Origin of the sequence: Burkholderia sp. Ac-20384 (assembly GCF_017104605.1) — a bacterium.
GTDB classification, from domain to species: domain Bacteria; phylum Pseudomonadota; class Gammaproteobacteria; order Burkholderiales; family Burkholderiaceae; genus Burkholderia; species Burkholderia lata.
In genome coordinates this window covers 1-41544 of sequence record NZ_JAAGPE010000065.1, presented here as the reverse complement: position 1 = coordinate 41544, position 41544 = coordinate 1, and the positions used below count along the sequence as shown (strand labels likewise).

Sequence of the window (41544 nt, the reverse complement as noted above, 5' to 3'; positions counted from 1 at the left end):
GCTACCTGCCGCAGCCGACACAGGCGCAGTGGAGCGCGACGCCGCCGGCCAACACCGGCGACGCGATCGCCGAAGGCCACCGGCTCGGCGGCGCGCTCGCGCTGATGGCACACGTGTGGGGCGCGCCGACGGTCGGTGTCGCGGGCGAGGAGAAGCAGCGCGCGCTGTTCGTCGAACGCAACCTGCCGGGCTGCGTGATCGTGAACAGCCTCGGCAAGCGCTTCGTCAACGAAGCCGCGCCGTATTCCGAATTCGTGCCGGCGATGTATCGCGACCATGCGCGCACCGGTGCGAGCGTGCCCGCCTGGATGGTGTTCGACGCGCGGTTTCGCCGCAAGTATCCGTGCGGGCCGATCATGCCGGCGTCGATGATGCCCGATTCGCGGATTCCGGCCGCGTTCCGTGACGTGATCGTGAAGGCCGACACGATCGACGCGCTCGCCGCGCGCATCGGCGTCGATGCGGCCGGCCTGCATGACACGCTGCGCGACATGGCGCGCTATGCAGTCACCGGGATCGACGAAGCGTTCGGCAAGGGCGACAACCTGTTCGACACGTACTACGGCGATCCGCAGAACAAGCCGAACCCGTGTCTCGGGCCGGTCGACCAGGCACCGTTCTACGCGGTGCGGATCGACGCGGGCGACATCGGCACGAAGGGCGGGCTCGTCACCGACGTGCACGCCCGCGTGCTGCGCGCCGACGGCGAGCCGATCGACGGCCTCTATGCGATCGGCAACACCAGCGCATCGATGATGGGCGCGAGCTACCCCGGCGCGGGCTCGACGCTCGGTCCGGCGATGACCTTCGGGTATCTCGCCGCCGACCACCTGGCTGCTCGCGCAGCCGACGCCGGCGGGCAGCCCGCCCGGCCATCCACGACTGAATTAGACGGAGTCCGATCATGAGCGATCTCACCACCCATCCGCTGCGCACCGACATGCTGCTCGCGATGCGCCGCCTCGCGCGCTCCGTCACGGTCATCAGCAGTGCGCACGACGGCCGGCGCTACTCGATGTCCGCGACGGCGGTCGATTCGCTGTCGACCGAGCCGCCTTCGCTGCTGATCTGCATCAACCGCAACGCGTCGCTGTATCCGCCGCTCGACGCGGGCGCCGGGTTCTGCGTGAACGTGTTGTCGGCGGCCCACGAAGGCATCGCGATCGACTGCAGCGGCCGCCTGAAGGGCGAGGCGCGCTTCACGACCGGCGACTGGCATACGTCGGCGCTCGGCGTGCCGTATCTGCGCGACGCGCAGGCGAGCCTCGTGTGCGAGCAGGACGGCCGCTTCGAATACGGCACGCATACGGTGTTCATCGGGCGTATCCGCGAAGTGCTGATGAGCGGCGACGTCGATCCGCTCGTCTATCTCGACGGTGCCTACACGACGCCCGGTGCGCCGGTGGCCCGTGCGGCTGCGTGACGTGAGGAGCCGGCCATGAGCGATTCGCGCTTCCATCGGCTGACCGTTGCCGAAGTGATTGCCGAAAGCGACGACGCGTGCTCGTTCGTGTTCGACGTGCCGGCCGCGTTGCGCGATGCCTTCGCGTACCGGCCCGGTCAGTTCCTGACGCTGAACGTGCCGTGCGCGGATGCGACCGTCGCGCGCTGCTATTCGCTGTCGAGCGCGCCCGGCATCGACGCCGCGCCGAAGATCACCGTCAAGCGTGTACGCGACGGCCGTGCGTCGAACTGGCTGTGCGACCGCGTGAAGGCGGGCGACGCGCTCGACGTGCTGCCGCCGGCCGGCGTGTTCACGCCGCGCACGCTCGACGGCGACCTGCTGCTGTTCGCGGGCGGCAGCGGTATCACGCCGGTGCTGTCGATCCTGAAATCGGCGCTCGTGCACGGGCGCGGGATGCTGACGCTGATCTATGCGAACCGCGACGAACGCTCGGTGATTTTCCGCGCGGAACTGCAGCAGCTCGCACAGCGCCATCCGGGCCGCGTGCGCGTGATCCACTGGCTCGACAGCGTGCAGGGCATCCCGCAACAGCGCCATCTCGAGGAACTCGCGCGGCCGTTCAGCCAGCAGGAGACGTTCATCTGCGGGCCCGCGCTGTTCATGGAGAACGCGCTGGCCGCGATGCTCGGCCTCGGGCTGCCGCGGGCGCGGGTACATGTCGAGCGGTTCGCATCGCTGCCCGATGCGCCGGCACCGGCGGCGTCGGATACGACGGTGTCAAGCGTCGCAGCGGCGGCTTCGGCATCCGGCGACGGCGCAACGATCGAGACGGTGCTCGACGGCGACGCGTTCGCATTCGACAGCGCCCCCGGCGAAACGCTGCTCGACGCGATGCTGCGCGCGGGCGTACCGGCGCCGAATTCCTGCCGAATGGGGCAATGCGGCGCGTGCATGTGCCGGATCGAGCGTGGCGAGGTCGCGCTCGACAGCAACCACGTGCTCGACGACGACGAGATCGCGGCCGGGTGGACGCTCGCCTGTTGCGCGCGGCCCGCGAGCGATGCGCTGCGCGTGGTGTTTCCCGACTGAGCCGTCGCGCGCCGGCGGCGCGCACGGCCATCCTGATCTATGACGATGGACAACGAAATCCTGACCACGCCCGCGCTGATCGCGCGGGCAGCCGCGCGCCACGGCGCGCATCCGGCGATCGAGACGGAGCATGGCCGGCTGACTTACGCGGAACTCGACGCGGCCCGCGTCGACGCGGCCCGCGCGCTGCTCGCGAGCGGCATCGCGGCCGGCGACCGCATCGCGGTGTGGGCGCCGAACCTGCCGGAATGGATCGTCGCGGCGCTGGCGATCCACACCGTCGGCGCGATCCTCGTGCCGGTCAATACGCGGATGAAGGGGATGGAGGTGGGCGGCATCCTGCACGACGGCGGCGCGCGGCTGCTGTTCTGCTGCGGCACCTTCCTCGGCGAATCCTATCCGGCGATGCTTGCGCCGCACCGGCCCGCGACGCTCGAGCGCGTCGTCGTGTTCGACGGCGAGCCGCCTTCAGGCGCGTACGACGAAACCTGGAACGCGTTCCTCGCGCGCGGCGCCGAGGTGTCGCTGGCTGCGGTGCGCGAACGCGAGGCACAGGTGACGCCCGACACCGTGATGGACCTGATGTTCACGTCCGGCACGACCGGCCGCCCGAAGGGCGTGATGACCGCGCACGGCCAGAACCTGCGCGCCGCACAGGCGTGGGCGGCGATCGCGGGCGTGCGCGCCGACGACCGCTACCTGATCGTGAATCCGTTCTTCCACACGTTCGGCTACAAGGCCGGCTGGCTCGCCGCGCTGTCGAGCGGCGCGACCGTGCTGCCGCATCTCGTGTTCCAGCCGGCCGACGTGCTGCGCCGCGTCGCCGACGACCGCGTCTCGGTGCTGCCCGGCCCGCCGACGCTGTACTACGCGCTGCTCGACGCGCCCGATCGCGCGACGCGCGACCTGTCGTCGCTGCGGATCGCGGTGACGGGCGCGGCGGCGATCGCGCCGAGCCTGATCGAGCGGATGCGCGCGGAGCTCGGTTTCGAGACGGTGCTGACCGGCTACGGGCTGACCGAATCGTGCGGCTTCGCGACGCTGTGCCGCCATGGCGACGATGCGGAGACGGTCGCCTATACGTCGGGCCGGCCGATGCCGGATGTCGAGCTGCGCATCGCGGGGCCGGGCGGTGAACCACTCGGGCCGGACGAGACCGGCGAGATCTGGGTGCGCGGCTACAACGTGATGCGCGGCTACTTCAACCAGCCGGACGCGACGCGCGAGACGGTCGATGCCGATGGCTGGCTGCATACGGGCGATCTCGGCTGCGTCGATGCGAACGGCAACCTGAAGATCACCGACCGCATCAAGGACATGTTCATCGTCGGCGGCTTCAACTGCTATCCGGCGGAGATCGAGCGGCTGCTTGCCGCGCATCCGGCGATTGCGCAGGTGGCGCTGGTCGGCGTGCCCGATACGCGGCTCGGGGAAGTCGGGCATGCGTATGTCGTATTGCGGCCGGGCGCGCAGGCGGACGCCGACGCACTGAACGACTGGGCGCGCCGCAACATGGCGAACTACAAGGTGCCGCGGCATTTCACGTTCGTCGAGCAACTGCCGACGAGCGCGGCCGGCAAGGTGCTGAAGTACCGCCTGCGGGCGGGGACCGAGGCGGCGGCCTGAGCGCCGCCGCGACACACGAACGGGATGAACGCATGAACGACAACGGATTTCCGCAGGGCGCGGTGCTGGTGTTCGGTGGTAGCGGCGGGATCGGGCAGGGCGTCGCGCTCGAGTTTGCGCGGGCCGGCGTGCCGGTCGCGGTGGGTTACCGCAGCAAGGCCGACGTGGCCGAGCGCGTCGCACGCGACATTCGCGGCGAAGGCGTCGCGGCCACCACGCACTGCGTGGACGTGACCGATCCCGCCCAGGTCGACGCCGCGCTCGCGGCCGCGATCGACGCGCATGGCCGTGTGCATACGGTCGTCTGGGCGGCCGGGCCGTTCGTGAACCAGCGTCACATCGGCGACATGACGCACGACGACTGGCGCCGCGCGATCGACGTCGAGACGGTCGGATTCTTCGTGGCGGCGAAGGCGACGTTGCCGCACTTCCGCGCGTCGGGCGGCGGATCGTTCGTGACGCTCGGGTCGGCCGGGCACCTGCGCTGGCCCGATCGCGACGGATTGTCGGTCGCGCCGAAGGCGGCGAACGAGGCGCTGGTCAAGGGGCTGGCACGCGAGGAGGGGCGTTACGACATTCGCGCGAATTCGATCCTGGTCGGCGTGATCGAGGCCGGGATGTTTCCGGTGTTGCTCGAACAAGGGCAGTTCGACCAGGCGTGGATCGACGAGACGCAGAAGATGCTTGCGCTCAAGCGCTGGGGAAAGGCGCACGACGTCGGGCGGGCGGCGGTGTTCCTGGCGTCGGACCGGGCCAATTACATCACCGGGCAGCAGTTGAATGTGTCGGGCGGGTACGGGTTGTAGCCGTCCCGGCAGCACAACCAGGGGATTTGACATCATGACGTCGTGACGTCATGATGTCTCTATGAACTCCGACTTCGGCAACGCGCCGCTCTATACGAAGGTCGAGGCCGCTCTGGCCCTCGAAATCTCGACGTCCGACCTGCCGCCGGGCAGCCAGCTTCCTCCCGAGGAGCGCCTGATCGAGCGGTTCGGCGTCAGCCGGACGACCGTGCGCAAGGCGATCGAAAACCTCGTCGCGCGCGGCCTCGTCGAAATCCGGCGCGGGAAAGGCACGTTCGTCGCCGAACCGAAGATCACGCAGGAACTGACCGAGCTGACCGGCTTCGTCGAGGACATGCATGCACTCGGGCGCACGCCGACCGCGCGGCTCGTCGATCGCCAGGTCGTCGAAGCCGGCGCCGACGTCGCGCGGCAGCTCGCGCTGCCGCCGGGCACCGCGGTCATGCGCATTCGCCGCGTGCGCCTGGCCGACGGCATCGCGGTCTCCTTCGACGAAACCTACCTGCCGCGCGAGCTCGGCGAGAAGATCGTCGCGCACGATCTGGAGGCGGAGCCGATTTTCTCGTTGCTCGAGGAGCGTTACGACGTGCCGCTCGTCGACGCCGAGTACCGGCTCGAAGCCGTCGCGGCGCCGCCGGAGGTTGCGCAGGCGCTCGCGATCGCGCCCGGCAGCCCGGTCTTCCTGATCGAACGGACGTCGCATACGCACGCGCACCAGCCCGTGGATTTCGAAAAGCTTTACTACCGCGGCGACCTCATCCGCTTCGTCACGCGCCTGAGCCGGCGCGCGGGCGAGCGTTCGTAACGGGGCGGGCCGGCATGCAAGCGTTGTGGCTGTTCGTCGCCGCGTTCGGTGCCAGTGCGCTCGGCGGCGTGCTGGGGATGGCGAGTGGCATCTTCGTCGTGCCGCTGCTCACGCTGCTGTTCGGTGTGAGCATCCAGACGGCGATCGGCGCGAGCATCGTGTCGGTGATCGCCTGCTCGTGCAGCGGCGCGGCATCGTTCCTGAAAGGGCGGCTCGTCAATATTCGGCTTGCGATCGTGCTCGAAACGGCCACCACGTTCGGCGCGCTCGCGGGCGTGTTGTTGATCGGCCGTGTGCCGACTTCGTTCCTGTACGCGTTGTTCGCGGTCATCCTCGTCGTGTCCGCGAAGCAGATGCTGGCGCGGCGTCACGAAACGCTCGCCGACGGCCCGCCCGATGCCGCGAGCTGGGCAAGCACCCTCCGTCTGCATGCGAGCTTTCCCGATCCGGCATCCGGCCGGGAGATCGGCTATCAGGTCGGGCGGGTGCCGTTCGGCATGGCGTTGATGGTTGGCGCGGGCCTGATTTCCGCGCTGCTCGGCATCGGCTCCGGCGTGCTGAAGATTCCCGCGATGGATACCGCGCTGCGGTTGCCGATCAAGGTGTCGTCGGCCACATCGAATTTCATGATCGGCGTGACGGCAGCGGCGAGTGCGGGCGCCTATTTCGCGCGCGGCGACATCGACATCCGTCTTGCCGGCCCGATCGCGCTCGGCTCGGTGATCGGCGCGATCGTCGGTGCGCGGTTGCTGATCCGCTTGCCGGCCGACAAGCTGCGGGTCTTTTTCGTCGTCGTGCTGCTGTTGCTCGCGATCGACATGCTCCTGAGTGCGCTGGGTGTTCATGCGCCGGGCGGGGCGGGATGACGCGCATCGTCGATGGCGTCGAGCGCCGCGATCGGGCAGTCGCGCTGCTGCTGCGGGTTGGCACGGTGTGCGCGTGCGGGCTGATCGCGGTCGGGATGCTGCTGGGGGCGGGCGGCAGCGCATTCGCACCGGCCGGCCACGCGTTCGCGAAGGCCGGTGTCGCGCTGTTCATCCTGTTGCCGGTTGCGCGCGTTGCGTTGCTCCTCGGGCTGTTCGTGCGCGAGCGCGACCGGACCTATGCGCTGCTGTCGCTGCTCGTGCTGGCGATCATCGCGGCCGGCGTGATCGTCGGCGTGCGCGGGTGAGCGGCAGGCGCTCACGCCAGGACAGTCCTTCCACGGAATGAATCGGGCGGCGCCGCGCCGCTCGCGTCATCGCAGCGCGAACAGGGTTCGCAATTTCCCCAGATCCGCGTTCAGCCACGCGATGACGTCCGTCTGCCGGCTGCGCAGGCTCCACAGCAAATCGACCGCCTTCAGGAATGCGGAGCGCTGATATTCGTGCGGCAGCACGTACAGCTCGCCATTGCCTTCGTCCGCGAGCAGGTGCTCCGGGATGAACGCCCAGCCGAGGCCCTTCTTCACGAGGTCGACGAGCTGCGCCTGGTTCTCGATGTGCCACATGATCTCGGTGTATCGCCCGAACACCGAGCCGCTCTCCGCATCGCGATCGGCCGCGCGCAACTGGCGCACCTGCGCGAGATCGCGATTGCTGACGGCCTTCAGCGCCGCGAGCGGATGGCTGCGGGCGGCGACCGGCACGAACTGCACGTGGCCGAGCGTCGTCGCGCCGAATTCGACCGGCGTCGCCTCGACCGTTGCCGCGATGCAGATGTCGAGTGCGCCGTGCTTCAGCAGCGCGGCTGCGTCGGCACTGTTCGGCTGCAGCAGTTCGAGCTGAAGCTCCGGGAAGCGTTGCTCGAGTTCCAGGCACAGCAGATGGACGGCCGTCTGCGGCAGGATCGGATCGATGCCGAGCCACAAGCCGGTGCCCGCGCCCGCCCGCGAGGCTGTACGCCTTGCGTTCGAGTGTCGCTGCCGCGTTCAGCGTGGCCTGCGCGAAGCCGAGCAGCACCTCGCCCTCGGCCGTCAGTGACACTTGATGAAGATCACGATCGAACAGGCGGACGCCGAGATCGGCCTCGAGATTGGCGAGCGCCGTGCTCACCGTCGATTGCGCCTTGCCGAGCCGCCGCGCGGCAGCCGACAACCCGCCGTGCTTGGCGATTGCGATGAAGATCGCGAGATGATCGAGCGTCATGTTGGTTATCGATAAATTCGATTACGGTCAATTATGCCATTCGATAGGCCGGCCGTAGGATGGCGTCGCGAAAAGCGATTCGAACGATTCGACAACCAAGGAGACGAGATGCGCGCAACCCAGCGTTCGGTATTCGACTGGATCGACAGCCACACGACCGAGCTGTCCGACTGGCACCAGGTGATCTGGCATTTCGCGGAACCGGCGTTCCGCGAGTACAAGTCCAGCGCCTGGTATGTGGAACAACTCCGGGCGGCCGGCTTCGACGTCGAGGCAGGCAGCGGCGGCATGCCCACCGCGTTCGTCGCGACGTTCCGGCAGGGCGAAGGCCCGACGGTCGCGACCTACGCGGAATACGACGCGGTGCCCGGCAACTGCCAGGCCGCGTCGACGCGGCGCGAGCCGCGCGGCCACCTGTCGCGCTTTGCACCCGGCCACACGGATCCGCATTCGGCGCTCGGCATCAGCGCACTCGGCGGCCTGCTGGCCGCGAAGGACGCGATGGTGCGCCACGGGCTGCAGGGCACGCTGAAGTTCTTCGGCGAACCGGCGGAGAAGCTGCGCGCGTCGAAGCCGATCCACGCGGCAAAGGGCTATTACGACGGCCTCGACGCGGCGGTCAGCTTCCATCCGACCTACCTGCTGCCGCTGTGCAATACGACGGTGTGGGATACGCATTGCGGGGTGGGTTACAACTACATCTACACCTTCACGTGCGACGATCCGCAGAACTGGATCGCGTCGGACAAGCTGAGCCCGATTCCGCAGAATCATCTGGCCGCGCGCGCACCGGGCGCGAACGACGCGCTGATCCATTTCTACCAGCTCAACGAAGGGCTGCGCCGCTCGATGCTGCCGGCCACCGGGCTGTGGAGCTTCAACGAGGCGATCCTCGTCGCGGGGCAGGCGACCGCCGACAACCTGCCGCCGCACATCGCGCAGATCAACTTCATGGTGCGCACCGATTCGGTCGAGCAGGCCGAAACCATCAGCGCAATCATGGACCAGAACGCCGAGGCCGCAGCGCAGGCAACCCACTGCAAATGGAAGAAGACGTGGGTCAGCAAGTCGCGCGGCGGTCTGCCGAACCATGCGCTCGCGCGGGCGACCTACGCGAACCTGGAACGCGCCGGCGCGCCGCGCTGGAACGGCGATGCAATCGGCATCGCACAGGAAATCCAGCGCAACCTCGGTATCGACGCGATGGCCGAGCCGTTCCTGCCGGTGACCGAGCAACTGATCGATCCGGAGGACTGCGAAGTCGCACTGCGCAAGCAGATGCCGTCCTGGCAGAAGTACATGACATCCGACGACTACACCGAATACACGTGGCACTGCCCGACGGTGCGGCTCTATGTGGCCCGGCCGATGCTGAAGGCGCCGCCGGGTTTCGTGTATCCGGACTGGGTGGCCAACGCGCTCGGCGGCATCCGCGAGACGATCGACCCGATGATCGTCAGTGCGTCGAAGACGATCGGCGCGACGCTCGTCGACCTGCTCGAGGACCGCGACCTGCTGCGTGCGGCGCAGGCCGAATTCGCGCAGCGCACGGAGGGCGGCGTGGGCGGGCACGCGTGGGAAGCACCGATGCTCGATGCGGATTTCCGCGTGCCGCACCAGTATCGCTGGCCCGAGTACGTGACGACCGTGCGCGGCGAGGAATGGACCATCCCGTACCGCGACGACGAGTAACGCGCCACCCGATCCGTCAACGCATTCATTCGAACGATTCCAATGACCCGATCGGCCGCGGGCAACGCGGCCGTCGCAGGAGACAAGACATGGAACATGTCGCCCAGGCATCGCATCCGTCGGCCATCGAAGGCCGCTCGATCGACTATGTGCCGAAACACGAACGGAGTGCGAAACTCCGTCACCAGGGACCGTTCTGGTTCGTCGGCAATTTTCATTTTCTGACCGTTTCGATCGGTTTCGTCGGCCCCGCGATGGGGCTGTCGGCCGGCTGGACGACGCTCGCCGGCGCGCTCGGCATCATGTTCGGCACGGTGTTCATGGCGTTCCACGGCTCGCAGGGGCCCGAGATGGGGCTGCCGCAGATGATCCAGTCGCGCGCGCAGTTCGGTTACCGCGGCGTCGTGCTCGCGCTGGTGGCCGCGTTGTTCGTGTTCTTCGGCATCAACGTCGTGAACGTCGCGCTGATCGTCGAAGGCGTGCACAACATTCTCGGCTATGACTCGAAGCCGGTCGGCCTCGTCGCCATCGCGATCGGCGCGCTGCTGGCGATCTACGGGCACGACGCGATGCATCGCGCGTTCAAGTGGTCGCTGTATGCGACGCTGCCCGTCTACGTGATCGTGACGGTGCTGGCGATGACGCACGCGGGCGGCGGCGCGGCGGGCACGCCGATGCCGAACCTCGGCTTCAACTGGGTCGCGTTCCTCACGCAGTTCGCGGTATCGGCCAGCTACAACATCGGCTACGCGCCGTACGTGTCGGACTACACGCGTTACCTGCCGGCCGATACGAGGCGCAAGCCGCTGATCGCGGCGGTGTTCGTCGGCGCATCGCTGTCCGGTGCATGGATGATCGCGCTCGGTGCGTCGCTCGCGCAGTCGCTGTCCGCGACGAACGTGCTGTCGGCGATCTATGGGCTCGGCAACGCGACGGCGCCCGGGTTCGGCGCGCTGCTCGTGACCGTGGCCGTCGTCGGGTTCGTGCCGATCATCGCGCTGAACACGTACAGCGCGACGCTGACCGTGCTGACCGGGGCCGATTGCCTGAAGCCGATGACCCCGGGCCGCCGTGCGCGCGTGACGACGATCGTCGCCATCAGCGTGCTGCTTGGCGTGTGCATCCTGATGCTGAAAGGCGGCGGGCTGAACCTGCTGAACCTGTTCCTGACGACGCTGCTGTACTTCCTCGTGCCCTGGACGGCGGTGAACCTGGTCGACTACTTCTTCGTCCGCAAGGGGCATTACGTGATCCCGCATTTCTTCCGCCCCGATGGCATCTACGGTTCCTGGCAGGCGACCGGGATCGCCGCCTACCTGATCGGCTTCGCCGCGATGATTCCGTTCTTCAGCATCTTCGATCCGTCCACCGGCAAGGCGGTGTTCGTCGGCTTCATCGCGCAGCGGCTGCACGAGATCGACATTGCGTGGCTCGTCGGGTTGATCGTGTCGGGCGGCGTGTATTACCGGTTGTCCCGCAAGCTCGATCTCGTGGCGGAAAGGGCGCTGGTCCGCGCGCACGAGTCGGTTTGAGCGGCTGGCCGGGCAGCACCCGCCGGCATCCGTATTCACCCTGCATTGCCACGCGCAATTGCGCATCGGCCTCGCGCCCGACGGGCGCGAGGTCACATCCTTGCAACGTATTCGTCGATGTATTGCGCCGCACGCCCGTGACGGCCACGACGACGCGCAGGCGCCGACGGCCGTCCCGCCTCGTTCGACACGCATTGCGGCACCGATGCGCGACACATCGGATCCCGTGTTGCGGCCTGGTCTGCCGAATAAGGATGCGTACCTGAAACATTTCCTCCGATGACACGCCGTGTGACTGGCCGTGTCTTGCGATGACGCTTGTCCCGCTTCGGTTTGCACCGCATGGCACGCGCTTTGCGGTTGACGCCGTGCCGCCGGTGCAAACGAAACACGCAACAACGATGAACGCATCGGCGGCACGCAACGACATCGAAACAAACGGGGAATCGGATCGGGGCGTGGGCGCTGCCAGGAGCGGCGTACCTGCCGCGCATGTCGTATCGGTCATGCGCACGGGGGCAACGCGTTCCCGATCCGTAGAACAGCAAGCGTGCTTGCGAGGTGTCGTGCCGGGGGGCGCATTACGCAGGGCGGCGCAGGCCGCATGCGTTGGGGAGGCGCGCCCGGCACATGTCGGGGGAGGCGCCCGTGAAAATGACGGTGAACCAATGGGCAGCGGTCGCGGTGATGTGTGCCGCGAGCGCGCACGCGCAGGAGATCTACCTGCAGGGTGGTACGCAGGGCGTCGGCATCGGCGCGGCAGTGAGCTTCAATTCGATGCTGGGCGCGCATGCGGACTTCAATGCGATCGATCTTTCGCATGACTTCACGGTGGCCGGCAATCGCTACCAGGACGACCTGAAGCTGCGCCAGGGCGGCCTGTACGCGGACATCTTTCCGTGGCGAGGCAGCGGCTTCCGGGCGACGCTCGGCCTGCGCTTCAACGACGACGATCTCCGCGGCGTATCGGTGCCGACCAACGGCACCTATGTGTTCGGCGGCAAGCGCTATCCGGCGATGCCGGGGATGTACGCGGTGGCGGAAGCGCGCTATCCGACCGTGATGCCGTACTTCGGGATCGGCTACGGGCACCGGCCGGCGTCGAAAGGGCTGGGATTCGTTGCCGATCTCGGCGTGGCGTACGGGATACCGAAATGCTCGTACACGCTGTCGCCGGAACTGGCAGCCGCGGCCGGGCCGGCGAAGAGCCAGATCCTGGCCTCGAGCGGGCTGGATTCGCTGCAGCAGGTGATGTCGCGCTATCGGTGGTACCCGGTGCTGCAGATCGGGATTTCGTATCGGTTCTGAGTGGTGCGGCTGGCGTCGCGTGTGTTCGGGAGCGCGACGCCGGCCTCGCCGATACAGGCCGGGCAGCGGCTGTTGGCACGACCGCCGACTGACGACCGACGCGCGCACCGCGCGCGGAGGCGGTGACTGCCGCCGCTTCGCTGCGGTTTGCGTGCGCCTCCGCGAGCGGTGGTGAATGGCCGTTCGGCCGTCTTTCCCGCTGCTCCGATCCGGCTTACCTTGCAGACAGCAATTCGACCCGTCGGGCGAGTGGCGCATGCCGAGACAATTCATGCGGCCCGTTGCCGTTCGCCGACGCCAATCACCGTCCTCCTTCCGTCGATGGCGATGATAGCAATGATTGCAATTCGCCCTCGTGGCGCTAACGTTGATATCAAACCCGGATGGAGGAACTCATGGCAAATCTACTGGTGCGTAACGTGGATGACAGTATCGTTCAGAGCTTGCGCGAGCAGGCTGCGGCAAATGGCAGGAGTGCCGAGGCCGAACATCGGGCCATCCTGGCCGATGCGCTCGGCCGGCCGAAGCGAAAGACATTCGCGCAAGTGCTGATGAGCATGCCCGATGTTGGCGACGACGCGGATTTTCAACGTGTTCAGGATTCCGGCGAGGCCAGGCGTGTATTTGATTGAAACATTCGATCGTCCGGAAACCCTTGTCGCACAAGGGAGTGTTTAGAATCTGTTCAGAATTCGATAAGAACCCACCTTCAGCCGAATAGGTTCGATTCCTCGAGCATCTGCGTAGGTTTCGGCCGACATGTCCGACATGTGGCCGAGCAAAGCCTTCGTATCGACGTTTCCCTGCTTGTCGTACAGCCGCTTGGAGAGGCTCCGGATCTCGTGGAACGACGGTGCGTTCTCATCCGGGATCAGGAAACCATCGATGCTCATCTCGATGAGGTTGTCACTCCGATCGTCGCGAGCTACAACGCGGTCAACGACTACGTGAATGACTGCCGGGCCCATCCGGAAAATCACCCGGAGGGGTGTAATGGTGTCTAGCCGAGGGAGGAATCACGTTCGTGGCTCGACCGCGATGATCAAAGCATACCTGCGTAGTATCAGGAGTTACCCGGGCTTGTAAGCGTGGACGGCGTCAATGACCGATGGAGCAGCCAAGTTGCGGCAGACTGCTCATCGGCCAGTCAGCAATGACGTTCGACGTCGCCCACACTTTGATAACGGCAATACTCTACAGAACTGGTGCAGCTACGGGTGAATTGGCGGTTTGGCGCGATATCGAGTCCGACTTTCAGGGACCGGTTACGGTCCAGGAAAATGTCGGATGGCCGACGTTGTCACCACTAATCGTCGGGCTGCCGACGTTAAAAAATCCCGCAGTGTTGCCCTCCACCGATCCAGACCCATAATTGGCGGCGCCGACGGGATTGTGCCAGTTGAGCTGAACGTTGGTTGCGTCCGGGCATCTCTTGTACACAGTGTCGAGTATGTCAAAGCGAGCCGACCCGCTTAGGTCCCCGCTGTCGAGTGAGTTGGTGAATATGAGAGTATCGTTCGGCCGAAGATAGGCGGGCGGATAATCTCCCGACCAGTAATCACCGCTCCCGCTTAATGAATGGAGGACGAGTATGTATTGTGTATTGTTCGTAAGTTGAATAGTGTTTGACTTGCTCATTTAAGTGCCCTTTTAAAGATATGTAAAGGGCTGCTGTTTTGTTGGCAAGCCCCGATGGCATTAAAACCTGTGAGCGAGTGGCGTGAAACTGGTAGAGTTGACAGTAAATTTGATCATTATAATGGTCGAAATCAATTTCTAAGAGTTACTGGTTTGTGTTGGCGAAGTAGGGTGATCTGGGTTTGAAATATCGACTTGCAAAATGAGAGTATTCGGATTTTCTGAAATAAATCCAATCATCGTTTCATCTTGTCAGGCAAAGTGAAGCCAACGTCGAGGGTGTGAACGCCATGAACAATCTATGCCAGGACGATTTATGGTCTAGCGCGTTGAGCTATAAATATTGTTGTGCAATGAGTGCGGCCTACGTTTTAGGCTTTGCTTTTGTTGCATGCTCGTGAGTGGCAGGGTGTTCTACTCGTTCGCGAGCCCGCTTTACCTGTCCGTCGTGACGGTTGCTGAACTTCGCCGCGGCGTCGACCTGATCCGTCATCGCGGCGATCATCCCCAGGCGTCGGCGCTCGAGGCCTGGATGGCGACGATCCTGTCCGGCTATGCGCCGAACATCCTGCCGGTCGACATCGAGATCAGCCAGATGTGGGGGCATTTGCGCGTGCCCGACCCGACGCACGAAATCGACAAGCTGATCGCGGCCACCGCGCTGATCAACGATCTCACCGTTGTCACGCGCAACGTTGCGGATTTCGCCCGCACCGGCGTCCGGCTGCTGAACCCGTTCGACTGACCCGGGTTGCCGCGCTGCGGCAATCCGCACCTGCTCCCCGTCTCGTCCCGTACGCATAGCCCGTCCCGCCGGGCTTGCGCGCGCGCCCGCGCCGCTCCAATTCCCCGCCGCCTCTCGTCCCAACAGACGATGTAACGCCACCCCCGACCGGCCAGAATCCTTTCACGAACAACGGATTCTGAACCAGGAGGAGGCCGACATGATCGATGTCCGTGCGCTTGGCTATGTCGTCGTCGAGGCGACGCGCGTCGATGCGTGGCGCCGCTACGCGGAAGACGTGCTGGGCATGCAGGCGCTCGACGCGCCCGACGGCGCGTTGTACCTGAAGATGGACGAGCGCGATTTCCGCTACGTGATCGTCCCCGGCTCGACCGACCGCTATTTCGCGTCGGGCTGGGAACTGCCTGACGGCGCCGCATTCGACGCCGCGCTTGCTGCGCTGCAGCGTGCGGGCGTCGAGCCGGTGCGCGCCACCCGCGACGAAGCCGCGCTGCGCCGCGTGCAGGCGATGGCGTGGTGCACCGACCCGTCCGGCAACCGCCACGAACTGTACTGGGGCGCGCGCTGCGACTTCCGCCGCTTCGTGTCGCCGCTGGGTGTCTCGCACTTCGTCACCGGCGACATGGGGCTCGGCCACGCGGTGCTGCCCGCGCCGCAGTTCGATGCGACCGACGCGTTCGTGCGCGGCGTGCTCGGCTTCGAGCTGTCCGACATCTATCGCGTGAAGTTCACGCCCGATCCGGCTGAACCGGAGAAGCGCATCCACTTCATGCACTGCCGCAATGCGCGCCATCACAGCCTCGCGCTGTTCGAGATGGCCGTGCCGTCGGGCTGCGTGCACGTGATGGCGGAAGTCGACTCGATGGACGAAGTGGGGCGCGCGCTCGATCGCGTGGCCACGCACGACGTGAAGATGTCCGCGACGCTCGGCCGCCACTGCAACGACCAGATGATCTCTTTCTACATGAAGACCCCCGGTGGCTTCGATCTCGAATACGGCTTCGGCGGCCTCACGGTCGACTGGTCGAAGCACGCGGTGTTCGAGGCCACCAAGGTGAGCCAGTGGGGCCACGATTTCAGCATCGGATACCGGTAAGCCAGCACGATGACGATGAAACCTCTCGACAAGACGATGTCCGCGCGCGACGTGGTCGCGCAACTCGCCGACGGCATGACGATCGGCATCGGCGGATGGGGGCCGCGGCGCAAGCCGATGGCACTGGTGCGCGAGATCGCGCGCTCGAACCTGAAGGACCTGACGATCGTCGCGTACGGCGGCGCCGATGTCGGCCTGCTGTGTGCGGCGGGCAAGGTGCGCAAGGTGGTGTTCGGCTTCGTGTCGCTCGACGTGATTCCGCTCGAACCGCATTTCCGCCGCGCCCGTGAGCAGGGCCGCGTCGACGTGCTCGAGCTCGACGAAGGGATGCTGCAGCTCGGCCTGCGCGCGGCCGCCGCGCGACTGCCGTTCCTGCCGACCCGCGCCGGGCTCGGCACCGCGCTGCTCGATCACGCGCCGCAACTGCGCACCGTGCAATCGCCGTACGACGACGGCGAAACGCTGCTCGCGATGCCCGCGATCGAACTCGACGTCGCACTGCTGCACGTGAACACGGCCGACCGGATGGGCAACACGCGCATCGACGGCCCCGATCCGTTCTTCGACGCGTGGATGGCGCGTGCCGCACAGCGTTGCTACGTGTCGTCGGAAACGGTCGACGCATCGCTCGCGAGCGAGGACCTCGATGCCGCCAAACGCAATCCGTTCGAGCGCTCGCTCGTCAGCGGTGTCGTCCATGCGCCGGGCGGCGCGCACCCGACGTCGTGCGGGCCGGCTTACGGCTGGGACCTGCCGCACCTGCGCGCGTACTGCGCCAGCGCGGAAGACGACACGACAACGACGGCGTACCTGCGCGACGTGGTCGGCCAGGACGAACGCCAGTATCTCGAAGGCGTCGGCGGCCTGTCGCACGTGACGACGCTGCCGTTGCCGATTCTGTAAAGGAGCGCCTGTGAGCGAATCTCTCGACCATTCCCTCGCGGAACTGATGATCGTCGCGTCCGCGCGACTCTGGCGCGACGACGGCGAAGTGCTGGCGACCGGCATCGGCACGGGCCCGCGGCTCGCGGCCGGCCTCGCGCGGCTCGCGTACAACAACGGGCTGATGCTGACCGACGGCGAAGCGTATCTCGTCGAGGAGCCGGTGCCGCTTGGGCCGCGCCCCGACGGTTATCGCGTGAAGGCGAGCGGCTGGATGACCTACGAGCGCGTGTTCGACTGCCTGTGGCATGGCCGCCGTCATGCGCTCGTGATGCCGACGCAGATCGACCGGTTCGGCCAGGCCAACATCTCGTGGCTCGGCGACGACTACACGCGCCCGAAAACCCAGCTGCTCGGCGCACGCGGCTTCCCCGGCAACACGACGAATCACGCGAACTCGTTCTTCGTCAGCGGCCACGGCAAGCGCACGTTCGTCGAGAACGAAGTCGACATGGTGTGCACGGTCGGCTACAACCCGGCGCGCCGGTTGCCCGGAATGAAGACTTTCGTCGACCTGCGCAGCATCGTCACCGACCTGTGCGTGATGGATTTCGGCGGGCCCGACCACGCGATCCGCGTGCGTTCGCTGCATCCGGGCGTGAGCTTCGACGAGGTGCAGGACGCGACGGGCTTCCCGTTGATCGCGGCGCCGGATATCGGCACGACGGCTCCGCCGAACGCGGAAGACCTGCGCATCGTGCGCGCGCTCGATCCGCACAACCTGCGCGCGACGATCGTGCGCAACAATCCGGCGCCGCGCCGGGGATGAGGTCCGAAATGGAAGCGACCCAGGTGACCTTCGGCGACGGTGTCGTCGACTACGCGGTCGAGTATGGCATCGCGACGATCACGATGAACCGTCCCGAGTATCACAACGCGCAGAACTCGAAGATGACGTATGCGCTCGACGCGGCGTTCCGGCGCGCGGCGCACGACGACGCGGTAAAGGCGATCGTGCTCGCGGGTGCCGGCAAGCATTTCTCGGCGGGCCACGACATCGGCACGCCGGGCCGCGACATCCACGAGTCGTTCGACCGCGCATCGCTGTGGTACGACCACGTCGACAAGGAAGGCGGCGAATTCCTCTATGCACGCGAGCAGGAGGTGTACCTCGGGATGTGCCGGCGCTGGCGCGACCTGCCGAAGCCGACGATCGCGATGGTGCAGGGCGCGTGCATCGCCGGCGGGCTGATGCTCGCGTGGGTGTGCGACCTGATCGTCGCGTCCGAGGATGCGTTCTTCGCCGATCCGGTCGTGCGGATGGGGATTCCGGGCGTCGAGTATTTCGCGCATGCGTACGAGCTGAACCCGCGCATCGCGAAGGAATTCCTGTTCCTCGGCGAGCGGATGCCGGCCGAGCGTGCGTACCAGATGGGGATGGTCAACCGCGTGGTGCCGCGCGAGCGGCTGCGCGACGCGACCTACGCGATCGCCGCGAAGATCGCGACGATGCCGCGCCTCGGACTCACGCTGACCAAGCAGGCGCTGAACCACGTCGAGGAACTGCAAGGCAAGCGCGCGGCGATGGATGCGGCGTTCGCATGGCATCACTTTGCGCATGCGCACAACGAGCTGGTGAGCGGCGACCGCCTCGGCGGCTACGACGCGCGCAGCATGGCCAGCTCGCAGCGCCAGCCGAACGGCGCGGACCGCAGCGACGCGCAGGCGCAGGCACCGGTTGCCGTCAACGGAGCCGCCGCATGAGCACGACGCTGCATACGCCGTTGTGCGACCTGCTCGGCTGTCGCTACCCGATCGTGCAGACCGCGATGGGCTGGGTGGCCGATGCACGGCTCGTCGCGGCCACCAGCAACGCTGGCGGTTTCGGCTTCCTGGCCGGCGCGACGCTCGAACCGGAGCAGGTCGAGGCCGAGATCCTGAAAGTGAAGTCGCTGACGGACCAGCCGTTCGGCATCAATTTCCACATGTTTCAGAAGAACGCGCAGCAGGTCGTCGAGCTGGCGATCAAGCACCGGCTGCGCGCGGTGAGCTACGGTCGCGGGCCCGATGCGAAGACGATCCGCCGCTTCAAGGATGCCGGCATCGTCTGCATGCCGACGGTCGGTGCGCCGAAGCATGCGGCGAAAGCGGTCGAACTCGGCGCGGACATCGTCACCGTGCAGGGCGCGGAGGGCGGTGGCCACACCGGCTCGGTGCCCACCACGCTGCTGTTGCCGAAGGTGCTGGACGCGGTGCGGGTGCCGGTGGTCGCGGCCGGCGGGTTCTTCGACGGACGCGGGCTGGCTGCCGCGCTCGCGTACGGCGCGGCCGGCATCGCGATGGGCACGCGCTTCCTGATGAGCGCCGAATCGCCGGTGCCGCGCGAGACGCTCGAGCGCTACGTCGCGGTCGGCGACCCGGCGCGCATCCGCGTATCGGACGCGCTCGACGGGCTGCCGCAACGGATGATCGACAACCCGTACCTGCTGAAGCTCGAACGTTTCGGCCCGTTGCGCCGCACGTGGTTCGCATTGAAGACCGCCGAAGCATGGCGCCGCCAGAACGGCCTGAGCACGGGCGACATGCTCGGCCTCGCGATCAAGGCGCTGCGCTCGCACGACTACACCGCAAGCCAGACGCTGATGGCCGCGAACGCGCCGTTCCTGATCCAGCGCGCGATCGTCGAGGGCCGCCCCGATGAAGGCGTGCTGCCGAGCGGCCAGGCGGCCGCGATGATCGGCGCGATCGAAACGTGCGACGCGTTGATCGCGCGGATCGTCGCGGAAGCCGGCGAGCGGCTCGACGCACTGGCCGCGCTGCGCGGCGCGCCGGCCGCACAGGCGGCGTGAACACAATCACAGGGAGGAAGAGGAGATGACAGCATCCAACCAACCGGCCGGCGCGATGCCGTTTCGGATCGATCGCGCCGACGGCATCGCCGAACTGGTGATCGCCCATCCGCCCGTGAACGCGCTCGACGCGCAGGGCTGGCACGCACTTTCCCGTGCGCTCGACGCGCTCGGCGAGGACGACGACGTGCGCGTGATCGTCGTGCGCGGCGAAGGGCGCGGCTTCTGCGCGGGCGTCGACATCAAGGAACTGGCCGCGCATCCGGAGCGGATCGTGGCGGTCAACGCGGGCAACTACGAGACGTTTCGCGCGGTGCACCGCAACCCGAAGCCGGTGATCGCGGCCGTGCACGGCTTCGTGCTCGGCGGCGGGATCGGCATCTGCGGCGCGGCGGACATCGTCGTCGCGGCCGACTGCGCGCGCTTCGGCGTGCCCGAGATCGACCGCGGCGCGATGGGTGGCGGCGCGCACCTGCAGCGTTTGTTCGGCGTGCAGAAGGTGCGCGCGATGTACTTCACCGGCGACATGATCGACGCCGCCGAAGCCTACCGGCTCGGCGCGGTCGAGCAGGTCGTGACGCGCGACACGCTGCGCGACGCGGCCCTCGCGATCGCCCGCAAGATCGCGGAGAAGAGCCCGGCGATGGTGCGGCTCGCGAAAGAGGCGCTGAACGGCGTCGAGGACGGCGATCTCGAGGACAAGTACCGCTGGGAGCAGGGCTTCACGCTGCAGGCGTACATGACGAACGACTCGACGGAAGCGCGCGCCGCGTTCGTCGAGAAGCGCGATGCGCGTTTCGACGCGCAGGCAACCGCCGAGGAGGCACGCGCATGAACCTGACCTATACGCCGAAGCAACAGGCGTTCCGTGCGGAGATCCGCGAATGGCTCGCGGCCCACGTGCCGCGCGAGCGGCTGCCGAGCTTCGACACCGAGGAAGGCTTCGCCGCGCACCGCGAATGGGAGCGCACGCTGCACTCGGGCCGCTGGAGCATGGTCACGTGGCCGCGCGAACTCGGCGGGCGCGGCTGCGACCTGATCGAGTGGCTGATCTTCGAGGAAGAGTACTGGCGCGCCGACGCACCGATGCGCGTGAACCAGAACGGCATCTTCCTGCTCGGCCCGACGCTGATGGATTTCGGCACGGCGGAGCAGAAGGCGCGCTTCCTGCCCGCGATGGCGGCCGGCGAGCACGTGTGGGCGCAGGGCTGGTCGGAGCCGAACGCGGGCTCGGACATGGCCGCGATCCGCACGACGGCCGCCCGCATCGGCGACGAGTACGTGCTGAACGGCCAGAAGATCTGGTCGACGCGTGCGGTGTGGGCCGACTGGCTGTTCGGCCTCTTTCGCAGCGATCCCGAGTCGTCGCGTCACCACGGGCTCACGTTCCTGATGGTGCCGCTGTCCGCGCCGGGCATCACGGTGCGGCCGATCCGCCAGCTCAACGGGCAGACGGGTTTCGCTGAAATCTTCTTCGACGACGTGCGCGTGCCGGTGGAGAACCGGCTCGCGGCCGAAGGCGCGGGCTGGCAGGTCGCGATGGCGACGGCCGGGTTCGAGCGCGGGCTGATGCTGCGTTCGCCGGCACGGTTCCAGCGCACCGCACAGGCGCTGCGCGACCTGTATCTCGCCCACCGCGACAGCGCCGATCGCGATCCGACGCTGCGCGAGCGCGTGGTGCAGGCATGGATGGACGCGCAGGCGTATGCGCTGTCGACTTACGCGACCGCGAGCCGGTTGCTGAAAGGTGGCCATATCGGCGCGGAGTCGAGCACCAACAAGGTGTTCTGGTCGGAGCTCGATTTGCGCATGCACCAGACCGCGCTCGACATCCTCGGCGCGCACGGCGAGGTCGTCCCGCAGACGGCCGCGCAGCACGCGACGCTCGGCCACTGGCTCGACGGCTTCCTGTTCGCGCAGGCCGGCACGATCTACGCGGGCACCAACGAGATCCAGCGCAACATCGTCGCCGAACGGATGCTCGGCATGCCGCGCGCGTAAGCGCGCCGGCGCCACCCTTACAGAACGGACATCGTATGGATTTCGTATTCGATGAAGACCAGGAAGCGCTCGCAGACAGCGTGAAGCGCCTGCTGATGACCGAGATGACGCCCGAGCTGATCCGCGAGCTCTGGGCCACGCCGACCGGGCGGTCGGACGACCTGTGGGCGCTGTTCGCGTCGCAGGGGCTGACCGCCGTGTCGGTGCCCGAGGCACACGGCGGCCTCGGCCTGACCGAAGCGGAATGGGCGCTGCTCGCGCAGACCTACGGCTATTTCGGCAGCCCCGAGCCGCTGCTCGACACGGCGCTCGTATCTGCCGGCGTGCTGGCGCGGCTGCCGGCGAGCGACTGGCGCGACGCGCTGCTGCGCGACATCGCGGAAGGGCGCGCGCGTGTCGCGCTCGTGCATCCGGTGAACCCGTATGCGGCCGACGTGCACGTCGCACAGACGCTGCTGTGCGAGCACCGCGGCGAGCTGCACCGCGTCGATCCCGCGCAGTGCGCATGGCGCGCGGTCGACAGCGTCGACCCGTCGCGGCGGCTGTTCACGCTCGACTGGGAACCGTCGGCGGCCACACGCATCGCGAGCGCCGACGAAGCCGCGCCGCTGCTGAACCGCGCGCTCGACCACGGCGCGTTCGCAGTGGCCGCACAACTGCTCGGCCTCACGCAGCGCGTGCTTGATGTCGCGATCGACTACAGCGCACAGCGCAAGCAGTTCGGCAAGGCGATCGGTTCATACCAGGCGCTCAAGCACCTGCTCGCCGATGTCGCGATCCGCTACGAGTTCGCGCGGCCGGTGGTCGCACGCGCCGCACAGGCGATCGCCGACGATCACCCGCAGCGCGCGGTGTTCGTGTCGCACGCAAAGCTCGCGGCGACGGCGGCCGCACAGCTCGCCGCGCGCCACTCGATGCAGGTGCACGGCGCGATCGGCTACACGTGGGAGCTCGACCTGCAGATCTTCATGAAACGCATCTGGGCGCTTTCCGGCAGCTGGGGCGACAGCGCGTTCCACAAGGCCCGCGTGGCCGACGCGATCCTCGGCGACGCGTTGCCGATCGGCCCCGCGCAGACCTTCGACCTCGAGGAATTGAACTGATGAGACAAGCCTATATCGTCGACGCGCTGCGCACGCCGACCGGCCGCCGCAAGGGCGGGCTCGCGCACGTGCATGCGGCTGACCTCGGCGGCTTCGTGCTGAAGACGCTGGTCGAGCGCAATGCGATTCCCGCCGATGAATACGACGACGTGGTGTTCGGCTGCGTCGACACGATCGGCCCGCTCGCGGGCAACATCGCGCGCACCTGCTGGCTCGCGGCCGGGCTGCCGCTTCAGGTGCCGGGCGTGACGGTCGACCGCCAGTGCGGGTCGTCGCAGCAGGCCGTGCACTTCGCCGCGCAGGCGGTGATGAGCGGCGTGCAGGACGTCGTGGTGGCCGGCGGCGTGCAGACGATGACGCAGATCCCGATCTCGTCCGCGATGACCTGCGCGGCGCCGCTCGGCTTCAACGACCCGTTCTCGGGCAGCACCGGCTGGCGCGCGCGCTTCGGCGATGCGCCGGTGTCGCAGTTCGTCGCCGCGCAGCGGATCGCCGATCACTGGAACCTGTCGCGCGACGCGATGGAGCGCTATGCGCTCGAAAGCCACCGTCGCGCGGTCGCGGCCATCGAGGCCGGGCATTTCAAGCGGGAAATCGTGCCGCTCGAAGGCGTGCTGCACGACGAGACGCCACGCCCCGACACGTCGCTGGAAAAGATGGCGACGCTCGAACCGCTGACGCCGGGCGGCTCGCTGACGGCTGCCGTCGCGAGCCAGACGTGCGACGCGGCCGCCGCGCTGCTGATCGTGTCGGAGGATGCGCTGAAACGCTACGGCCTCACGCCGCGCGCCCGCATCCATCACCTGAGCGTGCTCGGCGACGATCCGTTGTGGATGCTCACCGCGCCGATCCCGGCGACCAAGGCCGCGCTCCAGAAGGCCGGCCTCGACTGGTCGCAGATCGACGTCGTCGAGATGAACGAGGCGTTCGCGTCGGTCGCGCAGGCATGGCTCGCCGATACGCGTTTCCAGCACGAAAAGACCAACCCGAACGGCGGCGGCATCGCGCTCGGCCATCCGCTCGGCGCGACCGGCGCACGGCTGATGACGACGCTGCTGCACGAGCTGGAACGTACGGGCGGCCGCTACGGGCTGCAGACGATGTGCGAAGGCGGCGGCCTCGCGAACGTCACGATCATCGAGCGCCTGTGAGCGCGTCACCTTCACGATCCACGAGGCACAAGCATGGGAATCTGTAACGGACGCACCGTCATCATCACCGGCGCGGGCGGCGGGCTCGGGCGCGAATACGCGCTGGCGTTCGCGGCCGAAGGCGCGGCGGTCGTCGTCAACGACATCCGGCACGAAGCGGCGCAGGCCGTCGTCGACGAGATCGCTCAACGCGGCGGCCGCGCGCTGGCGAATGCGGACGACATCACGCAGGTCGACACCGCACAGCGGATCGTCGACGCGGCGCGCGAAGCATTCGGCGACGTGCACGTGCTCGTCAACAACGCGGGCATCTGCCGCGACAAGATGTTCACGAGCATGACCGAAACCGACTGGGACGACGTGATGCGCGTGCACCTGCGCGGCCACTTCTGCCTGTCGAGCGTGCTGGCACGTGTGTGGCGCGACGCGGCGAAGGCCGGCCACGCGGTCGACGCGCGGATCGTCAACACGAGTTCGGGCGCCGGGCTGCAAGGCTCGATCGGCCAGTCGAACTACGGCGCGGCGAAGGCCGGGATCGCCGCGCTCACGCTGATGCAGGCGGCCGAGCTGCAGCGCTACGGCGTGCGCGTGAACGCGCTGGCGCCGGCCGCGCGCACGTCGATGACCGAAGGCGTGTTCGCCGACATGATGAAGAAGCCCGAGGACGGCGGCTTCGACTATTTCGATCCGGCGAACGTCGCGCCGCTGGTCGTGTGGCTCGGCAGCGCGCTGTCGGCTGACGTGACGGGCCAGGTGTTCGAGGTCGCGGGCGGGATGATTGCGGTTGCCGAAGGCTGGCGCACCGGCCCGAGCGTCGATCGCGGTGCGCGCTGGGCGGCGGCCGAGGTCGGCCCGGCGATTGCACGGCTGCTTGCCGATGCACGCCCGGCACAGCGCGTGTACGGGAGCTGAGCAATGGATCTGGCGCTCACCGACGAACAGGCGATGATCCGCGACGCGGCAGCCGACGTGCTTGCCGAACGCAGCGCGTCCGCCGACGTGCGCCGCGCGCTCGAGCAGTCGGCCGGCCGCGACGATGCGCTGTGGGCCGCGCTGGCAGGCGAGCTCGGCTGGAATGCGCTCGCGCCGCCCGAGGCGGCTGGCGGGCTGGGGCTCGGCGCGGTCGAGCAGACGGTGCTGATGGAACAGCTCGGCCGGCGTGTCGCGTGCGTGCCGTATTTTTCGACCGCGTGCCTCGCGGCGACCGCGCTCGGGGGCTTCGCTGATACGCCGCCGGCAAACGGCTGGCTCGCGAAGATTGCCGAAGGCGCGTGCAGTGCGACGCTGGCACTGCCGTTCGACCTGCCGGCCATTTCGCGGTCGCTGCCAGTCGTCGCGGAAGAAACCGCGGGCGGCTACGCGCTCTCCGGCACGATCGACCAGGTGATCGACGGCGCGCGCGCCGACCTGCTGCTGGTGCCCGCGCAGATCGCGAACGAAGGGCAGGCGATCGGGCTGTTCGCGATCGACGTCGCAACGGCGTCGGGGCTCAAGGTCACGCCGCTCGACACGCTCGACGCAACACGGCCGATCGCGCGCGTGGCGCTCGACGAAGCCCGCGTGAGCCGCGATGCGCTGCTCACGTGCGGCACGGCCGCAACGCAGTTGCTGGAACGCACCGCCTGGTTCGCAGCACTCGCGCTGGCTGCCGAACAACTCGGCGGCGCCCAGCAATGCCTCGACCTGACGCTCGACTACACGAGCCAGCGCGTGCAGTTTGGCCGCGCGATCGCATCGTTCCAGGCCGTCAAGCACCGCTGCGCGCAGATGATGGTGCTGATCGAAGCGGCGCGCTCGGCCGTGCTCGGGGCCGCACACGCGTGGGATGCGGAATCCGGCAGCGTGCAGCCGAGCGATGCATTGCGCGCCGACATCGCCGCCGCGAAATCCGCCGCGAACGACGCGTATGCGTTCTGCGCACAGGAAGCGATCCAGCTGCACGGCGGCGTCGGCTTTACGTGGGAATACGACCCGCATCTCTATTTCAAGCGCGCGCAGGCGTCGGGCGCGCAGTTCGGCAGCACGCCGCAACTGCTCGAATGGATCGCGTCCCATGCGATCGACGGTGGCGCATCGCATCGCGACGAAGCGTTCGCGCCACCCGCCGCGGTGGCATCTCGTCCGTCGGCTGCACGCGCAGGAGCACTTCAATGAACAGCGAAACGCGCGAACAGCAATTGCGGCACGAAGTGGCCGATTGGGTGCAGTCGCACCTGACCGGCGACTTCGCGTGCCTGAAATACCGCGGTGGCCCCGGCGACGAGGAAGCATGGCCCGAGCTGCGCAAGGCGTGGGAGCAGGAACTGGCACAGGGCGGCTGGACCGGCCTCGGCTGGCCGACGGAGGCCGGCGGACGCGGCTTCTCGGTCGCCGAGCAGGTGATCTTCCACGAGGAATATGCACGCGCCGGCGGCCCCGGGCGGATGGGCCATATCGGCGAAGGGCTGCTCGGGCCGACGCTCGTTGCATGCGGCACCGACGACCAGCGCGCGCGCTTCCTGCCCGGCATCCTGGCCGGCACGCAGTTCTGGTGCCAGGGCTATTCGGAGCCCGGCGCGGGTTCCGACCTGGCCAACGTGCGCACGCGCGCCGAACAGGATGCTGACGGCACGTGGCGCGTATACGGCCAGAAGGTCTGGACGTCGCTCGCGCACGATTCCGACTGGATCTTCGTGCTCGCACGCACCGACCCGGCGTCGAAGGGCAACAAGGGGCTGTCGTTCCTGCTGATGCCGCTCGACCAGCCGGGTATCGAGATCCGGCCGATCAAGCAGCTCAACGGTGGCGCTGAATTCAACGAAGTGTTCTTCGATGGCGCACGAGCGGAAGCCCGCGACCTCGTCGGCGCGCCCGGCGACGGCTGGCGGATCGCGATGACGCTGCTCGGCTTCGAGCGCGGGATGTCGACGCTCGGCCAGCAGATGCAGTTCGTCCGCGAACTCGAATGGGTGATCGACGCCGCGCGCGAATCGGGCGCGGACCGCGACCCCGTGCTGCGCCAGCGGATCGGCCGCGCGTGGGCCGGGCTGCGCGTGATGCGCTACAACGCGCTGCGAATGCTGTCCGGCGCGGACGACACTGATGCCGGCGCGGGTGCGCCGCTGCGCCGCGAGGCGCTGATCTACAAGTATTTCTGGTCGAACTGGCACCGCGACCTCGGCCAGCTCGCGATGGACGCGCTCGGGGCCCGCGCGAACGTGATCGATCCGGCCGACGAAAAGCTCACCCATCTGCAGCGCGTATTCCTGTTCTCCCGTGCGGACACGATCTACGCCGGCACCAACGAAATCCAGCTCAACATCATGGCCGAGCGCGGGCTCGGCATGCCCAGGGAAGCAAGAGGAACAGCATGACCGAACCCCAGATCCAGAAAGCACCGGCCTATGTGCCGGGCCACCAGCTGCTCGCCGGCAAATCGGTGCTGATCACGGCCGCCGCAGGCGCCGGCATCGGCTTCGCGGCCGCGCGCCGCTGCGCGGAAGAAGGCTGCCGCGCGCTGTTCATCTCCGACATCCACGAAAAGCGCCTCGAACAGGCTGTCGAGACGCTGCGCGCCGAAACGGGGCTGCAACAGATCTACGGCCGCCTGTGCAACGTTGCGGTCGAGGCGGACGTGCAGGCGCTGGTTGCCGAAGCGCAGGACAAGCTCGACGGCGTCGACGTGCTGATCAACAACGCCGGGCTCGGCGGCTCGACCCGCATCATCGATATGGACGATGCCGAATGGTCGCGCGTGATCGACATTAGCCTTACCGGGACGTTCCGGATGACGCGCGCGATGCTGCCGCACATGCAGGCCCGGGGCCGCGGCGCGATCGTCAACAACGCATCGGTGCTCGGCTGGCGCGCGCAGGCGGAACAGGCGCACTACGCGGCGGCAAAGGCGGGCGTGATGGCGCTCACGCGTTGCGCGGCGCTCGAGGCGTCGCCGTACGGCGTGCGCATCAACGCGGTCGCACCGAGCATCGCGATGCACGATTTTCTGAAGAAGTCGGCCCCGGCCGACTTGCTGAATCAACTGGCGTCGCGCGAAGCCTTCGGGCGCGCCGCCGAAGTCTGGGAGGTCGCGAACGTGATGGTGTTCCTTGCAAGCGATTACGCGTCGTACATGACCGGCGAAGTGCTGTCGGTCAGCAGCCAGCACGCATGATGAGTACGACCCTCGACCCCGTGTGCGCGACGCCCCGCGTGTTCGCGCATCCCGGCGAACTCGCGGCGGCCGCGGGCGACACGCTCGGCGCGAGCGCATGGCTCGCGATCGACCAGATCCGCATCGACGGCTTCGCCGATGCGACGGGCGACCACCAATGGGTGCACGTCGACCCGGTGCGCGCGAAGGACGGCCCGTTCGGCGCGTGCATCGCGCACGGCTACCTGACGCTGTCGCTCGTGAATTACTTCCTGCCGCAGATCGTGCGGATCGACGGCGCGCGGCTCGGCGTCAACTACGGCTGCGACAAGATCCGTTTCCCCGCGCCGGTGAAGGTCGGTGCGCGCGTGCGCGGTGTCGGCGAGCTGTTGCGCGTCGAGCCGCTCGAAGGCGGCGTGCAGGCCTGGATTCGCGTGACCGTCGAGATCGAAGGCGAAGCGAAGCCCGGTTGTGTGGCCGACACGATCAGCCGTTATTACTTCTAGATTCAGAGAGCAGAGACATGGAAGACGCAGTCATCGTTTCCGTCGCACGCACGCCGATCGGCAAGGCGTTTCGCGGCATGTTCAACGACACCGAGGCGCCCGCGCTGGGCGGCCACGTCGTGCGCACCGCGCTCGAACGCGCGGGTGTCGCGCCGGCCGACGTCGACGACGTGCTGATCGGCTGCGCCGCGCAGCAGGGCACGCAGGGCTACAACATCGGCCGCCTGTCGGCCGCGGCGGCCGGGCTGCCTGCATCGGTGCCCGGCATGGCGATCGACCGCATGTGCTCGTCGGGCCTGATGTCGATCGCGAGCGCCGCGCGCAGCATCGGCGCCGGCGATGCGCGGATCGTCGTCGCCGGCGGCGTCGAGTCGATCTCGCTCACGCAGAACAAGCACAAGAACGCGTATCGCGCGCGTTCGCAGGCCGTGCTCGACCATCAGCCGGCTGCGTACATGGCGATGATGGAAACGGCCGAGATCGTGTCGCGCCGCTACGGAATCTCGCGGGCCGCGCAGGATGAATTCGCACTGCAGAGCCACCAGCGCACGGCCGACGCCCAGGCGGCCGGCCGCTTCGACGCGGAAATCGCGCCGCTCGACGTGCGGCGCGCGCTGTTCGACAAGGAGGGCAACCCGGCCGGTCACGAGGACCTGAACGCCGCGCGCGACGAAGGCGTGCGCGCCGACACGACGGCCGAGCGGCTCGCGGGGCTGAAGCCGTCGTGGAGCGGCGGCAAGGTCGTCGAGCAGGGCGAGTTCGTGACGGCCGGCAATGCGTCGCAACTGTCGGACGGCGCGGCGGCCGTGGTCGTGATGTCGCGCAGCGAGGCGGTGCGTCGTGGCCTGACGCCGCTCGGCGCGTTCCGCGGCCTCGCGGTGGCCGGCTGCGAGCCGGACGAGATGGGCATCGGCCCGGTGTTCGCGATTCCGAAGCTGCTGGCGCGCTTCGGGATGACCGTCGGCGACATCGGGCTGTGGGAGCTGAACGAGGCATTCGCGTGCCAGGCGCTGTACTGCCGCGACACGCTCGGCATTCCCGACGACCGGCTGAACGTCGACGGCGGTGCGATCGCGCTCGGCCATCCGTTCGGGATGTCGGGTACGCGGATGACGATGCATGCTTTGCTCGAAGGCGCGCGGCGCGGCGTGCGGCACGCGGTCGTGACGATGTGCATCGGCGGCGGGATGGGTGCCGCCGCGCTGTTCGAAGTCGGCGCGTAGCGGCACGCGGACGGGCCGCGCCGCTCGAGCGGCCCGCCATTCAGGACCATTCGAGGCCGCGGCAACGACCGACGGCCCGGAGACTTGCAGGCGACGGCGGTGGGCGCGATGGCGCGAACCGTCGTCGAACGCAGACACAGGAGACAAGCGATGAAACGAACTTTGCCCGGACTCGCGATGTCGGCGCTGGTGCTCGGCGCCGCGCTGTTCGCGTTTTCGCCGCGCCCGCTGCCGGCGTTCCCGGTTACCGCGATCCATGCGGACCGGCTGCAGATCAACGGGCTCGCCCGGGCCGGCGCGCGCATCGTGGCGGTCGGCGAACGCGGCGTGATCCTGCTCAGCGATGACGCGGGCGCCCACTGGCGGCCGGCATCGACCACACCCGACCAGGCATCGACGCTCACGCAGGTGCGCTTCATCACGCCGACGCTCGGCATCGCGGTCGGCCACGACGGCCGGATCGTCCGCAGCGACGACGCCGGCATGCACTGGCGCGAAGTGCACATGGACCACGAGCATTCCGATCCGCTGCTGTCGGTATGGGGCACGGCCGACGGCCCGCTGTTCGCGGCCGGCAGCTTCGGCCAGTTGCTGCGCTCGGACGATGCGGGCCTCAACTGGCAGACCGTGAAGACCCCGGCCGGCGACCGTCACCTGAACGCGATCGTCGGCGACGGCCACGGCAACCTGCTGGTCGCGGGCGAGAGCGGCACGCTGCTGCGCTCGACCGACAACGGCGCCACGTGGGACAAGCTGCCGTCGCCGTACGCAGGCTCGCTGTTCGGCGCGCTGATGCTCGCGAACGGCGACTGGGTCGCGTACGGGATGCGCGGCAACGTGGTGCGCAGCACCGATCGCGGCGTGACCTGGACGCATGTTGACAGCCACGTGCCGGTGTCGTACTTCGGCGCAACCCAGCTCGCCGACGGCGAACTCGTGCTGGTGGGCCAGGGCGGCGCGATCGTCGCGTCGCGCGACGGCGGGCTGACCTTCGACGTGCGCAAGCTCGGCGGCGTGCAGAGCCTCGCGGCCGTGCTCGACATGGGCCACGGCGCGCTGTTGCTCGGCGGCGAGGCCGGCGTCGCGCCGCTGGCCGGCGCGGCTGCGTCGACACCGTCCTGACGCACGGCCGTCCCGCTGCCTGCTCCCGTTCGTTTCGCATCGACAAGAGAATTCCATGAACGACCTGTCACGCCCCCCTGAAGCCGTTCCCGCGTCGCGCCTCGCCGCGTTCGTCGAGCGCTGCGCCAACACGATCATCCGCCAGCGCAAGCTGCTGATGCTGCTGTGCGTCGCGGTGACGCTCGCGCTCGGGCTGTCCGCGACGCGCCTGAAGCTCGATCCGGGCTTCAACAAGATGATCCCGATGCAGCACCCGTACATGCAGGTGTTCGAGCGCTATGCGGGCGCGTTCCCCGGCGCGAACACGATCCTCGTGAGCCTGCGCTGGAAGGGCGACGGCGACATCTACAACCAGTCGTTCATGGACGCGCTGCGCCATGCGACTGACGACGTGTTCTTCATCCCCGGCGTGAACCGCTCGCGCGTGTTCTCGCTGTTCACGCCGAATGTCCACTACACCGAGGTGACCGAGGCCGGCTTTCGCGGCGACGTGGTGGTGCCGGGCCAGTTCTCGAGCGCGAACCCGGACGATCTCGGCAAGGTGCGCCGCAACGTCGCGCGGTCCGGGCAGATCGGCCGCCTCGTCGGCAACGACCTGAAGTCGGCGCTGATCCGCGCGGAGCTGCGCGAGACCGACCCGGCCACGGGCAAGCGGCTCGACTACAGCGCGGTCGCGCGCCAGCTGGAGGAGATCCGCGCGAAGTACGCGAAGCAGGGCATCGACGTGAACATCATCGGCTTCGCGAAGCTGGTGGGCGACGTCGAGAACGGCATCGCGGGCGTGATGGCGTTCTTCGCACTCGCATTCCTCGTGACGGCCGCGCTGCTGTTCGCCTACACGCGTTCGCTGAAGACCACCGTGCTCGCGCTCGTCGTCGCGCTGCTGCCGGTCGTGTGGTTGCTCGGCGCGTTGCCGCTGCTCGGGCTGGGCATCGACCCGATGTCGATCCTCGTGCCGTTCCTGATCTTCTCGATCGGCGTGTCGCACGCGGTGCAGATGACGAACGCATGGAAGCAGGCGCTGGTGCGCGGCGCGTCGTCGGTCGACGCCGCGCGCGACGCGTTCCGCAAGCTGTTCGTGCCGGGCACCGTCGCGCTGCTGACCAACGCGCTCGGCTTCATGGTGATCATGCGGATCAAGATCGACATCGTGCGCGAGCTCGGCATCACCGCGTGCCTCGGCGTGCTGCTGATGATCGTGACGAACAAGGTGTTCCTGCCGATCCTGCTGTCGTACACGCGCCTCGAACGCGGCACGCTGGCCCGTGCGCAGCGCACGGCGGCGGCCGGCGGCAGCCCGATGTGGTCGCGCTTTGCGGTGTTCGCACGGCCGGCGCCGGCGCTCGGCGTGTTCGCGGTGGCGCTCGCGCTGCTCGCCTACGGCACGCTCGAATCGCGCAAGCTGGAGATCGGCGATATCGGCACCGGCGCGCCGGAGCTGCGCGCGAACTCGCGCTACAACATCGACAACGCGGCGATCACGCACCAGTACAACATCGGCGTGGACGTGCTGTCGGTCATCGTCGAGACGACCGGCTTCGACGACGCGTGCCTGCATTACCCGGTGATGAGCGCGATCGAGAAGTTCGAGATGAACATGCGCGGCGTGGCCGGCGTGCAGTCGGTGACGAGCGTGTCGTCGCAGGGCAAGGTGTTCATCGCCGCGTTCAACGAGGGCAATCCGCGCTGGGCCGCGCTGCCGCGCTCCAGCGACGGGCTCACGCAGGGTTCCAACGCGTTCGACCCCGACAACGGGATGAACACCGCGAACTGCAAGGCGATCCAGGTGCTGATCTACACGAAGAACCACGAAGGCACGACCATCGCGCACATCGTCGACGAGATCAAGCGCTTCGCGGCCGAGAACCCGACGCCGAACGTCGCGTTCCGGCTCGCGGGCGGCAACGTCGGCGTGATGGCCGCGACCAACGAGGCCGTCGGCGACGCGGAGATCGCGATGCTGCTATCGATCTTCGGTGCGATCGCGCTGCTCTGCGCGGTGACGTTCCGCTCGTGGCGCGCGGTGCTGTGCATCATCGTGCCGCTCACGCTCGTGTCGATCCTGTGCAATGCGGTTATGGCACTGCTCGGCATCGGGCTGAAGGTCGCGACGCTGCCGGTGATCACGCTCGGCGTGGGCGTGGGTGTCGACTACGGGATCTACCTGTACGAGCGCCTGCAGCACGACATCCGTCACGGCGCGACGCTGCCGGACGCCTTCGCCGATGCGATGCGCCAGCGCGGCACGGCCGCGCTGTTCACGGCCGTCACGATGTTCATCGGCGTCGGCACGTGGGCGTTCTCCGCGCTGAAGTTCCAGGTCGACATGGGCGTGCTGCTCGCGTTCATGTTCCTCGTGAACCTGTTCGGCGCGGTGTTCCTGCTGCCCGCGCTCGCCGCGTGGCTCGGCGTCGAGCGTGCCGAGCGCCGCGTGGTGCAGAAGCAGCAGCCGTCGCCGGCGGCCCCGGCGTCGCTGAAGCCGTCGCCCGCGCTCGAACCCGGCAACCCGATGCGCTGACCGGCGCCCCCATTTCCCCCACGCGCGGCCGGCCGCCGCGCGCTCTCCACAAGAGGAGTCAACCCACATGTCCGCACGCCCTTACAAGATCGAAGCCCAGCCGCTCGCCCAGCGCTATGCGCGCGGCTGGCACTGCCTCGGGCTCGCCCGCGACTTCAAGGACGGCAAGCCGCACACGCTGAACGCCTTCGGCCGCAAGCTTGCCGCATTCGCCGATTCGACCGGCAAGGTCAACGTCGTCGATGCGTATTGCCCGCACATGGGCGCCGACCTGAGCCTCGGCACGGTGCAGGGCGACAACCTCGTGTGCCCGTTCCACGGCTGGGCGTGGAGCGGCGAAGGGCAGTGCGCGTCGATCCCGTACTGCAAGCGGATCCCGCCGAAGGCGCGCATCGGTGCCTGGCCGACCTGCGAGGAAAACAACCTGCTGTTCGTGTGGAACGACCCGGAAGGCAACGCGCCGCCGGAGGACGTCGCGATTCCGCGCCTCGACGTGTGCTTCTCCGACGAATGGTCGGACTGGGTCGTCGACAAGATGGTGATCCACGCGAACTGCCGCGAACTGGTCGACAACATCTCGGATGTCGCGCACTTCGCGACCGTGCACCGCGCGCCGATCGACTATTTCGCGAACCTGTTCGAGGACCACAAGGCGACGCAACTGATGGTCGGCCGCAGCGAGAAACTCGGCGGTGACGCGCTGACCGCGCTATCGACCTATTTCGGGCCGGCCGTGCACATCACGCAGATGACGGGGCAGAGCGGCGGGCAGCCGATCCATTCGGTGCTGCTGAACTGCCACGTGCCGATCGACATGAACAGCTTCGAGCTGCGTTACGGCGTGATCGTGAAGAAGGTGGCCGGGCTGACCGACGCGCAGAACATGGAGATCGCGAACGCGTACGTGAAGGAAGCGCAGCGCGCGTTCTACGAGGACGTCGACATCTGGCACAGCAAGACGCGGATCGACAACCCGCTGCTGTGCGAAGGCGACGGGCCGCTGTACCAGATGCGCGACTGGTATTCGCAGTTCTACCTGGACGTGGCGGACGTGCGGCCGACGAGCGTCGCGCGTAAGGCATTCGAAATGCGGATTCGCGAAGGCGAGGCGCCGCCGGCCCTGCATCACGTGTTCGAGCCGCAGTAAAAACCGGCGGGCCGGCCGAAAAAGGGGATGCATCGAAAACCGTCCCGTCGGCCGGCAACACCCGCTGCATAAGGCGCTCGCGGCGGGCATGCTTGTGCGTCGCATCAAAAAGACTTGACGAAACGGCCGCTCCCGCGTAGTGTCCATGACCGAAGTGTTCAAGAAGTTCGATTGCTCATCATTGGCCGCACTCCGTGCGGCGGTCGTTGGTCTCTCCCTCTTTTGATTCTTTCTGTGCCCGTCACGGGTGCATGTTCAATCGTCATTTGTATTAAGGAAGTAATTGTGGATACCGGTACCGTCAAGTGGTTCAACGAAACCAAGGGCTTTGGTTTCATCTCCCCTGACAACGGCGGCGACGATCTGTTCGCCCATTTCTCGGAAATTCGCGGCACGGGCTTCAAGACCCTGGCCGAAGGCCAGAAGGTCAGCTTCGAAGTGAAGCGCGGCCCGAAGGGTCTGCAAGCGTCGAACATCACGCCGCAGTAAGCCGCATCGGCAGCGGCCGCCACACGGTGGCCGCTGCCGGATGGATTTGCGCGCAGGGCGCTGCTTTGGCGGCAGCCGGCGCGATTCCGATGCGCACGACCGATGCATCGCGACATTCACGATGCATCGGTCGTGACGCCTCCCTCATCGCATGCGTGACCCGCGTGCGACGCAACGCCTTCGTGAAGCGCCCGCTGCTTCGCGAGCGCATCACCGCTTCAACGCATCAACCTGAGCAGACCGCCGCCATGCCGTAGCAGGCGCGGTCCCGACTTGCGCGGCACTCAAAGCGCCGCCGCCACCGACCGCCTGAACGCCGCAACGCGCCGGGCTCCGATCGCAAGACAGGCCCATGGCCCGTCTGAACGAACCGATCCCCGGCAGCCTGCCGGCCGCCGTCCCGTCGTGGGGCACGGCGCCGGGCAGATCGCCGCGGCTGCGGTCAATTACCTTGTCTGGAGGAATTGGTTTGGCAAAAGAAGAACTGCTGGAACTGGACGGAATCGTCGACGAAGTGCTGCCGGACAGCAAATACCGTGTCACGCTGGAAAACGGCGTTGTGGTCGGCGCGTACGCGTCGGGCCGCATGCGCAAGAACCACATCCGCATTCTCGCGGGCGATCGCGTGACGCTGGAACTGTCGGTCTATGACCTGACCAAGGGCCGCATCAACTTCCGTCACAAGGACGCGAATTCCCCGCGTCCGCCGCGCACCGGCCAGCCGCGCCGTTAAGCGCCAACGATCGGCGCGGGCACGCAGCACCGCCTCGCTGATCGAATCCCGTCCGGCCGACGAGGCCGGACGAACCGGGTGGACGACACATCGCGTGCCGTTCACCGGTCGCCGGCGGCATCGTCATGCCGCGGCGGCCAACACCGCCTTTACCGGCCGCCGCGCGTGCATGACGCTCAGGCGGCCGCGTCCCGCAGGAAATCCTCGACGATCATCGCGAAATACGGCGGACATTCCTGCATCGGGTAATGGCCGCGCTCCGTATCGTCACGAACGGGTCGCCAGCATGAGATCGAGGTCGAATGCATCCCACAGGACGATGCGTAGTGCCGTCCACCTGCGCTCGGCGTCACTCATGTCAGCGTGCTGCAATCTGGCAAGCACGGTTTCGTACCATTCAATCAGTTGCTCAGCCAGTTCCCTTTTGTTCTCGTTGTCGCCGAGCAGCGTCTCGAAGAGGCCGGGGACGTATCCGTTTTCCAGGCGGTCGACAGTGACCCGGGGCGCGTTGCTTCGCCGGTCCCTCAACGTTGAAACCACGTCTTCCAGCGTGAGCCCTCTGACATACATTGGGTCGCTGTGCAGCGATACCTCGTACAACTCGTTGTAGAAGAAACGATGACTTTCCGGCGGGCCCGTTACGGCGGCATGTGGCGGGATGAAGATCAGTCCTGATACCCATGGGACGAAATATTTGTCGAGCGGTGCATTGTGCAGCAGCGACACCGTATGCCATGCGCGCCAGGCGCCGCTTCCCGGGAGGCCGAATCCGTGACCGGCGCCCCAGAGTTTCCGGAAATCGCGGTAAACGGTGGACGTGTAATACGCGTGCTCGCCGGCGTCTTGCAGGTTCACCAGAAGCTGGTGCTGTGACAGCGCCGATTTTTGGGACTTCTCCCGGAGCGCGAAATGAAAAACGCCGCCGTCGTCCTCGAAGTTGCATGCCCTGCGTTGCAGGAGATGCTCCGGCCAGTCACGTCGCCCCATCGTGGTGAATGACGGCAGCTTGTACTGCAGGAACATTGGAACTGCGCCGTCGTCGATCACGGCATCCCAGCCCTCGTCGGCTTCACGGGTCTCGGAAATCGGAACGATGCGGATGCCCTCGAGATGTGGAGCGGTTCCGCGAATAATGCCGACCAAGTAGTCGTGCACGCTCTTTTCGATGACGGTGACTTTGTTCAGGAATTCGTCGATGAGTCTCATGTCGCGCTAGTGGTTGTTATTGGTTTGCCGTCTTGGTCTTTCGACTGTCGTGCCCCGCGACTGTCGTTACGGCTGACGCGCATTCTGCCGCACGGCGACGACGTTGGGTAGGTCGCCGCCGTGCGGTCAGGATTCACGTCCGTTTCCGACGCGAATCAGGCGGCCGCGTCCCGCAGGAAATCCTCGACGATCATCGCGAAATACGGCGGACATTCCTGCATCGGGTAATGGCCGCAATTCGGTATCGTCACGAGCTGCGCGTTCGGATGCCACGCGAGGAACGTCGCCTGCATTGATGCTGCGTCGAGCCCCGGATCCTTGTCGCCGACGATCACCAGGAAGCGGGTGTCGAGCCCGCGGACGTCGTCGACGAAATCGGTGCCGGTCAGCATGTCGAGATACGCGAGCTGGCAATCCGGCGCCACGCGCTCGCGGTTCTGGCGCAGCTTCACGTCGGCCCAGCGCGCCGACAATCCCCCTGTCACGAATCGCACGAGCCGGCGAAACGCGTCGTCATCGACGGCCGTGCTCGCGAAGAATGCGCGCGCGTCGTCGTTCAGGCGATTGCCGGCCGCCGATACCGGACACACGGCGATCGCAGTCTTGATGCGCGATGGCGCATCGGCGGCGAGCCGTTGCGTCGCCATCCCGGTCATCGAATGGCCGATCACGTGAAAGCGCTGCCAGCCGAGACGATCCGCGAGCGCCAGGCAATCGGCCGAGATCTCGTCGACGGTGCAGGCGCCGGTCAGATGGAGGGATTCGCCGTAGCCGCGCAGGTCGACGAACACGTAGGTGAACGCCGCTTCGTCGAGATAAGGCAGCAGCGCCGTGTAGTTCGTGTGGTCGCCGAGCCAGTCGTGCAGGACCATCACGCATTCGGGGCCGGTGCCGTGCTGCAGGTAGCCGAGGCCGCTGTTAGGGCCGGAGGCGAGGGTGTCGATACGGTTCATTTCAAGGGGTTTCCTTTTGGTTGGCGGAACCAAAACGAAACGCCCTCCCGGCGGACCGGGAGGGCGTCTTGAAAGTGCATCGATCGTATCGGGCCGATCGGCGAAAGTCAATGCTCAGAGCGCCATCCCGCCCGACACCTCGATGCGCTGCCCGTTGACCCAGCGATTGTCGTCCGACAGCAGCGACGCGATCATCGGCCCGATGTCGTCGGGCTCGCCCACGCGGCCGAGCGCCGTCCAATCCGCGACGCGCCGGTTCACCTCGGGGTTGTCGCGCACCATCCCGCCGCTGAAGTCGGTGGCCACCGCGCCCGGTGCGACGACGTTCACCGCGATGCGGCGTGGGCCGAGCTCCTTGGCCAGATAGCGCGTCAGCACCTCGACCGCCCCCTTCATCGACCCGTACGCCGCGCTGCCCGGCACGGCGACGCGCGTGAGGCCCGACGACACGTTCACGATGCGGCCGCCGTCGCGAATCAGCGGCAGCAGCGTCTGCGTGAGGAAGAACACGCCCTTGAAGTGCACGCGATAGAGCGCGTCGAGATCGGCTTCGGTCGTCTCGGCGATCGGCGCGTGATGCGATGTGCCCGCATTGTTGACGAGGAAGTCGAAACGGTCGGCCCCCCAGCCTGAAAGCGTCTCGCGGAGTTGTTCGGCAAAGCGGGCGAAGGTGGCGCTATCGCCGGTATCGAGCGGCAGCGCGATCGCGGGCTGCCCGGCATCGGCGGCCAGCGCGACGACGTGATCGGCCTCGGTGCGATTCGAGTGATAGGTGAAGACCGAGCGCACGCCGCGCTGCGCGAGATGGAGCACCGTATTGCGGCCAAGCCCGCGGCTGCCGCCGGTGACGACGGCGATTTTCGGGGTGGAAGGGATGGATTGTGCTGCTGTCATGCTGGGCTCCTGATTGAAGTCGGTGACGAACAGCGACCAGCGTACGGCGGCGGCCGCCCCGGCTGAATGCCGGAACCGGCCGCGTTCTTGCCTGATCCTGCCCGGCCGCCCCGGGAAGCGTGGGGCCGCGTGTACCATCCGGACATCGGAATACGGAGGGTGGGGGCATGTCGGACGAACTGGTCGAACGTGTCGCGCGCCTGACGGGTGCGCCGGGTGACGAGAGCCCGGTCGCGACGGCGATCGACGGGCTGATCCTGTTGCGCTCCAACCGCGAGAAGCTGCCTGCGCCGCTGATCATGAAACCGGCGCTGTGCGTCGTCGTGCAGGGCGCGAAGTGGACGACGTTCGGCGGGCGGCGCTACGACTACGGGCCCGGCCGCGCGCTCGTCGTCAGCGTCGAGATGCCGGCGACGAGCCGGATCGTCAAGGCGAGCGAGAGCGAACCGTTCCTCGGCCTCGTGCTCGAATTCGATCTCGCGATGATGCGTGAAGTGCTCGAACGACTCGACACGCCGCCACCGCAGCCGCACGGCGCGATCAGCCATGGCGTGTGCGTGACCGATTTCGGCGGGCCGCTCGCCGATTGCGTGCTGCGGATGATGCGGCTGCTCGATACGCCAGCCGCGATCCCGGTCGTCGCGCCGCTCGTGAAGCGGGAGCTCTGCTACTGGCTGCTCGCCGGGCCGCATGGCGGCGAAGTCTCGCGCGTCGTGTTCGCCAACGGCCATGCGCAGCGCGTCGTCGCGGCGATCCATGCGCTGCGCGGCCAGTTCGCCGAGGCGATCCGCATCGAGGATCTCGCCGCCGTCGCGCAGATGAGCCCGTCGGCGTTTCACCGGCAATTCAAGGCGCTGACGTCGATGACACCGCTGCAGTACCAGAAGCAGTTGCGCCTGCTGGAAGCGCGGCACCTGATGGTGACGGGCGCGGCAAATGCGGAAACGGCCGCGTATCGCGTCGGCTATGAAAGCGCGTCGCAGTTCAGCCGCGAATATGCGCGGATGTTCGGTGCGCCGCCGCGGCGCGATGTCGTCACGCTGAAAACCGCGTCGGCCGACAGCTGAACGCACGCGCCGCAACGCGGTTCGCGTGCGGCTTTACGTGCGGGCCGGCGCGGTCGTACACTCGTCGGCAATTCGGGCCCGCACCGTGGCTTTCAATCCCTTCAGTGGCTTTCAGCGGGCCAACGACCGTGCCAGCAGGACTTTCGTCGCGCGACGCCAGGAGGCGCCATGAGTGCAGACGCAGCCCCCGCATCCCCGTCGGTTCAGGACCGCATCCAGCACGTGTTCGTGCTGATGCTCGAGAACCGTTCCTTCGATCACCTGTTCGCGCTGTCGGGCTACCCCGACATCGTCGCCGCGTCGCCGGGCAACAGCAACGCGTACGGCGACGCGGTTTATCCGTTCGGCGGCGGCGCGCCCGACCGGATGCCGACCGATCCGTGCCACGAATTCACCGACGTGCTCGAGCAGCTTTGCGGCGCGGGCGTGCCGTTCGTGAAAGGGCAGCCGTATCCGCCGGTCGGCAACACCGGGTTCGTGTCGAACTACGCGACCTCGCATTCCGAAGGCACGCCGCCGCAGCCGGCCGATGCGGGCAAGATCATGCAGGGCGTCAATATCGCGACGCAGGCGCCGTCGCTGTACGCGCTCGCGAACGCGTTCGTGCTGTGCGACGCGTGGCATGCGTCGATGCCGGGGCCGACCTGGCCGAACCGCTTCTTCCTGCACGGCGCGTCGTCGGCCGGGCTCGACCATTCGCCGACCAAGGAAGAAATGGCCGGATGGGACGCGTTCGACGGCTTTCCCTATCCGAAGGGGTCGATCTTCGCCGCACTCGGCGACGACAACTGGCGCATCTACCAGGACCAGACGGGCGACCCGCTCGGCCACGTGCCGCAGGTCGCGTCGTTGAAGGGCATCAGCTTCTTCGACATCGACGACCTCGCGCATTTCGAGGCCGATCTCGCGGCCGGCTATACGGCGCGCTACACGTTCATCGAGCCCGGTTACGGCGACATCGTGCACGGCACCTATCAGAACGGCAGCTCGCAGCACCCGATGGATGGCCTGGCCGGTGGCGACCAGCTCGCCGCGCGCGTGTACAACGCGATCCGCAATTCGCCGGTGTGGAACAACAGCCTGCTCGTGATCTGCTACGACGAGCATGGCGGCTTCTACGATTCGGTCAGGCCGGGCGCTGCGCCGCCGCCGAACGATGGCGCGGCGGCGACGTTGAACGCGAGCGGCTTCGGATTCGACGTGTACGGCGTGCGGGTGCCGGCGATCGTGATTTCGCCGTGGGTCGCGGCCGGGCAGGTCGACCATACGCCGTACGATCATGCATCGGTCGCCGCGACGCTCGAGCGGTTGTTCGGCTTCGCGCCGCTGACGGATCGCGACCGTCTCGCGAACGACCTGCTGGCGCTCGTCACCGCGACGTGCCGCACCGACTGCCCGCAAAGGATCGGATCATGAGTACGACACCGACGTTCGACCCGCGCGATGCATTGCCCGTGCGCGACGGCACGAGCCTGATCGCGTTCCTGCACATCCTGAAGAAAGCGCATGCGGCGCTGGTCGGTCATGACAAGGCCCATCAGCGCTTCAGCGAGATCGTCACGCGCGGGCAGGCGCGGCAATACATCGAGGAACTGATGCCGTCGCTGCTGCAGGCGCGCGCAGCGCATCGGCGCAAGCGGCACGGCGGGAAGCATCATTGACGGCAACGGCGGCGCATACCGGCATCGCATCAAACCGGCCGA

At 67.4% G+C, this 41544-nt stretch carries 42 protein-coding genes; 37 read left to right on the top strand and 5 right to left on the bottom strand.

Annotated features, from left to right (window positions below):
• The 8 genes from G3O00_RS15180 to G3O00_RS15145 form a co-directional block, all read left to right on the top strand.
• Positions 1 to 908 (top strand): FAD-binding protein (locus G3O00_RS15180; protein WP_206143468.1); only part of this gene is annotated, 908 nt, incomplete at its 5' end.
• Positions 905 to 1423, top strand: coding sequence for a flavin reductase family protein (locus tag G3O00_RS15175; RefSeq protein ID WP_206143467.1), 519 nt, complete (start codon positions 905 to 907; stop codon positions 1421 to 1423). The genes G3O00_RS15180 and G3O00_RS15175, both read left to right, overlap by 4 nt.
• 15 nt (positions 1424 to 1438) lie before the next feature.
• Positions 1439 to 2494: a ferredoxin--NADP reductase gene (locus G3O00_RS15170; protein WP_206143466.1), complete on the top strand. Its 1056-nt coding sequence runs from the start codon at positions 1439 to 1441 to the stop codon at positions 2492 to 2494.
• Between the two features lie 39 nt (positions 2495 to 2533).
• Positions 2534 to 4120, top strand: coding sequence for a FadD3 family acyl-CoA ligase (locus G3O00_RS15165; protein WP_277399274.1), 1587 nt, complete (start codon positions 2534 to 2536; stop codon positions 4118 to 4120).
• 32 nt (positions 4121 to 4152) lie between these two features.
• A complete protein-coding gene (locus G3O00_RS15160) occupies positions 4153 to 4926 on the top strand; it encodes an SDR family oxidoreductase (protein ID WP_206143464.1) in 774 nt (257 codons plus the stop codon).
• Positions 4927 to 4987: 61 nt separating this feature from the next.
• A complete protein-coding gene (locus tag G3O00_RS15155) occupies positions 4988 to 5731 on the top strand; it encodes a GntR family transcriptional regulator (protein WP_206143463.1) in 744 nt (247 codons plus the stop codon).
• A gap of 14 nt (positions 5732 to 5745) precedes the next feature.
• Positions 5746 to 6597, top strand: coding sequence for a sulfite exporter TauE/SafE family protein (locus G3O00_RS15150; protein ID WP_206143462.1), 852 nt, complete (start codon positions 5746 to 5748; stop codon positions 6595 to 6597).
• Positions 6594 to 6902 carry a DUF1634 domain-containing protein gene (locus tag G3O00_RS15145; RefSeq protein WP_174929482.1) on the top strand — a complete coding sequence of 103 codons (309 nt, stop codon included), beginning with the start codon at positions 6594 to 6596 and terminating at the stop codon, positions 6900 to 6902. Before G3O00_RS15150 ends, G3O00_RS15145 begins: the two co-directional genes overlap by 4 nt.
• Positions 6903 to 6968: 66 nt before the next feature.
• On the opposite strand, the gene G3O00_RS15140 is transcribed toward G3O00_RS15145, so the two are convergent.
• Positions 6969 to 7580 carry a substrate-binding domain-containing protein gene (locus G3O00_RS15140; RefSeq protein ID WP_206143461.1) on the bottom strand — a complete coding sequence of 204 codons (612 nt, stop codon included), beginning with the start codon at positions 7578 to 7580 and terminating at the stop codon, positions 6969 to 6971.
• A 118-nt stretch (positions 7581 to 7698) separates the two neighbouring features.
• Between G3O00_RS15140 and G3O00_RS43365 the strand changes: the two genes are divergently transcribed.
• From G3O00_RS43365 to G3O00_RS15115, 5 genes are all read left to right on the top strand, one after another.
• Entirely contained in the window at positions 7699 to 7872 is a 174-nt protein-coding gene (locus G3O00_RS43365; RefSeq protein ID WP_241025153.1) for a hypothetical protein, read from the top strand.
• Positions 7873 to 7965: 93 nt separating this feature from the next.
• The gene (locus G3O00_RS15130; protein WP_206143460.1) at positions 7966 to 9549 is read left to right on the top strand and encodes an amidohydrolase; all 1584 of its coding nucleotides are present in this window, start codon (positions 7966 to 7968) and stop codon (positions 9547 to 9549) included.
• An 89-nt stretch (positions 9550 to 9638) separates the two neighbouring features.
• A complete protein-coding gene (locus G3O00_RS15125; protein ID WP_206143459.1) occupies positions 9639 to 11081 on the top strand; it encodes a cytosine permease in 1443 nt (480 codons plus the stop codon).
• A gap of 630 nt (positions 11082 to 11711) precedes the next feature.
• Positions 11712 to 12389, top strand: a complete 678-nt coding sequence (locus tag G3O00_RS15120; RefSeq protein ID WP_206143458.1) for a hypothetical protein — start codon at positions 11712 to 11714, stop codon at positions 12387 to 12389.
• Positions 12390 to 12784: 395 nt separating this feature from the next.
• Complete coding sequence (locus G3O00_RS15115) at positions 12785 to 13021, top strand: DNA-binding protein (RefSeq protein ID WP_039351245.1); 237 nt, start codon at positions 12785 to 12787, stop codon at positions 13019 to 13021.
• A 42-nt stretch (positions 13022 to 13063) separates the two neighbouring features.
• Here the strand turns inward: G3O00_RS15115 and G3O00_RS15110 are convergent, their stop codons facing one another.
• Positions 13064 to 13357, bottom strand: coding sequence for a hypothetical protein (locus tag G3O00_RS15110; protein WP_206143457.1), 294 nt, complete (start codon positions 13355 to 13357; stop codon positions 13064 to 13066).
• 1067 nt (positions 13358 to 14424) lie between these two features.
• Here G3O00_RS15110 and G3O00_RS15105 point away from each other — a divergent pair.
• The 21 genes from G3O00_RS15105 to infA all read left to right on the top strand — a co-directional run bounded on the left by G3O00_RS15105 (position 14425) and on the right by infA (position 35721).
• Positions 14425 to 14772 (top strand): type II toxin-antitoxin system VapC family toxin, encoded by a 348-nt coding sequence (locus G3O00_RS15105; RefSeq protein WP_244273108.1) that lies wholly within the window; start codon positions 14425 to 14427, stop codon positions 14770 to 14772.
• 199 nt (positions 14773 to 14971) lie between these two features.
• Entirely contained in the window at positions 14972 to 15868 is an 897-nt protein-coding gene (locus G3O00_RS15100) for a VOC family protein (RefSeq protein ID WP_011355035.1), read from the top strand.
• 9 nt (positions 15869 to 15877) lie between these two features.
• The gene (locus G3O00_RS15095; protein ID WP_206143456.1) at positions 15878 to 16771 is read left to right on the top strand and encodes a CoA transferase subunit A; all 894 of its coding nucleotides are present in this window, start codon (positions 15878 to 15880) and stop codon (positions 16769 to 16771) included.
• A gap of 10 nt (positions 16772 to 16781) precedes the next feature.
• Positions 16782 to 17579 carry a ketoacid CoA transferase gene (locus G3O00_RS15090; protein WP_206143455.1) on the top strand — a complete coding sequence of 266 codons (798 nt, stop codon included), beginning with the start codon at positions 16782 to 16784 and terminating at the stop codon, positions 17577 to 17579.
• A gap of 8 nt (positions 17580 to 17587) precedes the next feature.
• The gene (locus tag G3O00_RS15085) at positions 17588 to 18514 is read left to right on the top strand and encodes an enoyl-CoA hydratase (protein ID WP_206143454.1); all 927 of its coding nucleotides are present in this window, start codon (positions 17588 to 17590) and stop codon (positions 18512 to 18514) included.
• Positions 18511 to 19599 carry a nitronate monooxygenase gene (locus G3O00_RS15080; RefSeq protein WP_174929472.1) on the top strand — a complete coding sequence of 363 codons (1089 nt, stop codon included), beginning with the start codon at positions 18511 to 18513 and terminating at the stop codon, positions 19597 to 19599. The genes G3O00_RS15085 and G3O00_RS15080 overlap by 4 nt, the downstream gene beginning before the upstream one ends.
• A 25-nt stretch (positions 19600 to 19624) precedes the next feature.
• Positions 19625 to 20434, top strand: a complete 810-nt coding sequence (locus G3O00_RS15075; protein WP_206143453.1) for an enoyl-CoA hydratase family protein — start codon at positions 19625 to 19627, stop codon at positions 20432 to 20434.
• Entirely contained in the window at positions 20431 to 21600 is a 1170-nt protein-coding gene (locus G3O00_RS15070; protein ID WP_011355041.1) for an acyl-CoA dehydrogenase family protein, read from the top strand. The genes G3O00_RS15075 and G3O00_RS15070 overlap by 4 nt, the downstream gene beginning before the upstream one ends.
• A gap of 35 nt (positions 21601 to 21635) precedes the next feature.
• On the top strand, positions 21636 to 22703 hold the full coding sequence (locus G3O00_RS15065; protein ID WP_174929471.1) for an acyl-CoA dehydrogenase family protein: 1068 nt from the start codon (positions 21636 to 21638) through the stop codon (positions 22701 to 22703).
• Positions 22703 to 23854: an acetyl-CoA C-acetyltransferase gene (locus G3O00_RS15060; protein ID WP_206143452.1), complete on the top strand. Its 1152-nt coding sequence runs from the start codon at positions 22703 to 22705 to the stop codon at positions 23852 to 23854. Before G3O00_RS15065 ends, G3O00_RS15060 begins: the two co-directional genes overlap by 1 nt.
• Before the next feature lie 33 nt (positions 23855 to 23887).
• Positions 23888 to 24766, top strand: coding sequence for an SDR family oxidoreductase (locus tag G3O00_RS15055; protein WP_174929469.1), 879 nt, complete (start codon positions 23888 to 23890; stop codon positions 24764 to 24766).
• A gap of 3 nt (positions 24767 to 24769) precedes the next feature.
• Complete coding sequence (locus G3O00_RS15050) at positions 24770 to 26008, top strand: acyl-CoA dehydrogenase family protein (protein WP_206143451.1); 1239 nt, start codon at positions 24770 to 24772, stop codon at positions 26006 to 26008.
• On the top strand, positions 26005 to 27207 hold the full coding sequence (locus tag G3O00_RS15045) for an acyl-CoA dehydrogenase family protein (protein WP_206143450.1): 1203 nt from the start codon (positions 26005 to 26007) through the stop codon (positions 27205 to 27207). The genes G3O00_RS15050 and G3O00_RS15045 overlap by 4 nt, the downstream gene beginning before the upstream one ends.
• Entirely contained in the window at positions 27204 to 28004 is an 801-nt protein-coding gene (locus tag G3O00_RS15040; RefSeq protein WP_206143449.1) for an SDR family oxidoreductase, read from the top strand. The genes G3O00_RS15045 and G3O00_RS15040 overlap by 4 nt, the downstream gene beginning before the upstream one ends.
• Positions 28004 to 28489: a MaoC family dehydratase gene (locus G3O00_RS15035; protein ID WP_206143469.1), complete on the top strand. Its 486-nt coding sequence runs from the start codon at positions 28004 to 28006 to the stop codon at positions 28487 to 28489. Before G3O00_RS15040 ends, G3O00_RS15035 begins: the two co-directional genes overlap by 1 nt.
• A gap of 17 nt (positions 28490 to 28506) precedes the next feature.
• The gene (locus G3O00_RS15030; RefSeq protein WP_206143448.1) at positions 28507 to 29712 is read left to right on the top strand and encodes an acetyl-CoA C-acyltransferase; all 1206 of its coding nucleotides are present in this window, start codon (positions 28507 to 28509) and stop codon (positions 29710 to 29712) included.
• 150 nt (positions 29713 to 29862) lie between these two features.
• Positions 29863 to 30834, top strand: a complete 972-nt coding sequence (locus G3O00_RS15025; protein ID WP_206143447.1) for a YCF48-related protein — start codon at positions 29863 to 29865, stop codon at positions 30832 to 30834.
• A gap of 55 nt (positions 30835 to 30889) precedes the next feature.
• A complete protein-coding gene (locus tag G3O00_RS15020; RefSeq protein ID WP_011355051.1) occupies positions 30890 to 33352 on the top strand; it encodes an MMPL family transporter in 2463 nt (820 codons plus the stop codon).
• Between the two features lie 67 nt (positions 33353 to 33419).
• Positions 33420 to 34499 (top strand): Rieske 2Fe-2S domain-containing protein, encoded by a 1080-nt coding sequence (locus G3O00_RS15015; protein WP_206143446.1) that lies wholly within the window; start codon positions 33420 to 33422, stop codon positions 34497 to 34499.
• Between the two features lie 285 nt (positions 34500 to 34784).
• Positions 34785 to 34988 carry a cold-shock protein gene (locus tag G3O00_RS15010; protein ID WP_006483056.1) on the top strand — a complete coding sequence of 68 codons (204 nt, stop codon included), beginning with the start codon at positions 34785 to 34787 and terminating at the stop codon, positions 34986 to 34988.
• A 469-nt stretch (positions 34989 to 35457) separates the two neighbouring features.
• Complete coding sequence (gene infA / locus G3O00_RS15005) at positions 35458 to 35721, top strand: translation initiation factor IF-1 (protein ID WP_011355053.1); 264 nt, start codon at positions 35458 to 35460, stop codon at positions 35719 to 35721.
• Between the two features lie 267 nt (positions 35722 to 35988).
• On the opposite strand, the gene G3O00_RS15000 is transcribed toward infA, so the two are convergent.
• From G3O00_RS15000 to G3O00_RS14990, 3 genes are all read right to left on the bottom strand, one after another.
• The gene (locus G3O00_RS15000) at positions 35989 to 36927 is read right to left on the bottom strand and encodes a hypothetical protein (protein ID WP_206143445.1); all 939 of its coding nucleotides are present in this window, start codon (positions 36925 to 36927) and stop codon (positions 35989 to 35991) included.
• A 155-nt stretch (positions 36928 to 37082) separates the two neighbouring features.
• Positions 37083 to 37880 (bottom strand): alpha/beta hydrolase, encoded by a 798-nt coding sequence (locus G3O00_RS14995; protein WP_206143444.1) that lies wholly within the window; start codon positions 37878 to 37880, stop codon positions 37083 to 37085.
• Between the two features lie 114 nt (positions 37881 to 37994).
• Positions 37995 to 38774, bottom strand: a complete 780-nt coding sequence (locus G3O00_RS14990) for an SDR family oxidoreductase (RefSeq protein ID WP_206143443.1) — start codon at positions 38772 to 38774, stop codon at positions 37995 to 37997.
• Between the two features lie 167 nt (positions 38775 to 38941).
• Here G3O00_RS14990 and G3O00_RS14985 point away from each other — a divergent pair, with 167 nt between their 5' ends.
• The 3 genes from G3O00_RS14985 (at position 38942) to G3O00_RS14975 (ending at position 41502) form a co-directional block, all read left to right on the top strand.
• Positions 38942 to 39841 (top strand): AraC family transcriptional regulator, encoded by a 900-nt coding sequence (locus tag G3O00_RS14985; protein WP_206143442.1) that lies wholly within the window; start codon positions 38942 to 38944, stop codon positions 39839 to 39841.
• Between the two features lie 168 nt (positions 39842 to 40009).
• The gene (locus tag G3O00_RS14980) at positions 40010 to 41257 is read left to right on the top strand and encodes an alkaline phosphatase family protein (protein ID WP_206143441.1); all 1248 of its coding nucleotides are present in this window, start codon (positions 40010 to 40012) and stop codon (positions 41255 to 41257) included.
• Complete coding sequence (locus G3O00_RS14975) at positions 41254 to 41502, top strand: hypothetical protein (RefSeq protein ID WP_041493283.1); 249 nt, start codon at positions 41254 to 41256, stop codon at positions 41500 to 41502. The genes G3O00_RS14980 and G3O00_RS14975 overlap by 4 nt, the downstream gene beginning before the upstream one ends.
• The last annotated feature ends 42 nt before the right edge of the window (positions 41503 to 41544 follow it).

Excerpts from the sequence above, each read along its gene's own strand:
- G3O00_RS15045 (WP_206143450.1), top strand. The coding sequence starts at position 26,005 with ATGAACAGCGAAACGCGCGAACAGCAATTGCGGCACGAAGTGGCCGAT.
- G3O00_RS14995 (WP_206143444.1), bottom strand. The coding sequence starts at position 37,880 with ATGAACCGTATCGACACCCTCGCCTCCGGCCCTAACAGCGGCCTCGGC.
- G3O00_RS15155 (WP_206143463.1), top strand. The coding sequence starts at position 4,988 with ATGAACTCCGACTTCGGCAACGCGCCGCTCTATACGAAGGTCGAGGCC.
- G3O00_RS15085 (WP_206143454.1), top strand. The coding sequence starts at position 17,588 with ATGGAAGCGACCCAGGTGACCTTCGGCGACGGTGTCGTCGACTACGCG.
- G3O00_RS15170 (WP_206143466.1), top strand. The coding sequence starts at position 1,439 with ATGAGCGATTCGCGCTTCCATCGGCTGACCGTTGCCGAAGTGATTGCC.
- G3O00_RS15080 (WP_174929472.1), top strand. The coding sequence starts at position 18,511 with ATGAGCACGACGCTGCATACGCCGTTGTGCGACCTGCTCGGCTGTCGC.
- G3O00_RS15145 (WP_174929482.1), top strand. The coding sequence starts at position 6,594 with ATGACGCGCATCGTCGATGGCGTCGAGCGCCGCGATCGGGCAGTCGCG.
- G3O00_RS15165 (WP_277399274.1), top strand. The coding sequence starts at position 2,534 with ATGACGATGGACAACGAAATCCTGACCACGCCCGCGCTGATCGCGCGG.
- G3O00_RS15070 (WP_011355041.1), top strand. The coding sequence starts at position 20,431 with ATGAACCTGACCTATACGCCGAAGCAACAGGCGTTCCGTGCGGAGATC.
- G3O00_RS15175 (WP_206143467.1), top strand. The coding sequence starts at position 905 with ATGAGCGATCTCACCACCCATCCGCTGCGCACCGACATGCTGCTCGCG.
- G3O00_RS15050 (WP_206143451.1), top strand. The coding sequence starts at position 24,770 with ATGGATCTGGCGCTCACCGACGAACAGGCGATGATCCGCGACGCGGCA.
- G3O00_RS14985 (WP_206143442.1), top strand. The coding sequence starts at position 38,942 with ATGTCGGACGAACTGGTCGAACGTGTCGCGCGCCTGACGGGTGCGCCG.
- G3O00_RS15110 (WP_206143457.1), bottom strand. The coding sequence starts at position 13,357 with ATGGGCCCGGCAGTCATTCACGTAGTCGTTGACCGCGTTGTAGCTCGC.
- G3O00_RS15065 (WP_174929471.1), top strand. The coding sequence starts at position 21,636 with ATGGATTTCGTATTCGATGAAGACCAGGAAGCGCTCGCAGACAGCGTG.
- G3O00_RS43365 (WP_241025153.1), top strand. The coding sequence starts at position 7,699 with ATGAAGATCACGATCGAACAGGCGGACGCCGAGATCGGCCTCGAGATT.
- G3O00_RS15150 (WP_206143462.1), top strand. The coding sequence starts at position 5,746 with ATGCAAGCGTTGTGGCTGTTCGTCGCCGCGTTCGGTGCCAGTGCGCTC.
- G3O00_RS15020 (WP_011355051.1), top strand. The coding sequence starts at position 30,890 with ATGAACGACCTGTCACGCCCCCCTGAAGCCGTTCCCGCGTCGCGCCTC.
- G3O00_RS15035 (WP_206143469.1), top strand. The coding sequence starts at position 28,004 with ATGAGTACGACCCTCGACCCCGTGTGCGCGACGCCCCGCGTGTTCGCG.
- G3O00_RS14990 (WP_206143443.1), bottom strand. The coding sequence starts at position 38,774 with ATGACAGCAGCACAATCCATCCCTTCCACCCCGAAAATCGCCGTCGTC.
- G3O00_RS15060 (WP_206143452.1), top strand. The coding sequence starts at position 22,703 with ATGAGACAAGCCTATATCGTCGACGCGCTGCGCACGCCGACCGGCCGC.
- G3O00_RS15015 (WP_206143446.1), top strand. The coding sequence starts at position 33,420 with ATGTCCGCACGCCCTTACAAGATCGAAGCCCAGCCGCTCGCCCAGCGC.
- G3O00_RS14980 (WP_206143441.1), top strand. The coding sequence starts at position 40,010 with ATGAGTGCAGACGCAGCCCCCGCATCCCCGTCGGTTCAGGACCGCATC.
- G3O00_RS15095 (WP_206143456.1), top strand. The coding sequence starts at position 15,878 with ATGACGATGAAACCTCTCGACAAGACGATGTCCGCGCGCGACGTGGTC.
- G3O00_RS15130 (WP_206143460.1), top strand. The coding sequence starts at position 7,966 with ATGCGCGCAACCCAGCGTTCGGTATTCGACTGGATCGACAGCCACACG.
- G3O00_RS15040 (WP_206143449.1), top strand. The coding sequence starts at position 27,204 with ATGACCGAACCCCAGATCCAGAAAGCACCGGCCTATGTGCCGGGCCAC.
- G3O00_RS15125 (WP_206143459.1), top strand. The coding sequence starts at position 9,639 with ATGGAACATGTCGCCCAGGCATCGCATCCGTCGGCCATCGAAGGCCGC.
- G3O00_RS15115 (WP_039351245.1), top strand. The coding sequence starts at position 12,785 with ATGGCAAATCTACTGGTGCGTAACGTGGATGACAGTATCGTTCAGAGC.
- G3O00_RS15025 (WP_206143447.1), top strand. The coding sequence starts at position 29,863 with ATGAAACGAACTTTGCCCGGACTCGCGATGTCGGCGCTGGTGCTCGGC.
- G3O00_RS14975 (WP_041493283.1), top strand. The coding sequence starts at position 41,254 with ATGAGTACGACACCGACGTTCGACCCGCGCGATGCATTGCCCGTGCGC.
- G3O00_RS15160 (WP_206143464.1), top strand. The coding sequence starts at position 4,153 with ATGAACGACAACGGATTTCCGCAGGGCGCGGTGCTGGTGTTCGGTGGT.
- G3O00_RS15120 (WP_206143458.1), top strand. The coding sequence starts at position 11,712 with ATGTCGGGGGAGGCGCCCGTGAAAATGACGGTGAACCAATGGGCAGCG.
- G3O00_RS15075 (WP_206143453.1), top strand. The coding sequence starts at position 19,625 with ATGACAGCATCCAACCAACCGGCCGGCGCGATGCCGTTTCGGATCGAT.
- G3O00_RS15000 (WP_206143445.1), bottom strand. The coding sequence starts at position 36,927 with ATGAGACTCATCGACGAATTCCTGAACAAAGTCACCGTCATCGAAAAG.
- G3O00_RS15055 (WP_174929469.1), top strand. The coding sequence starts at position 23,888 with ATGGGAATCTGTAACGGACGCACCGTCATCATCACCGGCGCGGGCGGC.
- G3O00_RS15100 (WP_011355035.1), top strand. The coding sequence starts at position 14,972 with ATGATCGATGTCCGTGCGCTTGGCTATGTCGTCGTCGAGGCGACGCGC.
- G3O00_RS15030 (WP_206143448.1), top strand. The coding sequence starts at position 28,507 with ATGGAAGACGCAGTCATCGTTTCCGTCGCACGCACGCCGATCGGCAAG.